Genomic DNA, 48,440 nt, shown 5'->3' with positions numbered 1-48,440 from the left:
AGACGAAGGCTTCGGCCAATTGCGAACGTTTGTGATGGAACGGTGAAATCCTGGCTGCCGACAAACCTGCAACCTTCAAAATCATCGCTTGAGAAACTAGTTGACGCCCTTCGGCACGTTCTCGGGGGGCACCACGGTTTCCACCAATTTCTGACGGTGGAAGATGAAGATGCCGGCGAGCACGACGATCGCCGAGCCGACCAGGATGCGCGGGCTCGGTACATCGCCGAAGAAAACCAGGCCAAAAACGACAGCCCACAGAAGCAGGCTGTAATGCAGCGGCGCCAGCGTCGAGGCCGGTGCCAGCTTCAGCGCCCTGGTGATCATCAGATGGGCGGCGCAGGAGACGACGCCGAGCAAAAGCATGGCGCCGAAATCGAGCGCGGAGGGTGTGCGCCAGGCGCCGATGGTCAGCGCGCCGCCGACGACCAGCGTGCCGATGGTCTGCCAGGTGACTAAAGTGGTGTCGCTGGTGCCGCGTAGCCGCCGGCCGAGAATGATGGCGAAGCCGAAGGCGATGCTGCCGATCAGTGCATAAGTCGACGACAGCGAGAACGCCGCCGAGGAGGGCTTCAGGATGATCAGCACGCCGCAGAAGCCGACCAGGATCGCCAGCCAGCGCCGCCAGCCGACCTTCTCGCCGAGCAGAAGATGCGAGAGCGCCGCGACATAGATCGGGCCGGCCATGTAGAAGCTCATCACGTCGGCAAGCGGCAGATAGACGACGGCGGCGTAAAACAGTCCGGTATCGGCCGTGGTTGCCACCACGCGCAGCAACTGCAGAACCGGCCTTTCCATCTGGAACAGCTTGCCCGCGCCCTGGTTGGCGATCATCGGGCCGAGCACGAAGAAGGCGCCGATGGAACGGATCATCACCACCTGGCCGACGGAGAAACTGGTGACCAGCCATTTGCCCATGGCGTCGTTGAGCGCGAACATGAAATCGCCGGCCAGCATCAGGAGGATGCCGGCGAGCAGGGCATTCCTGATCGTGAAATTGCGGGCGACGGTCTGAACCATGCGGCTCCCTAGCCGCAAGCAACCGGTTTGACGAGGGAAATTCGAGGTATCGGTAAGACCAGCGGCGGAAATCGGCTGGCGCTAGTGGCGCGCGGGGGTTGAGGGCGTGTTGGCAGCCAGGACTTCAGCGTTGGTTTCAGTGGACCATGGCGAACCCAATTGATCGAAGCCGACCCGAACTTCGTCATCCTTGGGCGTAGCGACGCGAAGCGGAGTGAAGACCCAAGGATCCATGCCGTGACCCCAGCCGAAGAACGCAGCGGAGCAGAATTCTGCATCGCCGCGGCGCTCTCAAGTCACGGCGTGGATCCTCGGGTCTACGCCGCGTCGCTTCGCTCCTTGCTCCGCCCGAGGATGACGAAGCTGCAGGCGCTTCGGCTAATCGCCAAGGCATACGGTCCGTCAGCGCGCGACCGGCCGACAAACTAAGCCGATTTGTGCCGCCGGTTCACCTTGTCCGGCCGTCCGGCAATCGAAAGCTTGGTCTCCTGCTTGGTCCGTTCCGCAATCACCTTGCCCCTGGCGATGACGCAGAGACGCTCGGGGCGCAGGCGTACCGCCTCGACCGGGTTGCCGGCGTCGAGCACCACGAGGCTCGCCCGCTTGCCGACCGCGAGCCCGAGGTGGTCGAGGCCCATGATGGCGGCGTTGACGTTGGTGACCATGTCGAAGCAGCGCGCCATGTCGGCCGGGCTCGACATCTGCGCAACATGCAGGCCCATGAAGGCGACGTCGAGCATGTCGGCGGTGCCCAGCGAATACCAAGGATCGAGCACGCAATCCTGGCCCCAGCCGACGCGGATGCCGAGCGCCAGCATCTCCTTCACCCGGGTCAGGCCGCGCCGCTTCGGGAAGGTGTCGTGGCGCCCCTGCAGCATGATGTTGATCAGCGGATTGGGGATCGCCGAGACACCGGCCTCGGCAATCAGCGGCAGAAGCTTCGAGACGTAGTAATTGTCCATGGAATGCATGGAGGTGAGGTGCGAGCCGGCCACCCTGCCCTGCAGGCCGAGGCGCTGCGTTTCATAGGCAAGCTGCTCGATGTGGCGCGACAGCGGATCGTCGGTCTCGTCGCAATGGATGTCGACCATCAGGCCGCGTTTGGCGGCGATCTCGCAGAGTTCCGTCACCGAGCGCGTGCCGTCGGCCATGGTGCGCTCGAAATGCGGAATGCCGCCGACGATGTCGACGCCCATATCCAGCGCCCGGATGGTGTTTTCACGCGCCGTCGGCGAGCGATAAAGCCCGTCCTGCGGGAAGGCGACCAATTGCAGGTCGAGATAGGGAGCGACCGTTTTCTTGACGTCGAGCAGCGCCTCGACCGCGAGCAGCCGGTCGTCGCAGACATCGACATGGCTCCGGATGGCAAGCAGGCCCATCGACACCGCCCAGTCGCAATAGGCGAGGGCGCGGTCGCGCACGGCCTCGTGGGTCAGGAGCGGCTTCAGTTCGCCCCAGAGCGCGATGCCTTCGAGCAGCGTTCCGGAGGCGTTGATGCGCGGAATGCCGTAGGACAGCGTGGCGTCCATATGGAAGTGCGGATCGACGAAAGGCGGCGAGACGAGATTGCCGCGCGCGTCGACTTCGGTGCGAGCGGCGCCTTGCAGCTGAGGCTCGATCGCCCGGATGATTTCGCCGGTGACCCCGATGTCGGCAATCCTGCCGTCCGGCAGCGTGCCGCCGCGCACGATGAGATCGAAATCCATCTGTCGTCATCCCTCTGTAGACATCCCGCCGCAGCCGTTTGCTTGTCTTGACGGCGAACGGTTCCATCCGGCGGCAACTCGCTCTATAAGCCGCCACTCGCCTTCGTGGCGAATCCGAAATTCGCATGGGATCAGCCGTTTGTTTCGCTTCTTCCGCTCGACGGAGAACCAGCGCCTCATCATAAGGCTGCTCAAGGAATCCTTCCGAGAGCATAAATTCGGCTATGGCGCCGCCATAGTGTCGATGCTGGTGGTGGCCGCCACGACGGGCGCCAGCGCCTGGATCCTGCGCGAGATCACCAACGAATTCGTGATCTACAAGAGGATCGACCGCGTCAACCTGATTGCCGCGGCCGTCGCCGTGATCTTCCTGCTCAAGGGCCTCGCCAATTTCGTCCAGGCCTATTTCATGAGCCGGGTGGGCAACGCCATCATCGCCGACCGGCAGCGCAAGATCTATGACCGTATCCTCGCCCAGGGCATCGAGTTCTATCATGCGACCTCGTCGTCCGAGCTTATCGCCCGCATGACCAACAATGCCCAGGCCGCGCGCAGCGTGCTCGACCTCGTCGTGACATCTTACGTGCGCGATCTGGTGACGTTGATTGTTCTGGTCGCGGTCATGGTCTGGCAACAGCCGGCGTTGTCGCTGATCTGCTTCGTCGTCGGTCCGGTGGCCATCTATGGCGTCAACCGCATCCTCAAGCGCGTCCGCAAGATCGCCAAGATGGAATTCCGCTCGCTCGGCCAGATCGTGCATGTGATGCAGGAGACGGCGATCGGCGTGCGTGTCGTCAAATCCTTCAACCTCGAAGGCGCGATGCGCAAGCGCATGTACAAGGCCGTGTCGGACGTGCAGAACCGCGCCAACAACATCGCGACGCTGGAGGCCGCCACCAGCCCGGTGATGGAAACGCTGGCCGGACTGGCGATCGCCGGCGCCGTGCTGGTCAGCGGCTTCCTGGTGCTGGAAGGCGGCCAGATGCCGGGCAACATCATGGCCTTCATCGCGGCGCTGCTGCTCGCTTATGAGCCGGCAAAGCGCCTGGCGCGCGTGCGCATCTCGCTGGAAACCGGCATCGTCGGCGTGCGCATGATGTTCCAGCTTGCCGACCGGCCGCTGACGCTGGCCGAAAAGCCCGACGCCAAGCCTCTGCAGCCGGGCCCGGGCAAGATCCGCTTCGACAATGTCAGCTTCGCCTATCCCGAGAGTCCGCCGGTGTTCGAAGGTTTCAACCTGACGCTGGCGGCCGGCAAGATGACGGCGCTGGTCGGGCCCTCGGGCAGCGGCAAGTCGACGATCCTGAACCTGATCATGCGCATGTATGACCCGCAGAGCGGCAAAGTGGAGTTCGACGGCCAGGACATATCCTTCGCAACGCTCGATTCGCTCAGGCAGAAGATCGCCTATGTCAGCCAGGACACGTTCCTGTTTGCCGGCACGATCATGCACAACATACGCCTCGGCCGTGAGAGCGCGACCGACGAAGAGGTGATCGCCGCCGCCAAGGCAGCGAACGCGCACGACTTCATCAGCGCCACGGCCAAGGGTTACGACACCGAAGTGGGCGAGAACGGCTCGCTGCTCTCAGGCGGCCAGCGCCAGCGCATCTCGATCGCGCGCGCCATGCTGCGCGACGCCGAGATCCTGCTTCTGGACGAGGCGACCAGCGCGCTGGACGCCGAGTCGGAAGCGCTGTTCCGCGACGCGCTGCAGCAGCTCACCGTCGGGCGCACGACGATCGTCATCGCGCACCGGCTGTCGACCGTGCATCAGGCCGACACCATCGTTGTGCTGGAGAACGGCAAGGTACGGGAAAGCGGCCCGCACAAGACCCTGCTCAAGCAGGGCGGGCTCTATCAGAAGCTTTATGAATACCAGCTGATGCCGTAGCGCGGGCTTTACCCTCGCCCTTGTGGCGGAGGGTCGCTGCGAAGCAGCGGGGCGGGGTGCGACGCCGACTCCCCACCCGGACCTTCGGTCCGACCTCCCTCAAGCGGGAGGTAGGGGGCCTGGTGCAAACCTCACTCCGGCACGCGCCGCACCGCCCCTTTATCGGCGCTGGTGGCGAAGGCGGCATAGGCGCGCAGAGCGGTCGTCACCTTGCGCTTGCGCTTTTCCGCCGGCTTCCAGGCATCCGCGCCCTTCGCCGCCATGGCGGCGCGGCGGGCATCGAGCTCGGCCTCGCTGACGGCGAGATGGATCTTGCGGTTCGGGATATCGATCTCGATCGTATCGCCCTCCTCAACCAGCCCGATCAACCCGCCTTCCGCAGCCTCCGGCGAGACGTGGCCGATCGACAGACCCGACGTGCCGCCGGAGAAGCGGCCGTCGGTGATCAGCGCGCAGGCCTTGCCCAAGCCCTTCGACTTCAGATAGCTGGTCGGGTAGAGCATTTCCTGCATGCCCGGGCCGCCGCGCGGTCCCTCATAGCGGATGACCACGATGTCGCCAGCCTTGATCTCGTTGCCGAGGATCGCCTTGACCGAGGCGTCCTGGCTCTCGAACACGCGGGCCGGGCCGGTGAACTTCAGGATCGACTCGTCGACGCCGGCCGTCTTCACGATGCAGCCGTCGAGCGCCAGGTTGCCCTTCAGCACCGCAAGGCCGCCATCTTTCGAGAACGGCGTCTTGGCCGAGCGGATGACGCCCGTCTCGCGGTTCGTGTCGAGATCGTCCCAGCGGCGGTCCTGGCTGAAGGCGACCTGGGTGGGCACGCCGCCGGGCGCCGCGCGGAAGAACTCGCGCACATTCTCGGCGGAGGTGCGGGCTATATCCCAATGGTCGAGCGCTTCGCCGAGCGTCGCTGTATGGACTGTCGGCAGCTCGCGGTTGATCAGCCCGGCTTCGTCGAGCTGGCCGAGGATGGCAAAAATGCCGCCGGCGCGATGGACGTCCTCCATGTGCACGTCGGACTTGGCCGGCGCCACCTTGCAGAGCACCGGCACTTTGCGCGACAGCCGGTCGATGTCTTCCATGGTGAAGTCGACCTCGCCCTCGTGCGCGGTGGCCAGGATGTGCAGCACCGTGTTGGTCGAGCCGCCCATGGCTATGTCGAGCGCCATGGCGTTCTCGAAGGCGCCCTTGGAGGCGATGCTGCGCGGCAGCGCGCTCTCGTCCTCCTGCTCGTAATAGCGCTGGGCGAGATCGACGATCAGATGGCCGGCCTCGACGAACAGCCGCTTGCGGTCGGCATGGGTGGCTAAAGTCGAGCCGTTGCCGGGCAGCGAGAGACCCAGCGCCTCGGTCAGGCAATTCATCGAATTGGCGGTGAACATGCCGGAGCAGGAGCCGCAGGTCGGGCAGGCCGAGCGCTCGATGAGCTTGACGTCCTCGTCGGAAATCTTGTCGTCGGCGGCGGCGACCATGGCGTCGACCAGGTCGAGCGCCTGCGCTTTGCCGGCCAGCACCACCTTGCCGGCCTCCATCGGACCGCCGGACACAAAGACGGTCGGGATGTTGAGGCGCAGCGAGGCCATCAGCATGCCGGGCGTGATCTTGTCGCAGTTGGAGATGCAGACCATGGCGTCGGCGCAATGCGCGTTGACCATGTATTCGACCGAGTCGGCGATCAGTTCGCGCGACGGCAGCGAATAGAGCATGCCGTCATGGCCCATGGCGATGCCGTCATCGACGGCGATGGTGTTGAACTCCTTGGCGACGCCGCCGGCGTTCTCGATCTCGCGCGCGACCAACTGGCCGAGATCCTTCAGATGCACATGGCCGGGCACGAACTGGGTGAAGGAGTTGACCACCGCGATGATCGGCTTGCCGAAATCCGAATCCTTCATGCCGGTGGCGCGCCACAGGCCGCGGGCGCCGGCCATGTTGCGGCCATGGGTGGTGGTGCGGGAACGATAGGCAGGCATCGAATTGTCCTTGCTGGCTTGCCGCGCCGATGCGGGGCGTGGCGGCGCTGAATTCTAGTCGGCAGCGGTTATAGCGGCCATGGTCCGGCCTTGCCATAGTTTTGCGCTGCGCCACAAATCTTCAGGAAATTTTGGAGCTGCTGTCGGATCGCGCCCCGCCGATACGTCCTTGCGGCAACGGTCCGTGGCACATCGCCGGCGCGCCGTTTGAGACGGAACCAACGTGAACAAGCCCAAGGAGCGGACATGCAAAAGATCACCACCTTCCTGTGGTTCGACGGCCAGGCCGAGGAGGCCATGAACCACTACGTCTCCATCTTCAAGAATTCGAAGGTGCTGAGCGTGACGCGCTGGCCCAAGGGCCACGCCCTCGAAGGCCAGGTGCTGGTGGCCTCGTTCGAGCTCGACGGCGTGACCTTCCAGGCGCTCAACGGCGGGCCGCAATACAAATTCACCGAGGCGATCTCGCTGTCGATCGACTGCAAGACGCAAGGCGAGGTGGATCATTTCTGGGAAAGGCTGACCGAGGGCGGTGGCCAGCCCGGGCCCTGCGGCTGGCTGAAGGACAAGTTCGGCGTTTCCTGGCAGGTCGTGCCGGAGCAGTTGCCGCGCCTGCTGCAGGACCCCGACCAGGCCAAGGCCGGCCGTGTCATGCAGGCGATGATGCAGATGGGCAAGATCGAGATCGACAAGCTCGAAGCGGTGGCGGGAGGGTAAGCGAAACCTTCAACCCCGGCGCCGCCCCTCATCCGCCCTTTGGGCACCTTCTCCCCGTAAACGGGGAGAAGGCCAGGTTGCGTCTCACGCCGCCTTGTCGCGGACCTGATAATCCTTGACCGCCGCAAAGCGGATCGCTTTCCAGCGCTCGGCCTCGTAGTTCAGCGAGAAGGCGTGCTGGGCGAGGAAGACCGGATCGTTGTCGAGGTCGCGGGCGATGTCGCCGCGATGCGTCTCGATGAAGCGCAGCACGTCCGCCTTGTCGTCGGCCGAGATCCAGCGGCAGACCGAGAAGCGCGACATCTCGAAATCCACGGGCAGCGTGTATTCGATGTTCAGCCTCTCCTTCAGCACATCGAGCTGCAGCGCGCCGACAACGCCGACGATCGCCGGCGAGCCGTCTTCTGGCGAAAACAGCTGCACGACGCCCTCCTCGGCCATCTGATGCAGCGCTTCCTTGAGCTTCTTGGCCTTCATGGCGTCGCCGAGGCGGACGCGGCGCAGGATTTCCGGCGCGAAGTTCGGCACGCCGCGGAACAGTATCTCCTCGCCTTCGGTCAGTGTGTCGCCGATGCGCAGCGTGCCGTGGTTGGGGATGCCGACGACGTCGCCGGCGAAGGCCTCGTCGGCGGTGACGCGGGTGCGGGCGAAGAAGAACTGCGGCGCAGACAGGCTCATCGGCTTGCCGGTCCGCACCAGCTTGGCCTTCATGCCGCGTTCGAGCTTGCCCGAGCAGACGCGGACGAAGGCGATGCGGTCGCGGTGGTTGGGGTCCATGTTGGCCTGGATCTTGAAGACGAACGAGGTCATCTTCTCCTCGGTGGCCTCCACCGTTCGCTCATCGGCTTCCTGGGCGCGCGGCGGCGGCCCGTAGGCGCCGAGCGCCTCGATCAGGTCGCGCACGCCGTAATTGCGCAGCGCCGAGCCGAAATAGACCGGCGTGAGGTGCCCCTCACGGAAGGCGTCGACATCAAGCGGACGGCAGGCTTCGCGCGCCAGCTCCAGCTCCTCGATGAAGTCGTTGCGCTCGTTTTCCGGCAAAAGCCCGGCGACGCGATTGGAGTCCGGACCGTGGACCGGCGTGCGCTCCTTCTCGTCGTCACTCTTGCGCACAGCGTTCAGCGCCAGGTGATAGGTGCCGCAAAAAGTCTTGCCTCGGCCGATCGGCCAGGTGACCGGGGCTGTGTCCAGCGCCAGCTTCTGCTCGATCTCATCCAAAATCTCGAAGGGATCGCGGCTCTCGCGGTCCATCTTGTTGACGAAGGTGATGATCGGGATGTCGCGCAGGCGGCAGACCTCGAACAGCTTCAGCGTGCGCGGCTCGATGCCCTTGGCGGCATCGATGACCATGACGGCGGAGTCGACAGCCGAGAGCGTGCGATAAGTGTCGTCGGCGAAATCCTCGTGGCCGGGCGTGTCGAGCAGGTTGAAGACATTGTCGTCATACTCGAAGGTCATAACCGAGGTGACGACCGAGATGCCGCGCTCGCGCTCAATCTTCATCCAGTCGGACCGGGTCTGGATACGGTCCTTCTTGGCCTTGACCTCGCCGGCAAGCTGGATGGCGCCGCCGAACAGCAGCAGCTTTTCAGTGAGCGTGGTCTTGCCGGCGTCGGGATGGGCGATGATCGCGAAGGTGCGTCGGCGCGATACCGCTTCTGTGATGGCTTCGGGCATTGCTTCCAGGAGTTCCGTGTGACAGGCGGCGCTTCTACCAGCGCCGCGCCGGCCTGTCGACATGCGCGGGAGATGCCTCGTGCCCGCTGCCCCCGGTTCAGGCCAGTTCGGCCAGGCTTTGTGCCCGAGCAATCTCCGGCAGCCAGTCAGCGATAGCCTTGCCGATCGGATCAGGGTGATCTTCCTGTAAATAATGGGCCCCCGCCCCCAGATTGATAAATCGGCAGTTCCTCAGCCCGGCTGCAAATTCCTGTGCCGCTTGCGGCGAGATCAAAGCACCGGGATCGCCCGCGAAAAGCAGCTTCGGATAAGTGGAAAGCCGCAGCGCCCGGTGATCGTGCTCGCTGATGGCCGCGACGTCTGCGGGCTGGCCCTCGATCGGCAGTTCCCTTGGCAGGCGCAGCACCGGTTTGCGAGATTGCGGCGTCGGGAACGGGTCCCGATAGGCCGCCATCTCCTCATCGCTCATCGGCCGCAAGACTGAAGCGGGCAGGATTTTTTCGACGAAGATATTATCCTCCAGCACCAGCTTCTCGCCGACGCCTGGCGTGCGCAACGCCTTGAACAGCTCGCGTGCCTGCGGGCGCTGGTGAAAATCGTCCCAGCGCTCGCAGGGCCGGATGAATTCCATGAAGGCAAGTCCCAGAATGCGCTGTGGCCGCCTTGCCGCGAGATGGAACGCAAGCGCGGTGCCCCAGTCCTGCGCGACGATCGCCAGATCCTCGATGTCGAGCGCCTCGAGGAAGGCATCGAGGTAACGGACGTGATCGAAGAAGCGGTAGTCGATGTCGGGCTTGCCCGACTGACCATAGCCGATCAGGTCGGGCGCGATGCAGCGACCGGCCGGCGCGACATGCGGAATGATGTTGCGCCAGATGTAGGAGGAGGTTGGATTGCCATGCAGGAACAGCACCGTCGGGCCGGACGCGCCGGCCTCCAGATAGGACATGGTGGAATCGAGCACGGCCACTTGTGAACGCCGCAACGCGGTAGCGCCGGTGTGTTGTCCGTCGGTCTTTGAATTCATCGCAACGTCTCCTTCCCAAACACGGTGCTGAAGATGATGTTCTTGAACCGCTCGAGCGGCTCCGGGCTGCGCTCGACCTTCATGCGCAGCATGGCACCCTGCCACGACGACAACAGGAAATCGGCAAGGTCCTCGGCATTGAACGCCTTGCTGATCTCGCCGCTCGCCTGGCCTTCGGCGATGCAGGCCGCGAATGGCTTACGCCATCGTTCGAAGATGGCGACGAGTTGCAGCCGCAGCGGTTCGCTGTGAACGGCTATCTCGAGGCTGAGATTGCCGATCATGCAGCCGCGCGCCCAGTCATGCGCTTCGAGCTTGGAAGTGATGACGTCGAGATAGCGGCGCAGCCTGCCGGCGGGCCGCGTGCCGTCATGCGCCAAGGCATCCTCGACCAGCCCGCTGACATAGGCGAAGTAGCGTTCCAGCACCTCACCGACAAACTCCTCCTTGGAAGCAAAATGGTTGGTGAAGGAGCCCGGCCGGGCGCCGGCCGCGGCGACGATGTCGCGCACGCCTGCGGCTGCGTAGCCGGAACCCCAGATAATCTGGAAACCGGCATTGAGAAGGCTTTCGCGAAGTGATTGTCTAGCCATAAGCAAATAATACGTACGTACGTATTTATGTCAAGCGCACAAGTTTGCGTTGGCAAAGGCCGCCGCAAATGGCAGGTGGGAGCTCACCGGGAACAGGATGGAGAACAATGTGACAAAACAAGTCATCGTCATCGGTGCCGGCATCATCGGCGCATCGATCGCCTGGCATCTGACGAAGGCCGGTGCGCGGGTGACAGTGGTTTCCGAGAGCGGCGCCGGCGGTGTCGCGACGCCCAATTCCTTCGCCTGGATCAATGCCAGCTGGGGCAATCCCGAGACCTATTTCCGGCTGCGCATCCGCGCCATGGCCGAATGGAAACGCCTCGCGAATGAGCTGCCGGGCCTGCCGCTCGCCTGGTGCGGCGGCCTGTGCTGGGACCTGCCGGCCGACAGGCTCGAAGCCTATGCCGCCGAGCATTCGTCCTGGGGCTACGGCATCGAACGCGTCGGCCGTGAGCAGGCGGCGCGGATCGAGCCCAATCTGGCCGAGCTTCCCGATTCTACCCTTTACGTTGCCGAGGAAGGCGTGGCCGAGCCTGTGGCGGCGATAAAGGCGCTGCTGGCGGATGCCGAACGACGCGGGGCGCGGATCGTCACGGGGAACGTCGAGACCCTGGCGCTGTCCAGTGGCAAAGTCACCGGCATCGTCGTTGCGGGCGAAACCATCGCCGCCGACGAAGTGGTAATAGCCGCCGGCGCCGGCGCTCCGGCGATTGCCGAGACGGCCGGGGTCAACCTGCCGATCGAGACGCCGCCGGGCTTGATCGTGCATTCGCGACCGTACAAGAAACTGCTCAACGGGCTGGTGCTGGCCGAGAAGCTGCATGTGCGCCAGACAGCCGAGGGCCGCGTCATCGCCGGCTCGGATTTCGGCGGCGGCGATCCGGGTGAGAAGCCGGAGGCCACCGCGCGCGAGCAGTTCGCGGCGATGAAAGCGATGCTGCATGGCGCGGACGGGCTGGAATTCGACTTCCACACAGTCGGCTACCGGCCGACCCCGGTCGACGGCTTTCCGATCGTCGGCCGCGCCGACAGCGTCGGCGGCCTCTATATCGCCGTCACCCATTCCGGCATCACGCTGGCGCCCGCCATCGGCCTGTTTGCGGCCAACGAAATCCTCGACGGCGAGCGCGATCCGCTCTTAGGCCCCTACGCGCTGTCGCGTTTCGCTCAGTAGCCCCGGGGGCCGGCGGAAGCCCCCGGTGAGCGGCGCGATCGCCGCGGCGATGCCGAGCAGCCGCGCCTCCGACCAGTGCCGGCCGACGAGTTGCAAGCCGATCGGCAGGCCATCATTGTCCCGCCCGCAGGGGAATGCGAGCGCCGGATGGCCGGAATAGTTGAAGACCGCGCCATAGGCCGGCAGCATCCAATAGCTCTCGTCCTTGCCGTTGACCGTGAGCGCGCTCCCCGGCTTGCAGTGCGGAAAGGCCGTGGTCATGGCGACCGGGCAGAGCAAAGCGTCGCAGCTTTCGAAGAAGCGCTCCCAGGCAAGGATCGAGCGGTCGCGGCGGGCGAGCGCCGCGAACCAGCGCGACACCGGCGTCGGCTGTGCCGGCGGTTCCGGTTGCGCCGCTTCCAGCATCATGCCGATCAACTTGCCGCCCTCGGCGAGGTCGTCATGCAGATCGAGCTTCGGCAGACTCGCTTCCTCGACGCGCGCACCGGCGGAGGCGAGCCCAGCAGCAAATCTTTCGACCGCGGCACTGATTTCGGCCGCCACCGGAAGGGCGGGAAAGGTGCCAGCAAAAGCGATGCGGATTGATTTCAGCTCGAGCTTCGGCATCGGGTCACCCGGCACCGGCGCCAGATCGGTATCCGCTCCATCCGGCCCGGCAATGATTTGGTAGATCAGCGCCAGGTCCTCCGGATTGCGAGCAATCGGCCCAACACAAGACATCAAGCGCACACTGCGCGGAATGCTGCCCGGATCGGGAAAGGCACCGGCCAGCGAGACGCGATGCTCGGTCGGTTTCAAGCCGTAGACGCCGCAAAAGGCGGCCGGCAGGCGGATGGAGTCCTGCATGTCGGTGCCGATGTCGAAGGGAGTCAGGCCTGCCGCAACGGCGGCGGCTGCACCGCCGCTGGAGCCGCCCGCGGTGCGCGACAGATCCCAGGGATTGCCGGTGCGGCCGAACAGCGGATTGTCCGACTGCCAGTCGCTGAGCATGGTGGCGACATTGGTCTTGCCGACCAGGACAGCGTCGGCAGCCTTCAGCCGGGCAACAACCGGGCTGTCTTGCCTCGGCACATAATCGGCGAAGGGCGGGAACCCGACCGTTGTCTTCATGCCGGCCGTCTCGTGCGCGTCCTTCAAGGTGAAGGGCACGCCATGCAGCGGGCCGAGCCTGTCGCCGCGCGCCAGTGCCGCGTCTGCTTGCTTCGCGCGTTCGCGAGCCCCTTCCCGGTCGAGGATGACGACTGCATTGATGGCCTCGTTATGCCTGTCGATCTGCGCCAGATGCGCGTCGAGCGCCTCCAGGGCGGAGATTTTTCGCGTGGCGATCGCGGCGGCGAGTTCGATGGTGGAGGAGAAGGCGAGATCCATGATGAATGCTCCGGCTTGGCCGCGCCCAGCATGAAATGGCGGATTGGCGCGTGGCTTCAAGCCAAGTTCAGCATTCAAGATCGAGTGGCGCTTGATCGAAATTGCGCCGTCACTTCGGTTGAGGCGCGATCGCCAGCGTGCGAAGGGGCTACACCGCCAGCGCCAGCTTCGCGACCTCGGGAGCGAAAGCTCGGATCGCCATGCCATCTGCCGTCATGGTGACGAAGCTCGATGGCGGGATCGCCTGCCACTCACCGCCGTCACGGTCGAACGGCTCGGAGACGATGCAGCGGCCGCCGTTGCGGACAGAAGTGTGGAGCGTCGGCGCATGATCGTCGGTGGCGTAACGCACGGCGTGCAGCGCCTGGCCGTCCGAAAAGGCCGCGGTCAGCTTCAGGGAAGGCTCGAGACCGGCCCGGCGCGAAGTCTCGTTCACGCGGCTGGTCGCCCGCGACACCGCGCCTTGCGGATCGGCGGACAGGCCTTCGTCGATCATCAGTAGGAAGAACAATTCGGAATCGGTGGTGCCTTCGCGCTGGTCGAAGACTTCGTGGAGAGCGAGTTCTCCAAGGCGCGGCGGATCTTCTCGAAGCCGCCGATCTGGCCGTTGCGCATGAACGACCAGCGGCCGGAGATGAAGGGATGGCAGTTCATGCGGCTGGTGGCGCCGCCGGTGGACGCCCGCACATGGGCGAGGAACAGGCCGGATTTGATCTGGCGGCAGAGGCTTTTCAGGTTTGGGTCCGACCAGGCCGGCAAGATATCGCGGTAGAGGCCCGGCTCGGGCCGGTCGCCATACCAGGCAAGGCCGAAGCCGTCGCCATTGGTGGGCGACTTGGCCTCCTGGGCGCAATGGCTCTGGGCGATCAGCGAATGGCAGGGCGCGGTGATGATGTCCTCGAGGAAGACTGCTTCACCAAGATAGGCCGCCCACCGGCACATCGCATTCCACCATCCGTCAGGCGCGATCCATCAGAGCCTGAGGCTCCTGGGTCGCGTGTGAGCCTCTGTTGTGCGTGCGCTCGTAGAGCTCGCGAACGATTCGGCTGGCCGTAGTCTCGAACAGAAACGGCAAGAAAGCGTGAACGAGGGCCGCGCCCGCGGCCATCGACAGGCGCGAGCAGAACCATGCGGCAAAGGCCATATGGCCGAAATAGGTCTCGCCGACCTTGGCCGGGTGAGCGGTGAAAAGCGCCGAAAATCGTGTCGTCATGGATCCCTCCTGCCGGGATGAGTCCCCGATGCTGGGTATCCTGCCATGGTCTGAAGGTTCATCGGTCTCAAATTGTCCTTGTGTTTAACCATTTTTTGGGACATTTATCCCAAGAATGGCATTCGACATCGACGAAATTGATCGAAGATTGCTGGCTGAGTTGCAGCGCGACGGCACGCTTTCCGTCGACCAGTTGTCGGAGCGCGTGGCGCTTTCGCGCAATGCCTGCTGGCGGCGCGTCAAGCGGCTGGAGGAGGACGGCGTAATCACCGGGCGCGTGGCGCTGGTCGATGCCGACAAGCTCGGGCTCGGGCTTTCGGTGTTCATCCTCATCCGCACCTCGAACCACGACCCGGACTGGCTGCAAAAATTCCGCGCGGCGGTGACCGGCTTTGCCGAGATCACCGGCGTCTACCGGATGTCGGGCGACCTCGACTATGTGCTGCGGGCCCGCGTCGCCGACGTCAAAGCCTATGACAGGCTCTACCAGAGGCTGATCGCCAAGGTGCCGCTGTCGGACGTCTCCGCTTCCTTCGTGATGGAAGAGATCAAGGAGACGACGATTGTTCCGGTAGAGTTGCGCTAGGTCAAACTCAATAGCGCTGCGCGACCGAGTTCGACCCTAGAGAGACGTTGTGACCTGAGCGGTGGAGTGCACTCCTCGGCTTGTGTTCACGCTCGGCCTGCGAAAAGCCCATATATAGAAGCTATTGTCGGAGACGGTTCGAAGCAGGACGGCAATCGTCGCTGTGGCCGCAACGGCGAAAACGAGCCTCCCGAGCAGGACTGCCGCGAGATCGGCGCCAAGCGCCACAACAAGCAACGTGTCCTCAATCACGCTGTGGGCGAAACCCATGAAGATGCAGGACAGAAAGATCTGACGTGGAGATATCGCGCCGCGCCGCGCCTCGCGAATTAGCAGCCCGCCGCCATAAGAAATTCCCAAGAAAAGGCCGACTGCCGTGAAGTGTCCGGCTTCTCCTTGTATTCCAGCAAGACGCAGCACCGGCGAGAGCGCCCTCATCATCAAATCGAGCAGGCCGGTCAGCCTCAGAATCTCAAGTCCCCAGGATAAGACGACAAGGATGATAAGCATTGTGATCATCGTCTCTGCCAGTCCCAGGAAGAACGTGATCCAATCGGGAGTCGCGCTTACCGGAATCCACGCGGGGTTCACGGGCGAGGACAGCCAACCCGTGGCGGCGAACAGGCGGTGAAGAAGAAAGGCGTAGATCAGGCCGCCAACAATGCGCAAGAGCGTTGTCGCGACCATCCCCGGGCCAGCCTTTTGGATGATTTTTTGCTCGATTGGCAATCCATGCGCATAAAGAATCAGCGCTGAGAAAATGGTGACATCCGCCGCGCTGAGCGTGGATGCCGGAACGAGCGCAAAGATCAACGGAACGGCACCCCAAATTCCAATCAACATTGCGGTTAGCCATGCCAATCCCAGTTCCGGGGGCAGCCCGATAAATCCCATAACGGGATCGAATACAGGTGTTACCGCTTTGATCACCCCCGTGCGCGACAGTATCTCGGCAACAACCGCGATCGGTGCCATGATCCGAACAAGCGCCCAGTAAATATCAAGCGTTTCCTTGGTGTTACGCATAGCGGCTTTGATAACGGCCATCGAAAGGCTCCTCCCGCGGTCTTCAATAGGGAGGTAGCCCGATGCCGCTGGAATTTGCGGTCAAATATTGCATTGATGTGCAATTTTATTGCATGCTTGTATTGCGGAAGACGAGGCGAATGGACCAGATCGACAAGAAGCTTCTGAATCTTCTCCAGCGTGACGCGTCGAAAACGAACGTGGAGATGGCCGACGAGGTGGCGCTATCTCCATCCAGTTGCCTGCGCCGGGTTCGTCGATTGCGAAAGACAGGCGTGATCGACCGCATTGTCGCTATCCTCAATCCTGCAGGAACCGGACGCGTGCTGAAGGCATTGGTCACAGTGGAGCTGAAACTCCACGGAGAGCAACACACGCGGCGTTTTCTGGACCTTGCAAGCGCGGAGGTTGCCGTCTCGCAAGCGTATTCCGTTACGGGCGAAGCCGACATCGCCCTGTTCCTTCACTTGCGCGACATGGCAGAGTATGAAGCGCTGTGCGACAGGCTGTTTAGAGAGCAGACCAATGTCGCGCGTTTCGTCACCATGATGGTGATCCGGACCGCGAAAGAGGAAACGGCGATTGCGCTTTGATCGGCGTAGTCCGGTCAACCAGTTCCGCAACTCCCGCTATCCACCCATCTCGGCCATTGCCAGTTGATTGAGTTTCGACCGTCGTGCATGTCGCCCAAAACTGCGTAGCGATTTTGGGACAGCGAGATGCGTGAAACAAAAGCTGAAAGAAAACCGTTGATAGCACTGCAGTCGAGTTGACCGAATCGCCATTCGCGTCGATAGGAATGGGCTCATGCGCACCGCTGTCTATCCTTCCTCCGTCATCGGCCCCACCGTCGGTTTCGTCAGGCTTCCGCATGGCGAGGGCTTGCCGTTGCCTGCTTATGAGAGCGCGGGCGCCGCCGGCATGGACCTGCGTGCCGCGGTGCCGGAAGACCGGCCGCTGCTCATTCTGCCTGGAAAGCGCGCGCTGGTGCCGACAGGGCTGATCCTGGAAATCCCTCAAGGCATGGAAGGCCAGGTCCGGCCGCGTTCCGGCCTCGCCTTCAAGCATGGGCTGACCGTCCTCAACACGCCCGGCACCATCGACAGCGACTATCGCGGCGAGGTGAAGGTGCTGCTGATCAATCTCGGTGACGAAGACTTCGCCGTGACGCGCGGCATGCGCATCGCGCAGATCGTGTTTGCCGCGGTGACGCAGGTGGCCAGCGAGGAACGTCCGCTCGCCGGCGGCACGGCGCGGGGCGCCGGCGGTTTCGGGTCGACCGGCACGGCTTGAATGGCAATACCCAAACTCGTCATCTTCGACTGCGACGGGGTCCTGGTCGACACCGAGAACCTTGCCAACAAACGCCTCGCGGAATGGCTTTCCGAGGCCGGTTTTCAAACCACATTCGAATATTGCCGCAAGAACTTCTCCGGCCGCAGCATGGCCTCGGTGCAGAAAGAGATCGAGGAGACGACCGACGTCAGGCTCGGCGCCGACTTCGTCGAACGCTGGAATGCCGACCTGCCGGACCTGTTCGCGCATGGCGTCGAGGCAATCCCTCACGTGCGCGATTTCATCGAGAAGGTGCGCGCGGCCGGCATTGCCTATTGCGTTGCTTCCTCGGCCCGGGTCTCGAAGATGCATATCACGCTCGGGCAGACCGGCCTGTTGCCGCTGTTCGAGCATGCCATGTTCTCCTCGACTATGGTCAGGCGCGGCAAGCCGTTCCCGGACCTCTTCCTTCATGCCGCAAAGACGATGGGCTTCGCGCCCGCCGACTGCATCGTCATCGAGGACAGCGTCGCCGGCACCCAGGCCGGCATTGCCGCCGGCATGCGGGTGTTTTCCTATCATGCAGACCCCTATTCCGACCCCCATGGTCTGGAAGAGGCCGGCGGCATCCTGTTCGACGATATGCGCGAGTTGGCAGAACTGGTGCCGATACCCTGATCGCGTCCCGGCTGCGCGCCGCAAAACGCCGTGTTAGCGTAGACACATGCGAGGGGCGCTTTCCATGATTTCCGTCTTATCCCGTCTCGTGCTTGCATGCCTGCTACTGCTGTGGCAGTGGGCGGCGGCGGACGCGCAAGCCGTCAGCTTTCCGGAGCTGAACAGCGCCGTTCCCGGACATCAGGACGTTACCTATCTCGACCTCGCCAGGATGGTCGTCCCTGATCTCGCCGCAGGCGATGACAGTTTCTACAAGAGCAGCGCGCCGATCGAGATGCGCCATATCCTCGGCGGCGACGAAGGCGGCCCGCCGCCCGAGACCGTCAACCTGCCCAACGCCGCCGTTCCTGCTATAAAGGTTGGCGGCAAGGACCGGCTGACCATGCTTTTCGACCTTGGACGGGCGCAAGACAGCGCCGAGGGGTTTGCGGCGCTGGCGCTCTACGAGCTCGCGGGCAAGCCGAAGCTGCTCGACTCGGTCAATGTCGGCACCGACCAGAACAGCTATTTTCGCGATCCCGGCAAGCTCGCGCTTGGCCCCGGCGACGACGCGCTCATCACCATGAGCGCGCATTTCAATTCGAACCAGGGTTATGTCAGCACCATACTGATCCTGGTTCGCGACGACCGTTTCGAACCGATCGACCAGATCAACACGTTCGATGAGAATGTCTGCGCCTATAAGCGCACGCAGGACCTGTCCTTCCAAACGCCCGGCGACGAAAAACCCTATGCGGCGATCAAGGTGACGGTGACCGATACCACCAGGCCGAGCGGCGAAAGCTGCGAGGAACCGGCGCCCGAAGCCGCCTCGCGCGACATTTCGGTCACCTATCATTGGGACGACGCCAGGTCGCGCTATGTGAGGGACTCCGACGCCTTCGAGAAATTGTCAGCAGAGAACGCCAAACGCTTCTAAGCCGAACGCATTCGATTTGCCCGACCCGGGCGGCCGCGATAGATTTCCCCTCACAACCCCGATCACGATTGAGGATCCGCCATGGACAAGGGCAAGATTTTTCGCGACCTGCATGCCTCGACTTTCGTCATGCCCAACCCCTGGGATGTCGGCACGACCAAGCTTCTCGCCTCCTTCGGCTTCAAGGCCCTGGCCACGACCAGCGCCGGCTTTGCCTTCTCGCGCGGCCTGCCCGACGGCGCCGTGACGTTCGATGCCATGATCCACCATTGCCGCGAGGTGACGGCGGCAACCGACCTGCCGGTCTCGGCCGACCTCGAACGCGGCAAGGGCGACAGTGCCGAGCAGGCCGCCGAAACCGTCTTCGCGGCCGAAGCCGCCGGCCTTGCCGGCTGCTCGATCGAGGACCATACGGGCGATCCCGACAATCCGATCTACGATTTCTCGCATGCGGTCGAACGGGTCGCCGCGGCCGCCGAGGCTGCTCGGGCGCTCAAGCACGATTTCGTCTTCACCGCGCGGGCCGAAAACTTCCTGTGGGGCAAGACCGATCTCGACGACACGATCAAGCGGCTGCAGGCCTTCGAGAAAGCCGGCGCGGACGTGCTTTATGCACCTGGGATCAGCGATGCCGACATGGTGCGGACGATCTGCGCATCGGTGGGCAAGCCGGTCAATGTCATGGCGCGGCCGGGCTTCACAGTCGCCGACCTTGCCATGGCCGGCGCCAAGCGCATCTCGCTCGGACCGTGGCTGACGAATTTCGCCTACGGCATGCTGGAAACGGCGGCACGCGAGATCCAGCAGGACGGCACCTTCGGCTTCACCCGCGCGGCCATGCCGTTCGGCAAGCTGCAGGCGCTGTTCCGCGAGACCGACGCATGACGCTCACCGTCGTCGACATGCATACCGGCGGCGAGCCGCTGAGGATCGTCACCGGCGGCTACCCGGATATCCCCAAGGGCACGATCCTGGAGAAGCGCGCCTACGTGCGCGACCATCTCGACCACCTGCGCAAGCTGCTGATCTTCGAGCCGCGCGGCCATTACGACATGTATGGCGCGCTGCTGGTCGAGCCTGACCTTCCCGGCGCCGACCTCGCGGTGCTGTTCATGCACAATGAGGGCTATTCGACGATGTGCGGCCACGCCATCATCGCACTTGGCCGCTACGCCGTCGACGAAGGGCTGGTGGAAAAACAAGAGCCGGTGACGACGGTGAAGATCGAGGCGCCGTGCGGGCTGGTCGTCGCCTCCGTCGAAGTCAAAGGCGGCAAGGCGGGCGCCGTTTCGTTCGAGAGCGTGCCTGCTTTCTTGTTTGCCCGCGACCGGCGGATCGAGCTGCAGGGCTTCGGGCCGATTGGCTTCGATGTCGCCTATGGCGGCGCTTTCTATGCGCTCGCCGATTGCGGGCAGTTCGGGCTGGAATTCTGCCGCAGCCGGGTGCGCGATTTCGTCGATGCGGCGACAGCGCTGACCGAGAGGCTGAAGGCCGACTTCCGGCTGACGCATCCCGACCATCCCGACCTCGCCTTCCTCTACGGCGCGATCCTGACCGACGGCCGGGAAGCGTTTTCCGGCGAGCCGACGAAAAATATCTGCGTCTTCGCCGAAGCCGAGGTCGACCGCTCGCCGACCGGCTCGGGCGTCACCGCGAGGCTTGCGGCCATGCACGCCAAGGGCGAGATCGGCATCGGCCAGACGAGGACCTTCGAGAGCATCGCCGGATCGCGCTTCTCCGGCTCCGTGGCACGGACGGCGCAGGCCGGACCGCATGCGGCGATCATCGCCCGCGTCGGCGGCCGCGCCTACTATTGCGGCCGCGCCGAATTCATCGTCGAGCCGGACGACGAGCTGGGCCGCGGTTTCCTGCTCCGCTAGGCGTCAGGCTATTCGGCCCGCGTCGCGCGCGGAAACCGCCTTGTGCAGATGCACCATCATGGCGGCGGCGAAAAGCGGCGTCAAAAGGTTGAGCAGCGGCACGGCGAGGAACAGGGCGATGACCAGCCCGGCCAGAAATACCGCGCCGGCATATTTCCTGCGCAACGCCTTGGCTTCGGCCTCGGGGCGGAAGCGCATGGCGGCGAACTCGAAGAACTCGCGGCCGAGCAGGTAGCCGTTGACGATGAAGAAGGCGGCGATGTTGACGCCCGGCACCAGGAGCAACAGCAGGGCGACGATGTTGCCGAGGATGACGACGCCGAAGAATTTGATCGCCAGCAGCAGCGAGCGCAGCGCCGGCAGGGCGCGGCCGGGCGGGTCACCGGGATAGTCGGTGCGCTCGACCACCTCGGCAACGTCGTCGAGGAACAGGCCGGCGATGATTGCCGTCACGGGTGCCACGAGCAGAGCCATCCCAACGGCCAGAATGATGCCGGCGATGATGGCACTGATCCAACCGGCCCAGGCAGGCAGGCCGGGCACAAATGTCTGCAGCCACGGCCAGGCCAGCCATTCGACCATGCTCTCGATGCCGAACCACAACGCGACCAGCGCCAGCAGCGTCAGGCCCAGCGTCTTCAGGAAGACGAAGCGGAATTCAGGCGAGAACAGGCGGCTGGCGGCGGCGCGGGCGGCGTCGAGGATCACGGCAGGTCCAAGCCCCTCATCGAGAAAGGCGCTTCCGAAATAGGCGGGGTCGTCGCCCGGTGCAACTACCGCGCAAGCCTGGCCTGCCGGGCCGGGATGGTCATGGCAGCGACGCCGACGACGACAAAGGCCATGCCGAGCCAGGCGCTCGGCCCGAGGCTTTCACCAAGGAAGATGGCGCCGATGCCGACGCCGATCGGCACGCGCAGATAGGCCTGCGAGGTGGTGCCCACCGAGCCCAGCGTGTGGATGAGCCGGAAGAAGATCGAGAAGGCGAGCGCGGTGGAGAAGACCGAAAGCCCGAAGAGAGCCAGGATCGATGCCGTCGACGGCGTCAATGTCCAAGGCCGGTCGAAGACGAGGCTTAACGGTATCAGGATCGCGGCGCCGCAGATCATCGAGCCGGCGGCCGGCACCATGGGATCCAGCCCTCTGAAGTTTCGGCCGAAGATGGCGGCGCCCGCGTAGCAGACGGTGGCGGCGACGACCGCAAGCTGCGCCCAGAGCTGATGGCCGATACCGCCGAGGGCCTCGGTGCCGACGATGAGGCAAATGCCGGCAATGCCGGCGCCAACGCCGACCAGCTTGCGCATCGTCACCGGCTCGTGGCGGGTGATCAGCGCCGTCAGCAGGAAGGTGAAGATCGGCGACGTCGCGTTCAAGATCGTCGCAAGGCCGGCGTCGATCGAACGTTCGGCGGCGGCGATCAGCGTGAACGGGATGACGCTGTTCAGGCAGGCCTGGAACATGAAGCGACGCCAGTTGACCAGATCCCGCGGCATGGCAAGGCCGCGCCAGCGGATGAGGCCAAGCAGGATGCCGCCCGCGATCAGCGTGCGTCCGGCGATGAAAGTCACCGGCGGGATCGTCTCGACGCCGATCTTGATGAAGGTGTAGGAGGCGCCCCACAGCACCGCCAGCACGCCAAGCAGCGCCAGTTCGGTCGTCATCCCGGTCTTTTCGGACATGGTGGTTTCGCGCCTTCAGCCTGTTTTCGACGGTCCGCTTCTAGCTCATGCTGCGGCGGCGATGTTTCGATCGCGATCCAACCATAGCCGCCGTCGCCACGACCGGTATGGTCCAGTTCGGCGCGATGGCTGCCGCAGCAGCCAATCATCATCGATCGGAAGTCGGCGGCGCGGAAACCGGCGCCGATTTTCGGGGTAGGCAAAGCGGCTGCGAGCCGCTAGACCCGCGCCCGTCCGGCATGGCAGAAAGCCGGTGGGTCGTTGGCGGAGACATTGATGCCGGAATATGACGTGCTTTGCATCGGCAATGCCATTGTCGACATCATCGCCCAGTGCGACGAGGCTTTTCTCGAAACCAACGGCATCATCAAGGGCGCGATGAACCTCATCGACACCCGGCGCGCGGAGCTGCTCTACAGCCGCATGGGACCGGCGATCGAGGCGTCAGGCGGCAGCGCCGGCAACACGGCGGCGGGCGTGGCGAGCTTCGGCGGCCGCGCCGCCTTCTTCGGCAAGGTCTCGAACGACGCGCTCGGCGAGATCTATGCCCACGACATCCACGCCCAGGGCGTGGCCTTCGACACCAGGCCGCTCCAGGGCGAGCCGCCGACGGCACGCTCGATGATCTTCGTCACGCCCGACGGCGAGCGTTCGATGAACACTTATCTCGGCGCCTGCATCGAGCTCGGGCCGGAGGATGTCGAGGCCGACAAGGCCGCCGGCGCCAAGGTCACCTATTTCGAGGGTTACCTGTGGGACCCGCCGCGCGCCAAGGAAGCCATCCGGCAGGCGGCGAGGCTGGCGCATGCCGCCGGCCGCGAAGTGTCGATGACGCTGTCGGATTCCTTCTGTGTGGACCGCTACCGCGACGAGTTCCTCGAGTTGATGCGCTCGGGCACGGTCGATATCGTCTTCGCCAACAGCCACGAGATCAAGTCGCTCTACCAGACCGCTTCGTTCGAGGACGCGCTGGCGGCGATACGCAAGGACTGCAAGATCGCCGCCGTCACCCGCTCGGAAAAAGGCTCGGTGATCGTGCGCGGCGACGAGACCGTCGCCATCACGGCGACGACGATCAAGGAACTGGTCGACACGACCGGCGCCGGCGACCTCTACGCGGCCGGCTTCCTCTATGGCTACACAACCGGGCGCAGCCTGAAGGATTGCGGCGATCTCGGCTCGCTGGCGGCCGGGCTGGTGATCCAGCAGATCGGCCCGCGCCCGCGCCAGAATCTGCGCCGTGAGGCCGAGCAGGCGGGGTTGATTTAGCGCTTCTTACCTCTCCCCCTGTGGGAGAGGTCGGATTGCCCCGATTTGTCCTTCACAAATCGGTTGGCAATCCAAGTGAGGGGTAAGCTGGCGCCAAGGCTGTCGCGCGCCTGTCACAGAGCGCTCCTACAGGCAGTGTGGGCGTTTCCGCGACTGAAATTTCGCGACGCCCGCAGCAGTTGGGGGTGTCAAAAATGCAAGACAGCAACCTTCACGGTCGCTGGGTCTGTCGCCGTTGCGATTGCCGCTTTCGGCTGTAGCCGTTTAACAACCGGCCGCAGCTTGGGCGGAGCGCGGCGCGCAAGACAGATGCATGACCAGATTTCAGAATCCGCCTGAAGGAATTTCGCAAGAGGCCTTGGCCGGCCTGGTGGCCGAGGCGGTGCGACAGGCTTTGATGCAGCATGGCGTCCTGCTGGACGCGGGGGCCCTGGCTTCCGCCGGCGCGATCGCCGGCAGCGTTGCCGCCGCGTTTCCCTATCTGCCGCAGGCGCAGCGGCTTGCGATCACCGCCTTCAAAGGCGGCTGGACCGAGCTGACGTCCGAGTTTTTCCGCGCGATGGCGGAAAAGATCGCGCGCGCCGGCCAAGCAGGTGCTGACAGCGTGGACGAAAGCACGACAATCGGGCCTGCCAAGCCTGCCTCCCGGCCCTTGGCCGAGCGAGCCTCCGAGCTCCAGTCGATGCTCATCGAGGATTGGGCCGGCGAGGTTGCCGGGTCGACCTATCTGGAAGAAAGGTACCGCATACCGCGCTCGACGCTGCATCGCTGGCAAAGGCGCGGCGAGGTTGTCGCGCTGCGCAAGGGCGGTCGCAAGCACGTCTTCCCGCTCGCCCAGTTCGTCGACGGCAGGCCGGCTCCGGGAATAAGCGATGTGTTGGCGGCGATCACCAATCCGAGGCTGGCCTGGTTCTGGCTGACCCGCCCCTCCCCCGAACTGGAGGGACGCATCCCCATCGAAATGCTGCGCGAGGACATGATCGAGGATGTGGTTCGCGTCGCGCGCGCCTTGTCCTGACCCCGATTTCCCGACGTGCCTTCGCGCCCTCTGGCGCACTTTGTTCAAAACATTAGCCGGTTATCTTTCCGTCATATAAATGTAATATTGGCACATTTGGCAACAACTATCAGCTAAAATGTCCGTGTAGAATGTGTATATTGTACAATATGTGCCATTCTTTCAAATATGTGACGTGATATTTGCGCAACAAGACTTCCATAAGATTCCAATAGCCGCTTTTCAGATACAATCTCTGTTGTGCACGACCGCCAGTTAGGCCATGTCGAGAGCGAAGAAGCGGCGCCGGTGCGCGACTTTTTCTACGATGGGGACAGGGGGGCGGCGGAGCCTACGGGGCGATGCACAGACCTGTCTTGAACCTTTGACTGGAGATTCAAGAAAATGAACATCAAGAGCCTTCTTCTCGGCTCCGCTGCGGCGCTGATCGCAGTTTCGGGCGCCCGCGCCGCCGACGCGGTCACCGTGGCCGAGCCGGAACCGGCCGAATACGTCAAGATCTGCGACGTCTACGGCGCCGGCTATTTCTACATCCCCGGTACCGAGACCTGCCTGCGCATCGGCGGTTATGTCCGCTATGACATTGGTATGGGCGACGTCGGCTCGTTCGACGGGGCGAAGTCCTTCGACCACCGGGACGGTGACCAGCAGGACACATGGAAGAAGAACGCCCGCTTCACCTTCAAGACCTGGACCGGCCAGGAAACAGAACTCGGCACCTTGAAGACCTACACCGAAATGCGCTTCAACTTCGGCAACAGCAACGGCTATGGCACCGTCGTCTCCGGCAATCCCGCCGTCGACAAGGGCGTCTCGGTGAAATTCGCCTGGATTCAGCTCGGCGGTCTCCGCGTCGGTAAGGACGAATCGGCTTTCGACACCTTCATCGGCTACGCCGGCAGCGTGATCCAGGACACGATCGTCCCCTACGGCGACTTTGACACCAATGTCGTCCAGTACTACTTCGATGCAGGCAACGGCTTCTCGGCCGTGGTCTCGCTCGAAGAAGGCTCAGGCGTTGTCGGTACGATCGACAGCTATGTCCCGCATGTCGTCGGCGGCGTGAAGTACACGCAGGGCTGGGGCGCCATCACCGGCGTCGTCGCTTACGACAGCAACTACGAAGAAGTGGCCGGCAAGGTACGCCTGGACATCAAGCCGATGGACGACCTGTCGCTGTTCATCATGGGCGGCTACGGCTCCGATGACAACCTCAACGACGACGCGGGCAATGTCATCGACGCACATGGTCGCGGCTTCTACAAGCAGTGGAGCGGCAACTGGGCCGTCTGGGGCGGCGGTACCTACACCATCAACGAGAAGACCTCGTTCAACGCCCAGCTCTCCTATGACGAAGGCAAGAATTTCGGCGTTGCCGCGAACATCGCCTATGAGATCGTCAAGGGTCTCAAGATCACCGCCGAAGTCGACTACCTGCATCTCGGCGAAGACACCGTCACCAACTTCACCAAAGCCGACAAGGAAAACAGCATCGGCGGTATCCTGCGCTTCCAGCGTTCGTTCTGATCGATCTTACGATCCCGAAAGAAAGGCCCGCAGCACGTCGCTGCGGGCCTTTTTATTGAAACCACAAGCTCGCTCGTCAATTCCCCGCCGTATAGGCCGCGATCGCCGCCATGTTGACGATGTCTGAATCCTTGGCGTTGAGCGAGACGATCTGGACGGGCTTGTTCAAACCGACCAGCAGCGGGCCGATGACGGTCGAGCCGCCGAGTTCCTGCAGCATCTTGGTCGAGATCGAGGCCGAGTGGAACGCCGGCATCACCAGCACGTTGGCCGGGCCGGTGAGCCGGATGAACGGGTACTGCGCCATGGCGCGGGGGTTCAGCGCGACGTCGGCGGCCATCTCGCCGTCATATTCGAAATCGACGCGGCGCCTGTCGAGGATGCGCACCGCCTCCTGTATGCGTTCGGAACGCTCGCCGTGCGGATGGCCGAAGGTGGAATAGGCGAGCATCGCCAGCCTCGGCTCGTAGCCCATGCGGCGGGCGAAGCCGGCCGCTTCCTCGGCGATATCGGCGATCTGCTCGGCGTTCGGCATGTCGTGCACTGCGGTGTCGGCGACCAGCACGGTTCGGCCACGAGCCAGCACGATCGAGACGCCGATGACGCGGTGGCCCGGCTTGGCGTCGATGATGCGGCGCACGTCGTCGAGCGCGGTGGAATAGTTGCGGGTCACGCCGGTGACGATGCCGTCGGCATCGCCCAGCGCCACCATGCAGGCGGCGAAATGGTTGCGGTCGTTGTTGATCAGGCGCTGGCAGTCGCGGAACAGGAAACCCTTTCGCTGCATGCGCTCGTAGAGATAGTCGGTGTAGATGCCGTTGCGGCGCGACAGCCTGGCGTTGATGATCTCGAGACCCTGCTTGTTGAGATCGATGCCGGCGTTGCGGGCATTCTCCTTGATGACGTCGTCGCGGCCGAGAAGGATCGCCGTGCCCAGCTTCTGGTTCACATAGGAGACGGCCGCGCGCATCACCTGCTCCTCCTCGCCCTCGGCGAAGACGACGCGCTTGGGCTGGCGGCGGACGCGGTCGTAGATGCGCTGCAGCGTGGAGGCGATCGGGTCGCGGCGGGCGGACAGCTCGTGCGCGTAGCGGTCGAGGTCGAGGATCGGCTTGCGGGCGACACCGGACTCCATCGCAGCCTTCGCCACCGCCAGAGGGATGGCCGAGATCAGGCGCGGATCGAACGGCACGGGAATGATGTAGTTGGGGCCGAATTTCGGCCGGTTGCCCTGATAGGCTGCCGCGACATCGTCGGGCACGTCCTGCCGCGCCAGCTCGGCCAGCGCCCGTGCGGCGGCGATCTTCATCTCTTCATTGATGGTGGTGGCCCGGACATCCAGCGCGCCGCGGAAGATGTAGGGGAAGCCCAAAACGTTGTTGACCTGGTTCGGGTAGTCCGAACGGCCGGTGGCCATGATGGCGTCGGTGCGGATATCGCCCACTTCCTCTGGCGTGATCTCCGGGTCGGGATTGGCCATGGCGAAGATGATCGGGTCCTTCGCCATCGATTGCACCATGGCGGGGGTCAGCGTGCCCTTGGCGGAAAGGCCGAGGAAGATGTCGGCGCCGTCCAGCGCCTCGGCCAGGCTGCGCGCTTCGGTCTTGACCGCATGCGCCGACTTCCACTGGTTCATGCCTTCGGTGCGGCCCTGGAAGACCACGCCCTTGGTGTCGCACAGGATGATGTTTTCCGGCGAAAAACCCATCGCCTTCATCAATTCGATGCAGGCTATGCCGGCCGCGCCCGCGCCGTTGCAGACCATCTTCGTGGTCTTCATGTCGCGGCCGGTGATCTCCAGCGCGTTAATCAGCCCGGCGGCCGAGATGATGGCGGTGCCGTGCTGATCGTCGTGGAAGACGGGAATATCCATCAGCTCGCGCAGGCGCTGCTCGATGATGAAGCATTCCGGCGCCTTGATGTCCTCGAGGTTGATGCCGCCGAAGGAAGGCCCGAGGAAGCGCACGCAGTTGATGAACTCGTCGGCATCCTCGGTCGCCACTTCGAGATCGATGGAATCGACATCGGCGAAGCGCTTGAACAGCACCGCCTTGCCTTCCATCACTGGCTTGGAGGCGAGCGCGCCGAGATTGCCGAGGCCGAGGATGGCGGTGCCGTTAGAGATGACGGCGACCATGTTGCCGCGCGTCGTATAGTCGAAGGCGCGGCTCGGGTCCTCCGCGATGGCGAGCACCGGAACGGCGACGCCCGGCGAATAGGCGAGGCTGAGATCGCGCTGCGTGGCCATCGGCTTGGTGGCGACGATCTCCAGCTTGCCGGGCCGGCCCTGAGCGTGGAATTCCAGCGCCTCCTGCGCGCTGACGGAGGGCCCGCTGCTTTCGGTTTTCCTGGCCATGATGCTTTTGATTTCCTCGCCTGTGCGGCACCGCTTGGGACGGGTGCTTGCTTATGGTTCTCACGGATTAAGGCTACACGCGGCCGCTGTAAACCGACAAGCCGGGCAAAGCTGCTTCAAGGTGGGAGACCCAGGCAATGCGGCGAGCTGATTGGCAGCGAGCCGGCAGCACGGCTCACGCTTTCCCCTGCTTTTCGAGCGTGCGGCATTAAACGGCGCTGTCACATCTGCTAGCGTTCCGGCATGAACATGCACATGCCGACTGACCCCGACCAGGAAGCGACCACGCCGGCGCCCGCTATGGGCGGCGTCACGCCGATGATGGAGCAGTATATCGAGATCAAGGCGGCGAACCCGGATTCGCTGCTGTTCTACCGCATGGGCGATTTCTACGAGCTGTTCTTCGACGACGCCGAAAAGGCAAGCCGGGCGCTCGGCATCGTGCTCACTCGGCGCGGCAAGCACCAGGGCCACGACATTCCGATGTGCGGCGTGCCGGTGCACGCGGCGGACGACTATCTGCAGAAATTGATCGCGCAAGGCTTTCGCGTTGCGGTCTGCGAACAGATCGAGGATCCGGCGGAAGCCAAGAAGCGCGGCTCGAAATCGGTGGTGCGGCGCGACGTGGTGCGGCTGGTCACGCCCGGCACCATCACCGAGGACAAGCTGCTCGCGCCCTCGGAATCGAGCTTCCTGATGGCGCTGGGGCGGGTGAAGGGCGGCAACGCAGCCAGCCAAGGCAGTTTCGCTCTTGCCTGGATCGACATCTCGACCGGCGCGTTCCGCGTAGCTGAAACCACGGCCGAGCGGCTGCTTGCCGACATCTTCCGCGTCGACCCGCGCGAGCTGATCGTCGCCGAACCGGTGTTCCACGACCCGGAATTGCGGCAGGTCTTCGATGTGCTTGGCCGGGTCGCCAGCCCGCAGCCGCCGTCGCTGTTCGATTCGGCGTCGGCCACCGGCCGCATCGCCCGCTTCTTCGAGGTGGCGACGCCTGACAGTTTCGGCACGTTCTCGCGCGCCGAGCTGTCTGCGATCTCGGGCGCCATCGCCTATGTCGAGAAGACGCAGAAGGCCGAGCGGCCGCCGCTGTCGCGGCCCGAGCGCGAGGAGAGCGGCTCGACGCTGTTCATCGACCCGGCGACGCGCGCCAACCTGGAACTGTTGCGCACGCTGTCCGGCAGCCGCGACGGCTCGCTGTTCAAGGCGATCGACCGCACGGTGACCGGCGGCGGAGCGAGATTGCTCGCCGACCGGCTGATGGCGCCGCTGACCGACCCGGCGGCGATTGCCGCAAGGCTGGATTCGGTCTCGTTCTTCCGCGCCGAGACGCGGCTTTGCCAAGGGCTTCGGACAAGCCTGAAAAGCGTCGCGGACATGCCGCGAGCGCTGTCCAGGCTGGCGCTCAACCGTGGCGGCCCGCGCGACCTCGGCGCGCTGCGCGCCGGCTTCGAGGCGGCGGGCGCGATCGCCGCGCTGTTCGCGGCGACGACCCTGCCCGCCGAGCTCGCCGCTGCGCTCGCGGCGATCCATGCCTTGCCCGAGGCGCTCGCCCGCCATCTCAGCGAGGCGCTCGACGACGAGTTGCCGCTGATCAAGCGCGATGGCGGCTTCGTGCGCAGCGGCTATCATGCCGAGCTCGACGAGATGCGGGCATTGCGCGACGAGTCGCGAAAAGTGATCGCCGGGCTGGAGCGCTCGCTGGTCGAGGAGACCGGCATCCGCTCGCTGAAGATCCGGCACAACAATGTGCTGGGCTACTATATCGAGGTGACGGCCAACCATCACTCGATCATGACCGGCGGCGACGCAGCGAAGGCGCGCTTCATCCACCGCCAGACCATGGCCAACGCCATGCGCTTCACCACGACGGAGCTGGCGGAGCTGGAATCGAAGATCGCCAATGCCGCCGACCGTGCGCTCAGCATCGAGCTTGCAGCGTTCGACCGGCTGACGGCGGAAGTGGTGAGCGAGGCCGACAGCATCCGCGCCGGCGCCGACGCGCTCGCCGTGCTCGACGTGTCGTCGGCGCTGGCGCTGCTTTCCGAAAGCGAGGGCTGGTGCCGGCCGCTGATCGATGCCAGCCTCGCCTTCGATATTGCCGGCGGGCGTCATCCGGTCGTCGAACAGGCTCTGCGGCGTTCCGGCGAAGGCCCCTTCGTCGCCAATGATTGCAACCTCTCGCCGGAAGGCGACGCCAAGGCCGGCGCCATCTGGCTGCTGACCGGTCCGAACATGGGCGGCAAGTCGACTTTCCTGCGGCAGAACGCGCTGATCGCCATCCTTGCCCAGACCGGCTCCTTCGTGCCGGCTGAAAGCGCCCATATCGGCGTCGTCGACCGGCTGTTCTCGCGTGTCGGCGCCTCGGACGATCTGGCGCGCGGCCGCTCGACCTTCATGGTCGAGATGGTCGAGACGGCGACGATCCTCAACCAGGCGGGCGAGCGCGCGCTCGTCATTCTCGACGAGATCGGCCGCGGCACCGCGACCTTCGACGGCCTGTCGATCGCGTGGGCGGCGGTCGAGTATCTGTATGAGAAGAACCGCTGCCGGGCAATCTTCGCCACGCATTTCCACGAAATGACGGCGCTGGCCGGCAAGCTGTCGCGGCTCTCCAACGTCACCATGCGGGTCAAGGAATGGGAAGGCGACGTCGTCTTCCTGCACGAGGTCGGCAAGGGTGCGGCCGACCGCTCCTACGGCGTTCAGGTGGCGCGGCTCGCCGGCTTGCCGGAAGCGGTGGTGGCGCGTGCCAAGGAAGTGCTGCACCAGTTGGAAGAAGGCGAGGTCTCGGGCAAGACCAACCGGCTGGTCGACGACCTGCCGCTGTTTTCCGTGGCCGTGAAGCGGGAGGCGCCGAAGCCGGCAAAGAACGACGCGCTGGGCGCAGCGCTCGGCGCCATCAATCCCGACGAGATGACGCCAAGGGAAGCGCTGGAGGCGCTGTATAGGCTGAAGGGGATGGCGACTAAACAATAACGTCCTGGCTCACAGTTGACTCATTGTACCGTCCGGTACAATATCCGGTCGATGATCGACAGGAGATCCGAATGAGCCGTCCGCCATTGCCGCCTTTCACGGCGGAAACAGCAGCGCAGAAGGTAAGGCTCGCCGAGGATGCCTGGAACAGCCGCGATCCGGAGCGGGTCTCGCTTGCCTATACCGAGGACAGCGTCTGGCGGAACCGGGCCGAGTTTATTTCCGGACGCGACGACATTGTCGCCTTCCTAACACGCAAATGGGCACGCGAGCTCGACTATCGCCTGATCAAGGAAGTCTGGACGTGGAACGACAACCGCATCGCCGTGCGCTTCGCCTATGAATGGCACGACGACAGCGGTCACTGGTTTCGCTCCTACGGCAATGAGAATTGGGAATTCGACGAAGCCGGCCTGATGCGGCGGCGCGTGGCGAGCATCAACGACCTGCCGATCGCCGAGAGCGAGCGAAAATACCACTGGCCGCTCGGCCGCCGGCCGGACGACCATCCTGGCCTGTCGGCGTTGGGACTCTAGAAGCGCATGCGGCGCATCGCGCCCGAGCGCGATCAATTGCTGGCGATTGTGGCCGAGGTTTTTCGCGAGCATGGCTATGAGGGCGCAAGCCTGACCTTGATCGGCGAGGCTACGGGACTTGGCAAGGGAAGTCTCTACCATTTCTTTCCCGGCGGAAAGGAAGAGATGGCTCGAGCCGTCATCGACAACATCGACGGCTGGTTCGAGGAGAATGTCTTTGCGCCCTTGCGCGACAGCGCCGATCCAGGGGCAGGGATCGAACAGATGCTCGGAGCGACCGACAGCTACTTCCGCTCAGGGCGGCGGGTTTGCCTCGTCGGCGCCTTCGCGCTGGATGAATCCCGCGATCTCTTCGCCGGTCAGATCAGAGATTATTTCGGCCGCTGGGTCACGCACCTTGCCGACGCGCTGGTCCGGTCCGGGCATGGACTGGCCGAGGCGACCGAGCTTGCCGAGGAAACCATCGCTGCCATCCAGGGCGCGCTCACGCTTGCCAGGGCATCCGACGACACTGGTGTGTTTTCGCGCGCGCTGCGAAGGACTCGAACACGCTTGGGGATTCCGCCGAGCGATTAAATCATCTCCAATCCGCGCTTGCGCGTCGGCGGCGGGAAGGCGCGGTCGAGGTCTGCGAAGTCTTCCGCCGTCAGAGCGATGTCGAGCGCGGCGGCATTCTGGCGGACATGTTCCTGCCGGCTGGCCTTCGGGATGGCGATGACGCCCGGCTGCGCCATCACCCAGGCAAGGGCGATCTGCGCGGAGGTCGCGTTGTGACGGGCGGCGACGGCATCAAGCCTGGCGTTGCGCGCCAGCGCGCCCTGCTCGACAGGCGAATAGGCCATCAGCGGGATACCGCGCTTCAGGCTCCAGGGCGCGAGGTCGAATTCCGGGCCGCGCCGCGAGAGATTGTAGAGGATCTGATTGGTTTGGACGTTGCCGCCTGAAGGCAGGCCGACCAGTTCCTCCATCTCGTCGGTGTCGAAATTGCTGACGCCCCAGTGGCGGATCTTGCCGGCATTCTTCAAGGCCTCGAAGGCTTCGACGGTTTCAGCCAAGGGCACGGTGCCCGGCCAGTGCAGCAGATAGAGATCGATGCGGTCGGTGGCGAGCCGTTTTAGGCTGTTCTCGCAGGCCCGCTTGACGCCGGCCTGCGAGGCGTTGGTCGGCAGCACCTTGGAAACCAGGAAGGTCTCGTCGCGGCGCCCGGTAATGGCTTCCGCCACCACTTCCTCGGCGCCGCCGCCGGCATACATCTCCGCCGTGTCGATCAGCGTGATGCCGAGGTCCAGTCCAAGCCTCAGCGCCGCGACCTCATCGGCGCGGCGGCCGCGATCCTCACCCGTCTTCCAGGTGCCTTGACCCAGCACCAGAACGGCTTCGCCGGACGGCAGAGTGGTGGTTCTGATTTCAGAAGACATGGGCTTGGAAGACATGGGGCTTGCTCCGCGTGGAGCACGATCGCAGCACAGCCATTTCAGGAAATCCAGAAAGTCCTTGGCCTTCGTCCAGATTGCGCTGGCGATTATTTCACCGGATGCTTGGCAAGCCAGTCCTGCATCTCAGCGATCTCGGCTTCCTGCGCCTTGACGACGTTCTCGGCGAGCTTGCGGATTTCCGGGTCCTTGCCATTAGCGATCACCACCTTGGCCATATCGATCGCACCCTGGTGGTGCGGGATCATGCCGCGGACGAAGTCGACATCGGCATTGCCGGTGTAGTTGACCATCATGTCCTTGTGCATCTTGTCCATGGCCGCCTTGTAGCCAACGGTGGCGGGGCTGTCCGCGCCCATCGCCATGCCGGACATGTCATGCTTCATCTCCTCGGACTGCGCCGGAACGCTTTCGAGGAACACCGCCAGCAGCATTCCCGTCGCCATCAGCAGCAACACAATCTTCTTGGCCAAGGTCATCCAATATCCTCCTGTCGAACGGAATGTCGTATTTGGGAGCTTCGGTCAGAGTTTCAACGTCCTCAGCCGCAATGCGTTGCCGATGACCGAGACCGACGACAGGCTCATCGCCGCCGCCGCAATCATCGGCGAAAGCAACGTGCCGGTGAGCGGATAGAGCACGCCGGCGGCGACCGGCACGCCGAGCACGTTGTAAAGGAAAGCGAAGAACAGGTTCTGGCGGATGTTGCGGATCGTCGCCTGGGCGAGCGTGCGAGCCCTGACGATGCCGTTGAGGTCGCCCTTGACCAGAGTGATGCCCGCACTTTCGACCGCGACATCGGCGCCGGTGCCCATGGCGATGCCGACATCGGCGCCGGCCAGCGCCGGCGCGTCGTTGATGCCGTCGCCGGCCATGGCGACGCCGGCACCCTTCGCTCGCAGTTCCTCGACCAGCGTGCTCTTCTGTTCAGGCAGCAGGCCGGCACGGACCTCGTCGATGCCGAGCCTGCCGGCGATCGCTTTGGCGGTGCGCTCGTTGTCGCCGGTCGCCATGATGATCCGCAGACCCTTGTCGTGCAGCGCCTTGATCGCTTCGGCTGTGGTTGCCTTGACGGGATCGGCGACGGCGACGAGGCCGGCGAGCTTGCCGCCGACCGCAACGAACATCGCCGTCTTGCCTTCGGCCTGAAGCGTCTCCGCCTTGGCGGAAACCGGTGCGGTGTCGACGCCAAGGTCGGCCATCATCGCCGCATTGCCGAGCGCGACCTTCTTGCCGGACACCGTTCCGGCAACGCCCTTGCCGGTGGCCGCCTCAAAGTTCTCGGCATCGGCAAGCTTGACGCCGCGTTCGGCGGCGCCCTCGACGATCGCCTCGGCCAATGGGTGCTCCGACCCTTTTTCAAGCGCGGCGGCGAGCGCCAGCAATTCATTCTCCTCGATGCCCTCGGCGGCGACGACATCGGTCAGCCGCGGCCTGCCTTCGGTCAAGGTGCCGGTCTTGTCGACGATCAGCGTGTCGACGGAAGCGAAGCGCTCAAGGGCGGCGGCTTCCTTGATCAGCACGCCGGCATGCGCGCCGCGCCCGGTCGCGGTCATGATCGACATCGGCGTCGCAAGCCCCAGCGCGCAGGGGCAAGCGATGATCAGCACGGACACCGCCGACACGATGGCGAATGCCAGGCTGGGCTCGGGGCCGAAAGCCGCCCAGGCAATGAAGGCAATGACGGCCACCAGCACGACGGCGGGAACGAAATAGAAGGAGACGCGGTCGGCCAGCCCCTGGATCGGGGCGCGCGAACGCTGCGCCTTGGCGACCAGCTCGACGATGCGCGAGAGGGTGGTCTCGGCACCGACCTTTTCGGCGCGCATGATCAGCGAACCGTTCTTGTTCAGCGTGCCGCCGGTAAGATTGTCGCCTTCCGTCTTTTCGACGGGGAGCGGTTCGCCGGTGATCATGGATTCGTCGATCGACGAGCGACCTTCCAGCACGATGCCGTCGACCGGGACTGCGTCACCGGGGCGGATGCGAAGCCGGTCTCCGGTCTTGACGCTGTCGAGCGGCACGTCCTTCTCGGAGCCATCGGCGCCGATCAGGCGCGCCGTCTTCGGCGCAAGGTCGAGCAGGGCGCGGATGGCGGACCCCGTGCGCTCGCGGGCTCTGAGTTCCAGCACCTGGCCGAGGAACACCAGCGCGACGATAACCGCGGCCGCCTCGAAATAAACCGGCACGGTGCCGTCATGGCCGCGAAACTGATGCGGGAAGACATCCGGAAACAGCGTCGCGACAAGGCTGAACAGATAGGCGGCGCCGACGCCCAGCGAGATCAGCGTCCACATATTGGGGCTGCGGTTGAGCACCGAGTCCCAGCCGCGATGGAAGAACGGAAACGCCGCCCACAGCACCACCGGGCTCGCCAGCGCCAGCTCTGCCCATGTCTTCGTGCGGCCGTCGATGAAGCTTTCGAGGCTCAGGCCCAGCATCGGCGCCATGGCGATGACGAGAAGCGGCAGCGAGAGCGCGGCGCTGACCCAGAGGCGGCGCGTGAAATCGACGAGCTCGGGGTTCGGGCCCTCGTCGGCGGAAGGCACGCCCATCGGCTCCAGCGCCATGCCACAGATCGGGCAGGAGCCGGGCTTGTCGCGAATAATCTCGGGATGCATCGGGCAGGTGTATTGCGTGCCCTTCGGCATCGGCTCCGATTCGGGCCGGCCGGCGAGATATTTTGCCGGCTCGGCTTCGAACTTGCCTTGGCAGCCGGCCGAACAGAAATAGAAGCCCTGTCCTTCGTGGCGGATGAAATGTTTCGCGCTCGCGCGGTCGACATTCATGCCGCAGACGGGATCGGTGGCCGTCAGGTAGGTTTCCGGCCCAGCCTGGAACTTCGTCAGGCAGCGGTCACTGCAGAAATGAAAGGTCCGGCCGCCATGCTCGGCCGTCGGCTTGCCGGCGGCCGGATCGACCGTCATGCCGCAGACCGGATCGCGAATCACTGCTTCGGCAGCCGGCGCGGCATTCTTTGCGGAACAGCAGGATGCGCCGTGTCCATGATGGTGGCTATGGTCCGAATTGCTCATGATCAAATGCCTCGAAATTCTCGAATTGAGGCGGAGGTAGTCCTTCCAGTAACTGGAAGGTCAAGGGGCAGTTCCTATTTTTGGAGATTTTGGCCGTCCGTCCGTAAATCGCGCTCTCGGCACGCCTATGAAGGCGTTCGTCCGCCCCCATACACAGCGCCGCGAAAACACGCTATAGACGCCGCCGCATGGCCAAGATCTCCTTGAAACTCGACGAAATCATCGACGGCGACGCCTTGCGCCGCGACATGACGGCGCTGACGGCGGCGAGCGCCGGCGACGGCTCGAGCAAGGCCACGCGCACGGCCGTCCTCCAGCTGCTCAAGGGCAGGCTTGGCGAGGGGCGAAAGATCGCCGAGGCCATGCTGAAGGAGGATGGCGGCGGCAATGCCTGCGCCGAGCGGCTGTCGCATCTGATGGACGAGCTGATCCGGGCGCTTTACGATTTCGCCGCCACCCATGTCTACCGGGTCAAGAACCGCTCCGCGGCCGAGCGCATGGCGGTCGTGGCGGTGGGCGGCTATGGCAGGGGCACATTGGCGCCCGGCTCCGACATCGACCTGTTGTTCCTGCTTCCCTACAAGCAGACGCCGTGGGGCGAGCAGATCGTCGAATACATGCTCTACATGCTGTGGGACATGGGGCTGAAGGTCGGCCATGCCACCCGCAACATCGAAGAGTGTCTCAGGCTCTCGCGCACAGACATCACCATCCGCACCTCGATCCTGGAGGCGCGCTTCCTGTGGGGCGAACGCAAGCTCTATGACGAATTGCTGACCCGCTTCGACCACGAGGTGGTGCGCACCACCGGACCCGAATATGTCCAGGCCAAGCTCGCCGAACGCGACGAGCGCCATGCCAAGGCGGGCGAAAGCCGTTACCTTGTCGAGCCCAACGTCAAGGACGGCAAAGGCGGCCTGCGCGACCTGCAGACGCTGTTCTGGATCGGCAAGTACTTCTACCGCGTCCGCACCGGCGAGGAGCTGGTCGAGAAAGGCGTCTTCACCGACGCCGAATATCGCGAATTCCAGAAGACCGAGGATTTCCTGTGGGCGGTGCGCTGCCACATGCACTTCCTCACCGGCAAGGCGGAGGAGCGGCTGCATTTCGACATCCAGCGCGAGATCGCCGAGCGGCTGGGCTACACCACGCATCCCGGCCTGTCGGCGGTCGAACGCTTCATGAAGCACTACTTCCTGGTCGCCAAGGATGTCGGCGATCTCACCCGCATCTTCTGCGCGGCGCTCGAGGAAGAGCAAGCCAAGCATGTGCCCGGCTTCAACCGCATCTTCCTCACCTTCTCGCGGCGCAAGCGCAAGCTTGCCGGCACGTCTGACTTCATCGTCGACAACCATCGCATCAACATTGCCGACGACAGCGTGTTCGAGCGCGATCCGGTCAACCTGCTCAGGCTTTTCTGGTTCGCCGACAAGCATGGGCTGGAGTTCCATCCCGATGCGCTGAAGCTGCTCACCCGCTCGCTCGGCCTGGTCAACAAGTCGCTGCGGCGCGACAAGGAGGCCAACCGGCTCTTCCTCGACATCCTGACGTCGGACCGCAACGCCGAGCTGAACCTCAGGCGCATGAACGAGGCGGGACTGCTCGGCAGGCTGATCCCCGACTTCGGCAAGATCGTCGCCATGATGCAGTTCTCGATGTACCACCATTATACGGTGGACGAGCATCTCATCCGCTGCATCGGCGTCTTGGCCGAGATCGAGCGCGGCGACGGCCAGAAAGTGCATCCGCTGGCGCACTCGCTGATGCCGGGGCTGAAGAAAAGCCGCGAGGCGCTCTACGTCGCTGTGCTGTTGCACGACATCGCTAAGGGGCGGCCGGAGGATCATTCGGAAGCCGGCGCCAGGATCGCGAGGCGCATCTGCCCGCATATGGGGCTATCGGCCGCCGACACCGAGACCGTGGCCTGGCTGGTCGAGAACCATCTCGTCATGTCGATGACGGCGCAGACGCGCGACCTCAACGACCGCAAGACGATCGAGGACTTTGCCTCGATCGTGCAGTCGGTCGAGCGGCTGAAGCTGCTGCTGATCCTCACCGTCTGCGACATCAGGGGCGTCGGGCCCGGTGTGTGGAACGGCTGGAAAGGGCAGTTGTTGCGCACGCTCTATTTCGAGACCGAGCTGCTGCTCACCGGCGGCTTCTCGGAAGTCTCGCGCGCCGAGCGCACGGCGGCGGCGCGCGAGCGGCTGGCCGAGGCGTTGGCCTCCTGGCCGGCGAAAGAGCGCAAGCGCTATGTCGCCCAGCACTACGAGAACTATCTGCTCACCGTCGACCTGCCCGACCAGCTGCGCCATGCCGAATTCATCCGCGAGGCGGACGCGGCCGGCAAGAAGCTCGCCACCATGGTCAAGACGCATGAGTTCGAGGCGGTGACGGAGATCACGGTGCTGGCGCAGGACCATCCGCGCCTGCTCTCGGTGATTGCCGGCGCGTGCGCTGGGGCCGGCGGCAACATCGTCGACGCGCAGATCTTCACCACGTCGGACGGGCGGGCGCTGGACACCATCCTGATCAGCAGGGAATTCGACCGCGACGAGGACGAACGGCGGCGGGCCGAACGCGTCGGCCGGCTGATCGAGGACGTGCTGTCCGGCAAGAGCTGGCTGCCCGAGATGATCGAGAAGCGCACCAAGCCGAAGCGCGGCGCCAAGGCCTTCCGCATTCCGCCGCGCGCCGAGATCCGCAACACGCTGTCGAACCGTTTTTCCGTGATCGAGATCGAGGGGTTGGACCGGCCCGGCCTGCTCTCCGAGATTACCGGCGCGCTGTCGGACCTTTCGCTCGATATCGCCTCGGCCCACATCACCACTTTCGGCGAGAAGGTGATCGACACTTTCTATGTCACCGACCTCACCGGCCAGAAGATCGACAGCCCGACCCGCACCGCCACCATCCACAAGCGGCTGATCGACACGCTGGAAGGCAACGCGCCCGAACGCAACGGCAAGGCCAAGGCGGCGGCCGAGTGACATCCATTTGACGCAATTGCGCAGGCAGTCATCCCAAGCATGAGCCTTGTCAAGAAATTCGCCACCGTCGCCTCCGGCACGCTGATGAGCCGCGCGCTGGGTTTCGGCCGTGAGATGCTGATGGCGGCGGCGCTGGGCACCGGGCCGGTCGCCGACGCCTTCAACGCCGCCTTCCAGTTCCCCAACACCTTCCGCCGGCTGTTCGCCGAGGGCGCCTTCAACGCCGCCTTCGTGCCGCTGTTCGCCAAGGAGATCGAGACGCACGGCACCGATGGCGCCAAGCGCTTTTCGGAGGAAGTGTTCGGCGTGCTGTTCTCGGCGCTGCTGGCGCTCACCATCGCCATGGAACTGGCGATGCCGCTGATCGTGCGCTACCTGGTGGCGCCGGGCTTCGCCGGCATTCCGGGCAAGTTCGAGACCACCGTCCGGCTCGCGACGATCATGTTCCCGTATCTGATCTGCATGTCGCTCGGCGCCATGATGGCGGGCATGCTGAACTCGCTGCGCCGTTATTTCGCGGCGGCAATCGCACCCGCCTTCCTCAACATCATCCTGATCAGCGTGCTTGGCTATGCCTGGTACCGCGGAGCGGACGCACATGATGTCGGCTTCGGGCTCTCCTGGGGCGTGCTGGCGGCGGGTATCGTGCAGCTCGCCATCGTCTGGGTGGCGGTGCGCCATGCCGGTATCTCGATCGGCTTCCGCCGTCCGAAGATGACGCCGAACGTCAAGCGGCTGCTGATCCTGGCGCTGCCGGCGGCGATCACCGGCGGCATCACGCAGATCAACCAGCTGATCGGCACGGCGATCGCTTCGGCGCAGAACAGCGCCGTGTCGTCGCTCGCCTATGCCGACCGTATCTACCAGCTGCCGCTCGGAGTCGTCGGCGTGGCGGTGGCGATCGTGCTGTTGCCGGAACTGTCGCGGGCGCTGAAATCGGGCAATCTGATCGAGGCCGCCAACCTGCAGAACCGCTCGGTCGAGTTCACGCTGTTCATGACCTTGCCGGCGGCGGCGGCGCTGTGGGTGATGTCGGAACCGATCGTGCGGCTGGTCTATGAGCGCGGCGCGTTTGCCGCCAACCATTCGACGCCGATCGTCGCCTCGATCCTGGCGATCTTCGGCCTCGGCCTGCCCGCCTTCGTGCTGATCAAGGCCTTCACGCCCGGCTATTTCGCGCGCGAGGACACGCGCACGCCGATGATCTTCGCCGCCATCTCGGTCGGCGTGAACGTCGCCACGGCGCTTACCCTGTTCCCCTCGATGGGTGCACCGGGCATCGCTGTCGCTTCAGCGGTTGCCGGCTGGGTCAACGCGCTGATGCTGCTCGGCATGCTGATCCGGCGCGGCCACTGGGGCCGCGACATACCGCTCTTGAAACGCATTCCCCGGCTGGTGCTGTCGGCGGTGGTGATGGCCGTCGCGCTTTACTTCGCCGAGTACTACCTCGCCGCAAGGCTTGGACCCGGCTCGCCGTTGGTGGTCAAGACGGCGACACTGCTCGCGCTCGTCGGCGGCGGTGCGGCGCTCTACTTCATCACCGCTTTCGGCACCGGCGGCGCCGATTTCGCCATGCTCCGGAGGAACGTCAAGCGCGGTTCGAAGGCGGCGCCACCTGTTACGGAGCAGTCTCCAGATCCGTGAACCTGAATTCGTCGGCCGTGGAGAGCATCGGAACGGCGTAGTAGCGCGCGCAAGCGTAGTGGAAACAGTCCGCCATGTTCAGACGGATCGCGTTGTTGCGAAACCGCGATGCGGCCTCGATGGATAGCGATGCTGCTTCGGGCGCGGGCGGAAGCTCGCGCAAGGCAATTGCCCGCTCTTCGAGAAAGCGGCTCACGATCTCTGCGCTCCTCGCAACCGGTATGGCCAGCTTTTCCGGTCGCGCGAGCGCCATTGCGGCTTCCCATACGACGATCGCCGAAGTGAACGGAGCCGAAGCATCCATAACCGCCCTCGCACAGCGCTCGGCCTCGGCCTCATTACTCAGCATCGCTACTATGGCGGCGGCGTCGACGAACATTATTCGTCGCCGGAAAGCTCGTCATAGACCGAGCGCGGCAACGGGTTGCGCGCCCGTTCGCTGAGCTTGATCCCGTATTCAGCGCGCAGCCTTGCTGCCGTTTCCAGCGGCGTCTCGCGATTGCGGCGCCGCTCCAAGGCTTCGCGCATGGCGATCACAATAGCCTCGGTGATGCCAACGCCTTCGACCTTGGCGAAGGCGCGCGTCAGAGTGTCCGCTTCTTTGTTGCTGATGTTGATGGTCATCGCGGCTGCCCACATTCAACTATGTAGCTCATTTAATGTAGCAAGCTACAAAGGGAAATCAACACGTAGCGACGCCGACCTCGCCTTGCCTCACCCGCGCTCCAGAGCCAGCCTTGCCCCGAACAGGACGAGCAGGCCGCCGGCGCCCTCAATCGGCTGGCCTCTTGATCCCGCAATCGCCTTCGTCCATAAGCGCGCCGTCGCAAGACTTTCGCCGCGCGCGAAACGGCCCTCCACAAGCCACGAGGAACCTATGTCAGCCTTCAAGCCACTCGTCTTTTCGGGCGTCCAGCCGACCGGCAATCTGCATCTCGGCAATTATCTCGGCGCCATCAAGAAATTCGTCGCCCTCCAGGAACAGTCCGACTGCATCTATTGCGTCGTCGACCTGCATTCGCTGACGGCGCAACTCGTGCATCAGGATCTCGGCGACCAGACGCGCTCGATCACCGCAGCGTTCCTCGCCTCCGGCATCGACCCCAAGAAGCACATCGTCTTCAACCAGTCGCGGGTCAAGCAGCACGCCGAGCTTGCGTGGATCCTCAACTGCGTGGCGCGCATCGGCTGGATGTACCGGATGACGCAGTTCAAGGACAAAGCCGGCAAGGACCGAGAGAACGCCTCGCTCGGCCTGCTCGCCTATCCGAGCCTGATGGCCGCCGACATCCTGCTCTACCGCGCCACCCATGTGCCGGTGGGCGAGGACCAGAAACAGCACCTGGAACTCACCCGCGACATCGCGCAGAAGTTCAACAACGACTTCTCCGAGAAGATCGCGGCGCTCGGTGTCGGCGTCGAGATGCAGATCGGCGAGGAGACGGTGAACGGCTATTTCCCGATCACCGAACCGGTGATCGGCGGGCCTGCGGCGCGCATCATGAGCCTGCGCGACGGCTCGAAGAAGATGTCGAAGTCCGACCCGTCGGACCTGTCGCGCATCAACCTGACGGACGATGCCGACACCATCTCGAAGAAGATCCGCAAAGCCAAGACCGATCCGGAGGCCTTGCCGAGCGAAGTCGACGGGCTGGGAAACCGGCCGGAAGCCGAAAACCTGGTCGGCATCTATGCCGGCCTCGCCGAAATCTCGAAAGCCGATGTGCTCAAGGAATATGGCGGCCAGCAGTTCTCCGTATTCAAGCCGGCGCTTGCCGACCTTGCCGTGGAGAAGCTTGCCCCGATCGCCTCGGAAATGCGCCGCATCGAGGGCGACCGCGCCTATGTCGATGCCGTGCTCAGGGACGGCGGCGACCGCGCCCGCGCGATCGCCGAAGGCACGATGAAGACGGTGCGCGACATCATCGGCCTGCTGCAGGACTGACCGCGCGATCGCACTAACTTCCGTCGCCATGCCGGCCGGCGGCTTGCCGCCGGTTCGTGGCGGTGGCAGATTGCGGCCGAATTGATACCGAGCAGATACACATGGTTTCCAAACGCCTCAGCCGTGAAGCCGGCCATCGCCGCAAGTTCCTGGCCATCATCGATGACACGCCGGAATGCGAGCGCGCCGTCGCCTACGCGTCCAAGCGGGCGCAAAGCACCAGCGGCGTGCTGGTGCTGCTCTATGTGATCGAGCCGGACGATTTCCAGCATTGGCTGGGCGTCGAGAAGATCATGCGCGAGGAAGCGAACGCCACCGCGCGCGCGGCGCTCGACACCTACGCCAACAAGGTGCGCCAGAAGCTCGGCATCGAGCCGGAGCTGGTGGTGCGCGAAGGCAAGCCGACCGAAGAGATCCACAAGCTGATCGAGGAAGACCAGGACATCGCCATCCTGGTGCTGGCGGCCGGCGCCGGCAAGGAAGGTCCGGGGCCGCTAGTGAGCGCCGTGGCCGGCCGGGGCGCCGCCTTCCCCATCCCGGTCACGGTGGTGCCGCAGAACCTCTCCGACGAGGAAATCGAGAGCCTGGCCTGACCGGCCAAGGCCTCCGCGAAAACCGGCAGGCGCATCGCGCGGACGGCGCCTCTGGGTTATTTCGGCGTAACCGTTCAACCACAGCCTGCGATATCCCCTTGGCCCGCGCTTGCGGTGCGCCATTTGGAATCGTCACGGGAGGCGACAGTTCCAAACGGAGCGCTGATGGCCGAATCAAACCGGGAGACGAACCGGAATAGCACGTCGAGGCCGCAACACAGAGCGGCCGAACCCGCCGCGACGCCACCCCGCCCGCAGTGTGCACGAACCCAGCAGGAAGCCCGGCAGCCGCCCCCTGCGCAGCGAGGACGCAGGCACCGCGTGCTCGCCAAGCGCCATCCGGCCATGGTCGACAGCATCGCGGGCGCGGTAACCGTCAAGAGCCTCGATCTCTACTACGTCGTCGCCTCCGACGCGCAGATCCCTTTGAAAGGCGAGCACGGCTTTGGGCTTTATTTCCACGACTGCCGCTTCCTCGGCGGCTATCGGATGGCGCTGGCCGGCGTGGCGCCGATCGTGCTGGCCTCGACCGCGCAAAAAGGCTACGCGGCGCTTTTTGAACTGACCAATCCCGACCTGCATTTCGAGCGGGAAGAACCGATCCCCAAGGATGAGCTCGGCATCCGCTGGGAGCGCATCCTGGATGCGGGGCAAACATGCGTGCGGGAGGTCCTGACCATCCAGAATTTCGGTCACAGGGCGCATGGCTTTCCGCTGACCTTGCAATTCCGTGCCGGATTCGAGGACATCTTCGATGTGCGCGGGTTGGTACGGCAGGACCTCGGCAGGGCCGAGCGGCCCGCCTGGCGGGACGGCAGGCTGCATTTTGTCTATCACGGCGCCGACCGGCTGCGCCGGACAGCGACGATCGCCTTCTCGCCTCAACCCGATGCCACGCACGAGACCACGGCCGAGTTCCGGATCAATGTGCCGGCAGGCGAAGCGCGGACCATAGCGGTCACTATAGAGTTGAGGGAAGTTTCCGAAGAGGCCGAAGCCGATCATTTGAACCAGCGGCCGGTAATCATCCTCAATAACCTCGCGGAGAACCTCCAGGCAGGCTCGCAAGAATGGCTGGAGCGGCACGCGAAGTTCGACAGCGACAGCCTGCTGCTCAACGGCATCATGGACCGCTCGCTGCGCGATCTCGCGATGCTCAGATCCGATTGGGCCAACAGGGAGTATTTTGCCGCCGGCGTACCGTGGTTCGTCGCCCTTTTCGGGCGCGATAGCCTGATCGTCGCGCTTGAGATGCTCGCCTTTCAGCCGGAGATCGCCGCCCAGACGCTGCGCCTTCTCGCCGGCTACCAGGGCCGTCACGTGGACCGATGGCGGGAGGAGCAGCCCGGAAAGATCCCGCACGAGTTTCGCGTCGGCGAACTCGCCCGCGCGGGCGATGTCCCGCATGCCAGGTTCTACGGCACGGTGGACGCGACCCCGCTCTTCCTGCTGCTTCTGGGCCGCCATGCGGCGTGGACAGGCGATCTCGGGCTCTTTCGCGAGCTGCGGGAGCCTGTGGAAAGAGCCCTGGGCTGGATTGCCAGGGCCGGAGACAGGCACGGCGAGGGCTATCTCAAATATCGGAGCACATCGGAGAGCGGCCTCATCAATCAGGGCTGGAAGGACTCGGCCGATGCGATCGTCAGGGCCGACGGCAGCCTCGCCAAGCCGCCGATCGCGCTCGTCGAGGTGCAAGGTTATGTCTTTGCCGCCAAGCACGCCATCGCCGAGCTCTACGAGCGCACGGGGGACCGCAATCGCGCCAAGCAGCTTCGCGGCGAAGCCGAAAGGCTTCGGACACGGTTCAACCGCGATTTCTGGTGCGAGGACCGGGGCGCCTTCGCCCTCGCGCTCGAAGCGCGGGGCCGGCAGGTCGCGGTCGTTTCCTCAAATCCCGGACACGCGTTGTGGACCGGTATCGCGGACCGGGACAAGGGCCGCCGGTCCGTGCAGCGGCTGATGCAGGACGACATGTTCAGCGGCTGGGGCGTGCGCACGCTTTCGGCCGCGGAGCGGCGCTACAATCCCGTCGGATACCATCTCGGTACCGTCTGGCCGCACGACAATGCGTTGCTGGCGGCCGGTTTCCGGCGATATGGCGAGGACGACGCGGCGCTGCGGATCTTCACCGCCATCGCCGAGGCGGCGATGCACTTCCGCCACCATCGGCTGCCCGAAGCGATGGCGGGCTTTCCGCGCAAGGATTTCCAGGTGCCGGTACACTATCCCGTGGCCTGCCACCCGCAAGCCTGGGCGGCCGGAGCGGTACCTTTCCTGGTGACAACTTGCCTCGGCCTGGAGCCAGATGCTTTCGCAGGCAAGCTTCGGATCGTGCGGCCGCGGCTGCCCGATCTCGTCACCCGCATCGCGCTTCACGGGCTGCGGGTCGGGGAGGCAAGCGCCGATCTCGAATTCAGGCGGACGGCCGACGGGGTCGAGGTGAACATCCAGCAGACGAGTGGACAACTCAGCGTGGAAGTCGGAGGATAGACCTGCCGCGGCCGGAGCGCTTTGCCAGGGCAAAAGATTCCGCCAGCCAGCCGTTCGGGCGACGCGTTTCGCTTGAATGTCCAGCCGATAGAGCCTATTTAGAATTATTCCAAACTATCGGCCCGGGAAGGGCCTGGAGATACCCATGTTCATCCAGACCGAATCGACGCCGAACCCGGCGACGTTGAAGTTCCTGCCCGGCAAGGAAGTGCTGCGCGAAGGCACCGCCGATTTCCGCGACGCCGAAGGCGCCGCACAGGCTTCGCCGCTGGCCGGCCGGCTGTTCGAGATTCCGGGCGTCACCGGCGTCTTCTTCGGCTACGACTTCATCACCGTGACCAAGGACGGTCCCGACTGGCAGCACCTGAAGCCGGCGATACTCGGCGCGATCATGGAGCACTTCATGTCCGGCGCGCCGGTCATGGCGTCGGCCAACCCCGCCACCGAGACCAGCCAGACCGGCGAGTTCTACGACAAGGCCGACGAGGAGTTGGTGCTGACCATCAAGGAACTGCTCGACACCAGGGTGCGCCCGGCGGTCGCGCAGGACGGCGGCGACATCACCTTCCGCGGCTTCGAGAACGGCACCGTGTTCCTGCACATGAAGGGCGCCTGTGCCGGCTGCCCGTCTTCGACGGCGACGTTGAAGCACGGCATCCAGAACCTGCTTCGTCACTTCGTTCCGGAAGTTCAACAGGTCGAACAAGTGGCCTGATAATCTAATCCGCTGACCGCTTGGCGCGGTTTCGGCGGAGCGAATTCTCCAACGCACCTGAGACAACAAAAAACCGGGCCCCAACAGCCCGGTTTTCTGTCTGTGGACGTCTTGTTGTTGCCTAGACGGTCCGCGCACGAAAGCTTTTGGCCGCGGCCGCCGTGATCACATCACGACGACCTTGGCGCCGACCGAGGTGCGGTCGTAGAGATCGATAATGTCCTGGTTCATCAGTCGGATGCAGCCCGACGACATGGCCTTGCCGATCGAGAACCACTCCGGGCTGCCATGCAGGCGGTAGCCCATGTCGCCGCCCTTGTTGAAGAGATACATGGCACGCGCGCCGAGCGGGTTCTTCAGGCCGGGCTCCATGCCGCCGGCAAATTTGGCGAGCTCGGGCTGGCGCTTGATCATTGGCGCCGGCGGCGTCCAGGTCGGCCATTCGCGCTTCAGCGCGATATGGGCGGACCCGTGCCACTCGAAGCCTTCGCGGCCGACACCGATGCCGTAGCGGATCGCCCGGCCGTCACCCTCGACGAAGTAGAGGAATTTGTTCTGGGTATCGACGATGATGGTGCCCGGCTTTTCCGAAGTATCGTAGTTCACTTCCTGGCGGTGATACCTGGCGGGAACCTTCTCGATCGGGATGCGCGGCAGCTGATAGCCGGCATCGGTCATCGCGCCATAGTTGTTGGTGAAGAGTTGCCCGCCGATCGTGCTGCAGCCGCTGACGACGGTCGAGAGCGCAAGAGCGGCGAGGATTGCAAGTGACTTCCAGCGCATGGATAGGTTCGACGCCCCGCCTCAATATCAGCGGCACGAGTCGGCCGCTTTCTCGCCATCATTCATGCTGGCATTTCTTTTGCTTGCCAAGCGCGCACTGCCTATATGCAAGACCTTCCCTGCTGGTAAGTGCCGAACTGCGGCATTTCGGCAACAGGGCTCACAGGATTATGAAGCAAAATCAACGGGGCAGCTGGAATAGCCGCCAGAGATCGGGGAGAGCGCCATGAATGTCGGTGATGCCGCCGAGCGTTCCGGCCTGCCGGCCAAGACCATCCGCTATTATGAAGAGATCGGCCTGATCCGGCCGGCCCGAGCCGATAACGGCTACCGCGACTACTCGCGCGACGACGTCCACCGGCTGGCTTTCCTGCGCCGGGCGCGCAACCTCGGCTTTTCAATCGACGATTGCAGGCAGCTGATGGCGCTCTATCAAGACCGCGACCGCGCCAGTCACGACGTGCGCGAAATCGCCAGCGCCCATGTCAGGGCGATCGAGGAGAAGGTGCGCGAATTGCAGTCGATGCGCGCGACGCTGCAGAAGCTGATCCACGCCTGCCATGGCGATGACAGGCCGGACTGCCCGATTTTGGATGACATGGCGGGGGCGGCGGAAGGCAATAGGGCTTTGCGCGCGTAAACCGGCAACAAGCGCCTCCAGAAAACTGGTGCCAGGAAGGCGGAGGGCCGCGCTGTTCGCCTGCTACGTGTTTGAGTTA

41 protein-coding genes and 1 pseudogene are annotated in these 48,440 nt (G+C 64.3%); 23 read left to right on the top strand and 19 right to left on the bottom strand.

Translation table 11 applies throughout. The annotated features are described in order from the left end of the window. Positions 1–96: 96 nt before the first annotated feature. Positions 97–1,020 carry a DMT family transporter gene (locus EH240_RS30575; protein WP_125005575.1) on the bottom strand — a complete coding sequence of 308 codons (924 nt, stop codon included), beginning with the start codon at positions 1,018–1,020 and terminating at the stop codon, positions 97–99. Positions 1,021–1,445: 425 nt separating this feature from the next. Further along, on the bottom strand, positions 1,446–2,726 hold the full coding sequence (locus EH240_RS30570; RefSeq protein WP_125005573.1) for an amidohydrolase family protein: 1,281 nt from the start codon (positions 2,724–2,726) through the stop codon (positions 1,446–1,448). Between the two features lie 139 nt (positions 2,727–2,865). On the opposite strand from EH240_RS30570, the gene EH240_RS30565 reads away from it, so the two are divergent. Next, positions 2,866–4,620, top strand: coding sequence for an ABC transporter ATP-binding protein (locus EH240_RS30565; RefSeq protein WP_125005571.1), 1,755 nt, complete (start codon positions 2,866–2,868; stop codon positions 4,618–4,620). 131 nt (positions 4,621–4,751) lie between these two features. On the opposite strand, the gene ilvD is transcribed toward EH240_RS30565, so the two are convergent. Beyond that, positions 4,752–6,596 carry a dihydroxy-acid dehydratase gene (gene ilvD, locus EH240_RS30560; protein WP_125005569.1) on the bottom strand — a complete coding sequence of 615 codons (1,845 nt, stop codon included), beginning with the start codon at positions 6,594–6,596 and terminating at the stop codon, positions 4,752–4,754. 246 nt (positions 6,597–6,842) lie between these two features. On the opposite strand from ilvD, the gene EH240_RS30555 reads away from it, so the two are divergent. Beyond that, positions 6,843–7,313: a VOC family protein gene (locus EH240_RS30555; RefSeq protein ID WP_125005567.1), complete on the top strand. Its 471-nt coding sequence runs from the start codon at positions 6,843–6,845 to the stop codon at positions 7,311–7,313. 84 nt (positions 7,314–7,397) lie between these two features. Here EH240_RS30555 and EH240_RS30550 read toward each other — a convergent pair whose 3' ends face one another. From EH240_RS30550 to EH240_RS30540, 3 genes are all read right to left on the bottom strand, one after another. Further along, positions 7,398–8,990, bottom strand: a complete 1,593-nt coding sequence (locus EH240_RS30550) for a peptide chain release factor 3 (protein WP_125005565.1) — start codon at positions 8,988–8,990, stop codon at positions 7,398–7,400. Between the two features lie 97 nt (positions 8,991–9,087). After that, positions 9,088–10,017: a haloalkane dehalogenase gene (locus EH240_RS30545; protein ID WP_125005563.1), complete on the bottom strand. Its 930-nt coding sequence runs from the start codon at positions 10,015–10,017 to the stop codon at positions 9,088–9,090. Further along, complete coding sequence (locus EH240_RS30540) at positions 10,014–10,610, bottom strand: TetR/AcrR family transcriptional regulator (RefSeq protein WP_125005561.1); 597 nt, start codon at positions 10,608–10,610, stop codon at positions 10,014–10,016. Before EH240_RS30540 ends, EH240_RS30545 begins: the two co-directional genes overlap by 4 nt. A 109-nt stretch (positions 10,611–10,719) precedes the next feature. On the opposite strand from EH240_RS30540, the gene EH240_RS30535 reads away from it, so the two are divergent. Continuing rightward, complete coding sequence (locus EH240_RS30535; RefSeq protein ID WP_245436523.1) at positions 10,720–11,787, top strand: NAD(P)/FAD-dependent oxidoreductase; 1,068 nt, start codon at positions 10,720–10,722, stop codon at positions 11,785–11,787. Here the strand turns inward: EH240_RS30535 and EH240_RS30530 are convergent. The 3 genes and pseudogenes from EH240_RS30530 to EH240_RS30520 all read right to left on the bottom strand — a co-directional run bounded on the left by EH240_RS30530 (position 11,752) and on the right by EH240_RS30520 (position 14,368). Then, complete coding sequence (locus EH240_RS30530) at positions 11,752–13,155, bottom strand: amidase (protein WP_125005557.1); 1,404 nt, start codon at positions 13,153–13,155, stop codon at positions 11,752–11,754. The two genes, EH240_RS30535 and EH240_RS30530, sit on opposite strands and share 36 nt — an antisense overlap. Positions 13,156–13,303: 148 nt before the next feature. Further along, a pseudogene (locus EH240_RS30525) lies at positions 13,304–14,097 on the bottom strand (class II glutamine amidotransferase). Positions 14,098–14,113: 16 nt separating this feature from the next. After that, positions 14,114–14,368: a DUF6356 family protein gene (locus EH240_RS30520; protein ID WP_125005555.1), complete on the bottom strand. Its 255-nt coding sequence runs from the start codon at positions 14,366–14,368 to the stop codon at positions 14,114–14,116. A 115-nt stretch (positions 14,369–14,483) separates the two neighbouring features. Between EH240_RS30520 and EH240_RS30515 the strand changes: the two genes are divergently transcribed. After that, entirely contained in the window at positions 14,484–14,954 is a 471-nt protein-coding gene (locus EH240_RS30515) for an Lrp/AsnC family transcriptional regulator (protein WP_125005553.1), read from the top strand. A gap of 36 nt (positions 14,955–14,990) precedes the next feature. Here EH240_RS30515 and EH240_RS30510 read toward each other — a convergent pair whose 3' ends face one another. Continuing rightward, complete coding sequence (locus EH240_RS30510; RefSeq protein WP_167484223.1) at positions 14,991–16,001, bottom strand: nucleoside recognition domain-containing protein; 1,011 nt, start codon at positions 15,999–16,001, stop codon at positions 14,991–14,993. A gap of 119 nt (positions 16,002–16,120) precedes the next feature. On the opposite strand from EH240_RS30510, the gene EH240_RS30505 reads away from it, so the two are divergent. The 6 genes from EH240_RS30505 (at position 16,121) to EH240_RS30480 (ending at position 20,732) form a co-directional block, all read left to right on the top strand. Then, positions 16,121–16,573 (top strand): Lrp/AsnC family transcriptional regulator, encoded by a 453-nt coding sequence (locus tag EH240_RS30505; RefSeq protein WP_125005581.1) that lies wholly within the window; start codon positions 16,121–16,123, stop codon positions 16,571–16,573. Positions 16,574–16,787: 214 nt separating this feature from the next. Continuing rightward, positions 16,788–17,273 (top strand): dUTP diphosphatase, encoded by a 486-nt coding sequence (dut, locus tag EH240_RS30500; RefSeq protein WP_125005551.1) that lies wholly within the window; start codon positions 16,788–16,790, stop codon positions 17,271–17,273. Next, positions 17,274–17,933 (top strand): HAD family hydrolase, encoded by a 660-nt coding sequence (locus EH240_RS30495; protein WP_125005549.1) that lies wholly within the window; start codon positions 17,274–17,276, stop codon positions 17,931–17,933. It begins immediately after the preceding gene. A 64-nt stretch (positions 17,934–17,997) separates the two neighbouring features. Beyond that, positions 17,998–18,852 carry a hypothetical protein gene (locus EH240_RS30490; protein ID WP_125005547.1) on the top strand — a complete coding sequence of 285 codons (855 nt, stop codon included), beginning with the start codon at positions 17,998–18,000 and terminating at the stop codon, positions 18,850–18,852. Between the two features lie 81 nt (positions 18,853–18,933). After that, a complete protein-coding gene (locus EH240_RS30485; RefSeq protein WP_125005545.1) occupies positions 18,934–19,737 on the top strand; it encodes an isocitrate lyase/PEP mutase family protein in 804 nt (267 codons plus the stop codon). Further along, positions 19,734–20,732 (top strand): proline racemase family protein, encoded by a 999-nt coding sequence (locus tag EH240_RS30480; RefSeq protein WP_125005543.1) that lies wholly within the window; start codon positions 19,734–19,736, stop codon positions 20,730–20,732. The genes EH240_RS30485 and EH240_RS30480 overlap by 4 nt, the downstream gene beginning before the upstream one ends. A 3-nt stretch (positions 20,733–20,735) precedes the next feature. Here EH240_RS30480 and EH240_RS30475 read toward each other — a convergent pair whose 3' ends face one another. Next, positions 20,736–21,440 carry a sulfate transporter family protein gene (locus EH240_RS30475; protein WP_125005541.1) on the bottom strand — a complete coding sequence of 235 codons (705 nt, stop codon included), beginning with the start codon at positions 21,438–21,440 and terminating at the stop codon, positions 20,736–20,738. A gap of 65 nt (positions 21,441–21,505) precedes the next feature. After that, on the bottom strand, positions 21,506–22,408 hold the full coding sequence (locus tag EH240_RS30470; RefSeq protein WP_125005539.1) for a DMT family transporter: 903 nt from the start codon (positions 22,406–22,408) through the stop codon (positions 21,506–21,508). A 276-nt stretch (positions 22,409–22,684) separates the two neighbouring features. Between EH240_RS30470 and EH240_RS30465 the strand changes: the two genes are divergently transcribed. The 3 genes from EH240_RS30465 to EH240_RS30455 all read left to right on the top strand — a co-directional run bounded on the left by EH240_RS30465 (position 22,685) and on the right by EH240_RS30455 (position 26,222). Then, positions 22,685–23,677, top strand: a complete 993-nt coding sequence (locus EH240_RS30465) for an adenosine kinase (RefSeq protein WP_125005538.1) — start codon at positions 22,685–22,687, stop codon at positions 23,675–23,677. 313 nt (positions 23,678–23,990) lie between these two features. Next, positions 23,991–24,695, top strand: a complete 705-nt coding sequence (locus EH240_RS30460; protein WP_125005536.1) for an antitoxin Xre/MbcA/ParS-like domain-containing protein — start codon at positions 23,991–23,993, stop codon at positions 24,693–24,695. A 384-nt stretch (positions 24,696–25,079) separates the two neighbouring features. Continuing rightward, a complete protein-coding gene (locus tag EH240_RS30455; RefSeq protein WP_125005534.1) occupies positions 25,080–26,222 on the top strand; it encodes a porin in 1,143 nt (380 codons plus the stop codon). 76 nt (positions 26,223–26,298) lie between these two features. Here EH240_RS30455 and EH240_RS30450 read toward each other — a convergent pair whose 3' ends face one another. After that, complete coding sequence (locus EH240_RS30450; protein WP_125005532.1) at positions 26,299–28,578, bottom strand: NADP-dependent malic enzyme; 2,280 nt, start codon at positions 28,576–28,578, stop codon at positions 26,299–26,301. Positions 28,579–28,821: 243 nt separating this feature from the next. Here EH240_RS30450 and mutS point away from each other — a divergent pair, with 243 nt between their 5' ends. From mutS to EH240_RS30435, 3 genes are all read left to right on the top strand, one after another. Next, positions 28,822–31,557 (top strand): DNA mismatch repair protein MutS, encoded by a 2,736-nt coding sequence (gene mutS, locus EH240_RS30445; RefSeq protein WP_125005530.1) that lies wholly within the window; start codon positions 28,822–28,824, stop codon positions 31,555–31,557. Between the two features lie 71 nt (positions 31,558–31,628). Next, entirely contained in the window at positions 31,629–32,093 is a 465-nt protein-coding gene (locus EH240_RS30440) for a nuclear transport factor 2 family protein (RefSeq protein WP_167484222.1), read from the top strand. A gap of 6 nt (positions 32,094–32,099) precedes the next feature. Next, on the top strand, positions 32,100–32,669 hold the full coding sequence (locus tag EH240_RS30435; protein ID WP_125005528.1) for a TetR/AcrR family transcriptional regulator: 570 nt from the start codon (positions 32,100–32,102) through the stop codon (positions 32,667–32,669). On the opposite strand, the gene EH240_RS30430 is transcribed toward EH240_RS30435, so the two are convergent. The 3 genes from EH240_RS30430 to EH240_RS30420 all read right to left on the bottom strand — a co-directional run bounded on the left by EH240_RS30430 (position 32,666) and on the right by EH240_RS30420 (position 36,561). After that, positions 32,666–33,511: an aldo/keto reductase gene (locus EH240_RS30430; RefSeq protein ID WP_125005577.1), complete on the bottom strand. Its 846-nt coding sequence runs from the start codon at positions 33,509–33,511 to the stop codon at positions 32,666–32,668. The genes EH240_RS30435 and EH240_RS30430 overlap by 4 nt on opposite strands. A 104-nt stretch (positions 33,512–33,615) precedes the next feature. Further along, positions 33,616–34,005, bottom strand: coding sequence for a CopM family metallochaperone (gene copM, locus EH240_RS30425; RefSeq protein WP_125005526.1), 390 nt, complete (start codon positions 34,003–34,005; stop codon positions 33,616–33,618). A 45-nt stretch (positions 34,006–34,050) separates the two neighbouring features. After that, a complete protein-coding gene (locus EH240_RS30420) occupies positions 34,051–36,561 on the bottom strand; it encodes a heavy metal translocating P-type ATPase (RefSeq protein ID WP_125005524.1) in 2,511 nt (836 codons plus the stop codon). Between the two features lie 188 nt (positions 36,562–36,749). Here EH240_RS30420 and EH240_RS30415 point away from each other — a divergent pair, with 188 nt between their 5' ends. After that, on the top strand, positions 36,750–39,551 hold the full coding sequence (locus EH240_RS30415; protein ID WP_125005522.1) for a [protein-PII] uridylyltransferase: 2,802 nt from the start codon (positions 36,750–36,752) through the stop codon (positions 39,549–39,551). A 39-nt stretch (positions 39,552–39,590) separates the two neighbouring features. Continuing rightward, on the top strand, positions 39,591–41,195 hold the full coding sequence (gene murJ / locus EH240_RS30410; protein ID WP_125005520.1) for a murein biosynthesis integral membrane protein MurJ: 1,605 nt from the start codon (positions 39,591–39,593) through the stop codon (positions 41,193–41,195). Here the strand turns inward: murJ and EH240_RS30405 are convergent. Then, on the bottom strand, positions 41,170–41,574 hold the full coding sequence (locus tag EH240_RS30405) for a type II toxin-antitoxin system VapC family toxin (RefSeq protein ID WP_125005518.1): 405 nt from the start codon (positions 41,572–41,574) through the stop codon (positions 41,170–41,172). The two genes, murJ and EH240_RS30405, sit on opposite strands and share 26 nt — an antisense overlap. Further along, positions 41,574–41,819 carry a type II toxin-antitoxin system VapB family antitoxin gene (locus EH240_RS30400; RefSeq protein WP_125005516.1) on the bottom strand — a complete coding sequence of 82 codons (246 nt, stop codon included), beginning with the start codon at positions 41,817–41,819 and terminating at the stop codon, positions 41,574–41,576. Before EH240_RS30400 ends, EH240_RS30405 begins: the two co-directional genes overlap by 1 nt. 253 nt (positions 41,820–42,072) lie before the next feature. On the opposite strand from EH240_RS30400, the gene trpS reads away from it, so the two are divergent. The 4 genes from trpS (at position 42,073) to EH240_RS30380 (ending at position 46,938) form a co-directional block, all read left to right on the top strand. Beyond that, positions 42,073–43,140 carry a tryptophan--tRNA ligase gene (gene trpS, locus EH240_RS30395; RefSeq protein ID WP_125005514.1) on the top strand — a complete coding sequence of 356 codons (1,068 nt, stop codon included), beginning with the start codon at positions 42,073–42,075 and terminating at the stop codon, positions 43,138–43,140. 101 nt (positions 43,141–43,241) lie between these two features. Then, positions 43,242–43,733, top strand: coding sequence for a universal stress protein (locus EH240_RS30390; protein WP_125005512.1), 492 nt, complete (start codon positions 43,242–43,244; stop codon positions 43,731–43,733). A 321-nt stretch (positions 43,734–44,054) separates the two neighbouring features. Further along, positions 44,055–46,223: an amylo-alpha-1,6-glucosidase gene (locus EH240_RS30385; RefSeq protein ID WP_167484221.1), complete on the top strand. Its 2,169-nt coding sequence runs from the start codon at positions 44,055–44,057 to the stop codon at positions 46,221–46,223. Between the two features lie 145 nt (positions 46,224–46,368). Continuing rightward, entirely contained in the window at positions 46,369–46,938 is a 570-nt protein-coding gene (locus EH240_RS30380) for a NifU family protein (protein WP_125005508.1), read from the top strand. Positions 46,939–47,103: 165 nt separating this feature from the next. On the opposite strand, the gene EH240_RS30375 is transcribed toward EH240_RS30380, so the two are convergent. After that, complete coding sequence (locus EH240_RS30375; RefSeq protein ID WP_125005506.1) at positions 47,104–47,721, bottom strand: L,D-transpeptidase; 618 nt, start codon at positions 47,719–47,721, stop codon at positions 47,104–47,106. 226 nt (positions 47,722–47,947) lie between these two features. Between EH240_RS30375 and cueR the strand changes: the two genes are divergently transcribed. After that, positions 47,948–48,361, top strand: a complete 414-nt coding sequence (cueR, locus tag EH240_RS30370; protein WP_125005504.1) for a Cu(I)-responsive transcriptional regulator — start codon at positions 47,948–47,950, stop codon at positions 48,359–48,361. Positions 48,362–48,440 lie beyond the last annotated feature (79 nt).

It is taken from the genome of Mesorhizobium tamadayense, assembly GCF_003863365.1.
In the GTDB taxonomy this organism is placed as follows: domain Bacteria; phylum Pseudomonadota; class Alphaproteobacteria; order Rhizobiales; family Rhizobiaceae; genus Mesorhizobium; species Mesorhizobium tamadayense.
The sequence above is the reverse complement of the archived record's forward strand: the minus strand, read 5'-3'. Positions and strand labels throughout refer to the sequence as shown.

Bases quoted from the DNA above. Each gene is read 5' to 3' on its own strand.
- EH240_RS30380 (WP_125005508.1), top strand. From the start codon at position 46,369: ATGTTCATCCAGACCGAATCGACGCCGAACCCGGCGACGTTGAAGTTC.
- cueR (WP_125005504.1), top strand. From the start codon at position 47,948: ATGAATGTCGGTGATGCCGCCGAGCGTTCCGGCCTGCCGGCCAAGACC.
- EH240_RS30400 (WP_125005516.1), bottom strand. From the start codon at position 41,819: ATGACCATCAACATCAGCAACAAAGAAGCGGACACTCTGACGCGCGCC.
- EH240_RS30575 (WP_125005575.1), bottom strand. From the start codon at position 1,020: ATGGTTCAGACCGTCGCCCGCAATTTCACGATCAGGAATGCCCTGCTC.
- dut (WP_125005551.1), top strand. From the start codon at position 16,788: ATGCGCACCGCTGTCTATCCTTCCTCCGTCATCGGCCCCACCGTCGGT.
- EH240_RS30485 (WP_125005545.1), top strand. From the start codon at position 18,934: ATGGACAAGGGCAAGATTTTTCGCGACCTGCATGCCTCGACTTTCGTC.
- EH240_RS30450 (WP_125005532.1), bottom strand. From the start codon at position 28,578: ATGGCCAGGAAAACCGAAAGCAGCGGGCCCTCCGTCAGCGCGCAGGAG.
- EH240_RS30375 (WP_125005506.1), bottom strand. From the start codon at position 47,721: ATGCGCTGGAAGTCACTTGCAATCCTCGCCGCTCTTGCGCTCTCGACC.
- trpS (WP_125005514.1), top strand. From the start codon at position 42,073: ATGTCAGCCTTCAAGCCACTCGTCTTTTCGGGCGTCCAGCCGACCGGC.
- EH240_RS30540 (WP_125005561.1), bottom strand. From the start codon at position 10,610: ATGGCTAGACAATCACTTCGCGAAAGCCTTCTCAATGCCGGTTTCCAG.
- copM (WP_125005526.1), bottom strand. From the start codon at position 34,005: ATGACCTTGGCCAAGAAGATTGTGTTGCTGCTGATGGCGACGGGAATG.
- EH240_RS30430 (WP_125005577.1), bottom strand. From the start codon at position 33,511: ATGTCTTCTGAAATCAGAACCACCACTCTGCCGTCCGGCGAAGCCGTT.
- EH240_RS30390 (WP_125005512.1), top strand. From the start codon at position 43,242: ATGGTTTCCAAACGCCTCAGCCGTGAAGCCGGCCATCGCCGCAAGTTC.
- EH240_RS30420 (WP_125005524.1), bottom strand. From the start codon at position 36,561: ATGAGCAATTCGGACCATAGCCACCATCATGGACACGGCGCATCCTGC.
- EH240_RS30435 (WP_125005528.1), top strand. From the start codon at position 32,100: ATGCGGCGCATCGCGCCCGAGCGCGATCAATTGCTGGCGATTGTGGCC.
- EH240_RS30440 (WP_167484222.1), top strand. From the start codon at position 31,629: ATGAGCCGTCCGCCATTGCCGCCTTTCACGGCGGAAACAGCAGCGCAG.
- EH240_RS30550 (WP_125005565.1), bottom strand. From the start codon at position 8,990: ATGCCCGAAGCCATCACAGAAGCGGTATCGCGCCGACGCACCTTCGCG.
- EH240_RS30480 (WP_125005543.1), top strand. From the start codon at position 19,734: ATGACGCTCACCGTCGTCGACATGCATACCGGCGGCGAGCCGCTGAGG.
- EH240_RS30530 (WP_125005557.1), bottom strand. From the start codon at position 13,155: ATGGATCTCGCCTTCTCCTCCACCATCGAACTCGCCGCCGCGATCGCC.
- EH240_RS30415 (WP_125005522.1), top strand. From the start codon at position 36,750: ATGGCCAAGATCTCCTTGAAACTCGACGAAATCATCGACGGCGACGCC.
- EH240_RS30405 (WP_125005518.1), bottom strand. From the start codon at position 41,574: ATGTTCGTCGACGCCGCCGCCATAGTAGCGATGCTGAGTAATGAGGCC.
- EH240_RS30515 (WP_125005553.1), top strand. From the start codon at position 14,484: ATGGCATTCGACATCGACGAAATTGATCGAAGATTGCTGGCTGAGTTG.
- EH240_RS30455 (WP_125005534.1), top strand. From the start codon at position 25,080: ATGAACATCAAGAGCCTTCTTCTCGGCTCCGCTGCGGCGCTGATCGCA.
- EH240_RS30470 (WP_125005539.1), bottom strand. From the start codon at position 22,408: ATGTCCGAAAAGACCGGGATGACGACCGAACTGGCGCTGCTTGGCGTG.
- EH240_RS30460 (WP_125005536.1), top strand. From the start codon at position 23,991: ATGACCAGATTTCAGAATCCGCCTGAAGGAATTTCGCAAGAGGCCTTG.
- EH240_RS30465 (WP_125005538.1), top strand. From the start codon at position 22,685: ATGCCGGAATATGACGTGCTTTGCATCGGCAATGCCATTGTCGACATC.
- EH240_RS30555 (WP_125005567.1), top strand. From the start codon at position 6,843: ATGCAAAAGATCACCACCTTCCTGTGGTTCGACGGCCAGGCCGAGGAG.
- EH240_RS30520 (WP_125005555.1), bottom strand. From the start codon at position 14,368: ATGACGACACGATTTTCGGCGCTTTTCACCGCTCACCCGGCCAAGGTC.
- EH240_RS30545 (WP_125005563.1), bottom strand. From the start codon at position 10,017: ATGAATTCAAAGACCGACGGACAACACACCGGCGCTACCGCGTTGCGG.
- ilvD (WP_125005569.1), bottom strand. From the start codon at position 6,596: ATGCCTGCCTATCGTTCCCGCACCACCACCCATGGCCGCAACATGGCC.
- EH240_RS30510 (WP_167484223.1), bottom strand. From the start codon at position 16,001: ATGGCCGTTATCAAAGCCGCTATGCGTAACACCAAGGAAACGCTTGAT.
- EH240_RS30505 (WP_125005581.1), top strand. From the start codon at position 16,121: ATGGACCAGATCGACAAGAAGCTTCTGAATCTTCTCCAGCGTGACGCG.
- EH240_RS30490 (WP_125005547.1), top strand. From the start codon at position 17,998: ATGATTTCCGTCTTATCCCGTCTCGTGCTTGCATGCCTGCTACTGCTG.
- murJ (WP_125005520.1), top strand. From the start codon at position 39,591: ATGAGCCTTGTCAAGAAATTCGCCACCGTCGCCTCCGGCACGCTGATG.
- EH240_RS30570 (WP_125005573.1), bottom strand. From the start codon at position 2,726: ATGGATTTCGATCTCATCGTGCGCGGCGGCACGCTGCCGGACGGCAGG.
- mutS (WP_125005530.1), top strand. From the start codon at position 28,822: ATGAACATGCACATGCCGACTGACCCCGACCAGGAAGCGACCACGCCG.
- EH240_RS30495 (WP_125005549.1), top strand. From the start codon at position 17,274: ATGGCAATACCCAAACTCGTCATCTTCGACTGCGACGGGGTCCTGGTC.